Annotated in this window: 60 protein-coding genes, 1 pseudogene and 2 other annotated features (1 of these 63 running past the window's edge); of the genes and pseudogenes, 1 reads left to right on the plus strand and 60 read right to left on the minus strand. The window is 41.3% G+C overall.

What is annotated here, in order from left to right:
- Window positions 1–85 precede the first annotated feature (85 nt).
- From N8M09_RS02650 to ybeY, 32 genes are all read right to left on the minus strand, one after another.
- Complete coding sequence (locus tag N8M09_RS02650) at window positions 86–925, minus strand: amino acid ABC transporter substrate-binding protein (protein WP_261063609.1); 840 nt, start codon at window positions 923–925, stop codon at window positions 86–88.
- Window positions 926–934: 9 nt separating this feature from the next.
- Window positions 935–1,564: an amino acid ABC transporter ATP-binding protein gene (locus N8M09_RS02655; protein ID WP_261063611.1), complete on the minus strand. Its 630-nt coding sequence runs from the start codon at window positions 1,562–1,564 to the stop codon at window positions 935–937.
- A gap of 9 nt (window positions 1,565–1,573) precedes the next feature.
- Window positions 1,574–2,215, minus strand: a complete 642-nt coding sequence (locus tag N8M09_RS02660; RefSeq protein WP_000120835.1) for an amino acid ABC transporter permease — start codon at window positions 2,213–2,215, stop codon at window positions 1,574–1,576.
- A gap of 304 nt (window positions 2,216–2,519) precedes the next feature.
- On the minus strand, window positions 2,520–2,675 hold the full coding sequence (locus tag N8M09_RS02665; protein ID WP_261063614.1) for a hypothetical protein: 156 nt from the start codon (window positions 2,673–2,675) through the stop codon (window positions 2,520–2,522).
- Window positions 2,676–2,684: 9 nt separating this feature from the next.
- Window positions 2,685–3,995, minus strand: coding sequence for a GTPase ObgE (gene obgE, locus N8M09_RS02670; protein WP_261063616.1), 1,311 nt, complete (start codon window positions 3,993–3,995; stop codon window positions 2,685–2,687).
- 63 nt (window positions 3,996–4,058) lie between these two features.
- Window positions 4,059–4,193 (minus strand): DUF4044 domain-containing protein, encoded by a 135-nt coding sequence (locus N8M09_RS02675; protein ID WP_000863859.1) that lies wholly within the window; start codon window positions 4,191–4,193, stop codon window positions 4,059–4,061.
- Between the two features lie 58 nt (window positions 4,194–4,251).
- The gene (locus tag N8M09_RS02680; RefSeq protein ID WP_261063763.1) at window positions 4,252–4,428 is read right to left on the minus strand and encodes a PspC domain-containing protein; all 177 of its coding nucleotides are present in this window, start codon (window positions 4,426–4,428) and stop codon (window positions 4,252–4,254) included.
- A 28-nt stretch (window positions 4,429–4,456) separates the two neighbouring features.
- Window positions 4,457–5,782, minus strand: coding sequence for a glycosyltransferase family 4 protein (locus N8M09_RS02685; protein WP_261063618.1), 1,326 nt, complete (start codon window positions 5,780–5,782; stop codon window positions 4,457–4,459).
- Between the two features lie 15 nt (window positions 5,783–5,797).
- A complete protein-coding gene (cpoA, locus tag N8M09_RS02690) occupies window positions 5,798–6,841 on the minus strand; it encodes an alpha-galactosylglucosyldiacylglycerol synthase (protein ID WP_261063620.1) in 1,044 nt (347 codons plus the stop codon).
- Window positions 6,842–7,062: 221 nt separating this feature from the next.
- On the minus strand, window positions 7,063–7,392 hold the full coding sequence (locus N8M09_RS02695) for a metal-sulfur cluster assembly factor (RefSeq protein WP_000331929.1): 330 nt from the start codon (window positions 7,390–7,392) through the stop codon (window positions 7,063–7,065).
- Between the two features lie 14 nt (window positions 7,393–7,406).
- The gene (gene rpoD, locus N8M09_RS02700; protein ID WP_261063622.1) at window positions 7,407–8,516 is read right to left on the minus strand and encodes an RNA polymerase sigma factor RpoD; all 1,110 of its coding nucleotides are present in this window, start codon (window positions 8,514–8,516) and stop codon (window positions 7,407–7,409) included.
- A gap of 2 nt (window positions 8,517–8,518) precedes the next feature.
- Window positions 8,519–10,279, minus strand: a complete 1,761-nt coding sequence (gene dnaG / locus N8M09_RS02705; protein ID WP_261063624.1) for a DNA primase — start codon at window positions 10,277–10,279, stop codon at window positions 8,519–8,521.
- A gap of 89 nt (window positions 10,280–10,368) precedes the next feature.
- Window positions 10,369–11,127 carry an ABC transporter ATP-binding protein gene (locus tag N8M09_RS02710; RefSeq protein ID WP_173283055.1) on the minus strand — a complete coding sequence of 253 codons (759 nt, stop codon included), beginning with the start codon at window positions 11,125–11,127 and terminating at the stop codon, window positions 10,369–10,371.
- Window positions 11,124–11,990, minus strand: coding sequence for an ABC transporter permease (locus N8M09_RS02715; protein WP_004234420.1), 867 nt, complete (start codon window positions 11,988–11,990; stop codon window positions 11,124–11,126). The genes N8M09_RS02710 and N8M09_RS02715 overlap by 4 nt, the downstream gene beginning before the upstream one ends.
- Before the next feature lie 75 nt (window positions 11,991–12,065).
- The gene (gene trpX, locus N8M09_RS02720; protein WP_004259575.1) at window positions 12,066–13,061 is read right to left on the minus strand and encodes a tryptophan ABC transporter substrate-binding protein; all 996 of its coding nucleotides are present in this window, start codon (window positions 13,059–13,061) and stop codon (window positions 12,066–12,068) included.
- A gap of 112 nt (window positions 13,062–13,173) precedes the next feature.
- Window positions 13,174–13,391 (minus strand) — a binding site (T-box leader).
- A 96-nt stretch (window positions 13,392–13,487) separates the two neighbouring features.
- Window positions 13,488–16,184: a phosphoenolpyruvate carboxylase gene (gene ppc / locus N8M09_RS02725; RefSeq protein WP_261063627.1), complete on the minus strand. Its 2,697-nt coding sequence runs from the start codon at window positions 16,182–16,184 to the stop codon at window positions 13,488–13,490.
- A gap of 24 nt (window positions 16,185–16,208) precedes the next feature.
- Window positions 16,209–17,432, minus strand: coding sequence for a cell division peptidoglycan polymerase FtsW (ftsW, locus tag N8M09_RS02730; RefSeq protein WP_261063630.1), 1,224 nt, complete (start codon window positions 17,430–17,432; stop codon window positions 16,209–16,211).
- A gap of 160 nt (window positions 17,433–17,592) precedes the next feature.
- Window positions 17,593–18,531: a peptidylprolyl isomerase PrsA gene (gene prsA, locus N8M09_RS02735; protein WP_261063632.1), complete on the minus strand. Its 939-nt coding sequence runs from the start codon at window positions 18,529–18,531 to the stop codon at window positions 17,593–17,595.
- Between the two features lie 66 nt (window positions 18,532–18,597).
- The gene (locus N8M09_RS02740) at window positions 18,598–19,311 is read right to left on the minus strand and encodes an O-methyltransferase (RefSeq protein WP_261063634.1); all 714 of its coding nucleotides are present in this window, start codon (window positions 19,309–19,311) and stop codon (window positions 18,598–18,600) included.
- Between the two features lies 1 nt (window position 19,312).
- On the minus strand, window positions 19,313–21,115 hold the full coding sequence (gene pepF / locus N8M09_RS02745; protein WP_261063636.1) for an oligoendopeptidase F: 1,803 nt from the start codon (window positions 21,113–21,115) through the stop codon (window positions 19,313–19,315).
- A gap of 18 nt (window positions 21,116–21,133) precedes the next feature.
- A complete protein-coding gene (locus N8M09_RS02750) occupies window positions 21,134–22,087 on the minus strand; it encodes a competence protein CoiA (RefSeq protein WP_261063638.1) in 954 nt (317 codons plus the stop codon).
- Between the two features lie 73 nt (window positions 22,088–22,160).
- Window positions 22,161–23,021, minus strand: coding sequence for an SAM-dependent methyltransferase TehB (tehB, locus tag N8M09_RS02755; protein ID WP_261063640.1), 861 nt, complete (start codon window positions 23,019–23,021; stop codon window positions 22,161–22,163).
- Between the two features lie 15 nt (window positions 23,022–23,036).
- A complete protein-coding gene (gene smpB, locus N8M09_RS02760) occupies window positions 23,037–23,504 on the minus strand; it encodes an SsrA-binding protein SmpB (RefSeq protein ID WP_001051750.1) in 468 nt (155 codons plus the stop codon).
- Window positions 23,467–25,821, minus strand: coding sequence for a ribonuclease R (gene rnr / locus N8M09_RS02765; RefSeq protein ID WP_261063642.1), 2,355 nt, complete (start codon window positions 25,819–25,821; stop codon window positions 23,467–23,469). Before rnr ends, smpB begins: the two co-directional genes overlap by 38 nt.
- Before the next feature lie 100 nt (window positions 25,822–25,921).
- Entirely contained in the window at window positions 25,922–26,155 is a 234-nt protein-coding gene (secG, locus tag N8M09_RS02770) for a preprotein translocase subunit SecG (protein WP_000282517.1), read from the minus strand.
- A gap of 39 nt (window positions 26,156–26,194) precedes the next feature.
- A complete protein-coding gene (gene rpmG / locus N8M09_RS02775; RefSeq protein ID WP_001809104.1) occupies window positions 26,195–26,344 on the minus strand; it encodes a 50S ribosomal protein L33 in 150 nt (49 codons plus the stop codon).
- Window positions 26,344–27,543 (minus strand): multidrug efflux MFS transporter PmrA, encoded by a 1,200-nt coding sequence (locus N8M09_RS02780; protein ID WP_218764125.1) that lies wholly within the window; start codon window positions 27,541–27,543, stop codon window positions 26,344–26,346. Before N8M09_RS02780 ends, rpmG begins: the two co-directional genes overlap by 1 nt.
- Entirely contained in the window at window positions 27,530–28,135 is a 606-nt protein-coding gene (gene coaE, locus N8M09_RS02785; RefSeq protein WP_261063644.1) for a dephospho-CoA kinase, read from the minus strand. Before coaE ends, N8M09_RS02780 begins: the two co-directional genes overlap by 14 nt.
- Entirely contained in the window at window positions 28,135–28,959 is an 825-nt protein-coding gene (gene mutM / locus N8M09_RS02790; protein ID WP_261063646.1) for a DNA-formamidopyrimidine glycosylase, read from the minus strand. The genes coaE and mutM overlap by 1 nt, the downstream gene beginning before the upstream one ends.
- Window positions 28,960–29,007: 48 nt before the next feature.
- Entirely contained in the window at window positions 29,008–29,907 is a 900-nt protein-coding gene (gene era, locus N8M09_RS02795; RefSeq protein ID WP_261063648.1) for a GTPase Era, read from the minus strand.
- A 16-nt stretch (window positions 29,908–29,923) separates the two neighbouring features.
- Window positions 29,924–30,319 (minus strand): diacylglycerol kinase family protein, encoded by a 396-nt coding sequence (locus N8M09_RS02800; protein WP_000378157.1) that lies wholly within the window; start codon window positions 30,317–30,319, stop codon window positions 29,924–29,926.
- Window positions 30,300–30,797, minus strand: coding sequence for an rRNA maturation RNase YbeY (ybeY, locus tag N8M09_RS02805; RefSeq protein ID WP_000275156.1), 498 nt, complete (start codon window positions 30,795–30,797; stop codon window positions 30,300–30,302). Before ybeY ends, N8M09_RS02800 begins: the two co-directional genes overlap by 20 nt.
- A 104-nt stretch (window positions 30,798–30,901) precedes the next feature.
- On the opposite strand from ybeY, the gene pavA reads away from it, so the two are divergent.
- Window positions 30,902–32,557: an Rqc2 family fibronectin-binding protein PavA gene (pavA, locus tag N8M09_RS02810; RefSeq protein ID WP_261063650.1), complete on the plus strand. Its 1,656-nt coding sequence runs from the start codon at window positions 30,902–30,904 to the stop codon at window positions 32,555–32,557.
- Between the two features lie 60 nt (window positions 32,558–32,617).
- On the opposite strand, the gene N8M09_RS02815 is transcribed toward pavA, so the two are convergent.
- The 28 genes and pseudogenes from N8M09_RS02815 to N8M09_RS02950 form a co-directional block, all read right to left on the minus strand.
- On the minus strand, window positions 32,618–34,330 hold the full coding sequence (locus N8M09_RS02815) for a glucosaminidase domain-containing protein (RefSeq protein WP_261063652.1): 1,713 nt from the start codon (window positions 34,328–34,330) through the stop codon (window positions 32,618–32,620).
- Between the two features lie 97 nt (window positions 34,331–34,427).
- Complete coding sequence (locus N8M09_RS02820) at window positions 34,428–35,414, minus strand: dihydroorotate dehydrogenase (protein WP_261063654.1); 987 nt, start codon at window positions 35,412–35,414, stop codon at window positions 34,428–34,430.
- Window positions 35,377–36,177, minus strand: a complete 801-nt coding sequence (locus tag N8M09_RS02825; RefSeq protein WP_261063656.1) for a dihydroorotate dehydrogenase electron transfer subunit — start codon at window positions 36,175–36,177, stop codon at window positions 35,377–35,379. Before N8M09_RS02825 ends, N8M09_RS02820 begins: the two co-directional genes overlap by 38 nt.
- A gap of 248 nt (window positions 36,178–36,425) precedes the next feature.
- Window positions 36,426–36,806: a lactoylglutathione lyase gene (gene gloA / locus N8M09_RS02830; RefSeq protein ID WP_000157153.1), complete on the minus strand. Its 381-nt coding sequence runs from the start codon at window positions 36,804–36,806 to the stop codon at window positions 36,426–36,428.
- 58 nt (window positions 36,807–36,864) lie between these two features.
- Entirely contained in the window at window positions 36,865–37,224 is a 360-nt protein-coding gene (rplT, locus tag N8M09_RS02835) for a 50S ribosomal protein L20 (protein ID WP_000124834.1), read from the minus strand.
- Between the two features lie 51 nt (window positions 37,225–37,275).
- Window positions 37,276–37,476, minus strand: a complete 201-nt coding sequence (gene rpmI / locus N8M09_RS02840; protein WP_001125943.1) for a 50S ribosomal protein L35 — start codon at window positions 37,474–37,476, stop codon at window positions 37,276–37,278.
- 32 nt (window positions 37,477–37,508) lie between these two features.
- Complete coding sequence (gene infC, locus N8M09_RS02845) at window positions 37,509–38,039, minus strand: translation initiation factor IF-3 (RefSeq protein WP_000848180.1); 531 nt, start codon at window positions 38,037–38,039, stop codon at window positions 37,509–37,511.
- 15 nt (window positions 38,040–38,054) lie between these two features.
- Window positions 38,055–38,186: a sequence feature (ribosomal protein L20 leader region), on the minus strand.
- A gap of 160 nt (window positions 38,187–38,346) precedes the next feature.
- Window positions 38,347–39,530 (minus strand): annotated as a pseudogene (locus N8M09_RS02850) (ABC transporter permease).
- Window positions 39,531–39,533: 3 nt separating this feature from the next.
- Entirely contained in the window at window positions 39,534–40,121 is a 588-nt protein-coding gene (locus tag N8M09_RS02855; protein ID WP_261063658.1) for an ABC transporter ATP-binding protein, read from the minus strand.
- Window positions 40,122–40,479: 358 nt separating this feature from the next.
- Window positions 40,480–42,720: a DNA internalization-related competence protein ComEC/Rec2 gene (locus tag N8M09_RS02860; protein WP_261063660.1), complete on the minus strand. Its 2,241-nt coding sequence runs from the start codon at window positions 42,718–42,720 to the stop codon at window positions 40,480–40,482.
- Window positions 42,704–43,354: a helix-hairpin-helix domain-containing protein gene (locus tag N8M09_RS02865; RefSeq protein WP_261063662.1), complete on the minus strand. Its 651-nt coding sequence runs from the start codon at window positions 43,352–43,354 to the stop codon at window positions 42,704–42,706. Before N8M09_RS02865 ends, N8M09_RS02860 begins: the two co-directional genes overlap by 17 nt.
- Window positions 43,355–43,421: 67 nt before the next feature.
- On the minus strand, window positions 43,422–43,991 hold the full coding sequence (locus tag N8M09_RS02870; RefSeq protein ID WP_261063663.1) for a GNAT family N-acetyltransferase: 570 nt from the start codon (window positions 43,989–43,991) through the stop codon (window positions 43,422–43,424).
- A gap of 106 nt (window positions 43,992–44,097) precedes the next feature.
- Complete coding sequence (locus N8M09_RS02875) at window positions 44,098–45,102, minus strand: PhoH family protein (RefSeq protein ID WP_261063665.1); 1,005 nt, start codon at window positions 45,100–45,102, stop codon at window positions 44,098–44,100.
- 84 nt (window positions 45,103–45,186) lie between these two features.
- Window positions 45,187–45,402 carry a YozE family protein gene (locus N8M09_RS02880; RefSeq protein WP_001232083.1) on the minus strand — a complete coding sequence of 72 codons (216 nt, stop codon included), beginning with the start codon at window positions 45,400–45,402 and terminating at the stop codon, window positions 45,187–45,189.
- 8 nt (window positions 45,403–45,410) lie between these two features.
- Complete coding sequence (cvfB, locus tag N8M09_RS02885; protein ID WP_001095458.1) at window positions 45,411–46,265, minus strand: RNA-binding virulence regulatory protein CvfB; 855 nt, start codon at window positions 46,263–46,265, stop codon at window positions 45,411–45,413.
- A gap of 59 nt (window positions 46,266–46,324) precedes the next feature.
- Window positions 46,325–46,882, minus strand: a complete 558-nt coding sequence (frr, locus tag N8M09_RS02890) for a ribosome recycling factor (RefSeq protein WP_001262225.1) — start codon at window positions 46,880–46,882, stop codon at window positions 46,325–46,327.
- An 8-nt stretch (window positions 46,883–46,890) separates the two neighbouring features.
- Window positions 46,891–47,628, minus strand: coding sequence for a UMP kinase (pyrH, locus tag N8M09_RS02895; protein WP_000002996.1), 738 nt, complete (start codon window positions 47,626–47,628; stop codon window positions 46,891–46,893).
- 83 nt (window positions 47,629–47,711) lie between these two features.
- Window positions 47,712–49,046 (minus strand): methylenetetrahydrofolate--tRNA-(uracil(54)-C(5))-methyltransferase (FADH(2)-oxidizing) TrmFO, encoded by a 1,335-nt coding sequence (gene trmFO, locus N8M09_RS02900; RefSeq protein ID WP_261063668.1) that lies wholly within the window; start codon window positions 49,044–49,046, stop codon window positions 47,712–47,714.
- Window positions 49,047–49,282: 236 nt separating this feature from the next.
- Window positions 49,283–50,161, minus strand: coding sequence for a 16S rRNA (cytidine(1402)-2'-O)-methyltransferase (gene rsmI / locus N8M09_RS02905; RefSeq protein ID WP_261063670.1), 879 nt, complete (start codon window positions 50,159–50,161; stop codon window positions 49,283–49,285).
- A 2-nt stretch (window positions 50,162–50,163) separates the two neighbouring features.
- Window positions 50,164–50,481: a DNA replication initiation control protein YabA gene (yabA, locus tag N8M09_RS02910; RefSeq protein WP_000358227.1), complete on the minus strand. Its 318-nt coding sequence runs from the start codon at window positions 50,479–50,481 to the stop codon at window positions 50,164–50,166.
- A gap of 38 nt (window positions 50,482–50,519) precedes the next feature.
- Window positions 50,520–51,410, minus strand: a complete 891-nt coding sequence (locus N8M09_RS02915) for a DNA polymerase III subunit delta' (RefSeq protein ID WP_261063672.1) — start codon at window positions 51,408–51,410, stop codon at window positions 50,520–50,522.
- Entirely contained in the window at window positions 51,407–52,045 is a 639-nt protein-coding gene (tmk, locus tag N8M09_RS02920; protein ID WP_261063674.1) for a dTMP kinase, read from the minus strand. Before tmk ends, N8M09_RS02915 begins: the two co-directional genes overlap by 4 nt.
- Window positions 52,046–52,273: 228 nt before the next feature.
- Window positions 52,274–53,071, minus strand: a complete 798-nt coding sequence (gene proC, locus N8M09_RS02925; protein WP_261063676.1) for a pyrroline-5-carboxylate reductase — start codon at window positions 53,069–53,071, stop codon at window positions 52,274–52,276.
- Window positions 53,072–53,074: 3 nt separating this feature from the next.
- On the minus strand, window positions 53,075–54,337 hold the full coding sequence (locus N8M09_RS02930) for a glutamate-5-semialdehyde dehydrogenase (RefSeq protein ID WP_261063678.1): 1,263 nt from the start codon (window positions 54,335–54,337) through the stop codon (window positions 53,075–53,077).
- Window positions 54,338–54,346: 9 nt separating this feature from the next.
- On the minus strand, window positions 54,347–55,456 hold the full coding sequence (proB, locus tag N8M09_RS02935; protein ID WP_261063680.1) for a glutamate 5-kinase: 1,110 nt from the start codon (window positions 55,454–55,456) through the stop codon (window positions 54,347–54,349).
- 109 nt (window positions 55,457–55,565) lie between these two features.
- Window positions 55,566–56,456 carry an RluA family pseudouridine synthase gene (locus N8M09_RS02940; RefSeq protein ID WP_261063682.1) on the minus strand — a complete coding sequence of 297 codons (891 nt, stop codon included), beginning with the start codon at window positions 56,454–56,456 and terminating at the stop codon, window positions 55,566–55,568.
- Window positions 56,446–56,907, minus strand: a complete 462-nt coding sequence (gene lspA / locus N8M09_RS02945) for a signal peptidase II (protein ID WP_261063684.1) — start codon at window positions 56,905–56,907, stop codon at window positions 56,446–56,448. Before lspA ends, N8M09_RS02940 begins: the two co-directional genes overlap by 11 nt.
- Window positions 56,904–57,671: the 3' portion of a LysR family transcriptional regulator gene (locus tag N8M09_RS02950; RefSeq protein WP_050271080.1), read on the minus strand. The gene runs 141 nt beyond the window's last position; 768 of the gene's 909 nt are visible here — the last part of the coding sequence; the start codon falls outside the window, past its right edge — the gene reads right to left on this strand; it ends in the stop codon at window positions 56,904–56,906. Before N8M09_RS02950 ends, lspA begins: the two co-directional genes overlap by 4 nt.

The raw sequence follows: 57,671 nt of genomic DNA on the forward strand, positions 1-57,671 counted from the left end.
TATCAAAAAAGAAAGGACAAATTTCGTCCTTTCTCGATCTTAGCTTTTCTTCAACCCACTACAGTTGACAAAGAGCCGTAAAAACTCAATCTCTACTTTTCACTTCTTTAGTTGCCACATCTTCTCCAAACCATTTTTGGCTGATTTCCTGGAACTTCCCTTCTTGGTATAGTTGAACAAAGGCCTGGTTTAAAGCTTGCAGTAATCTTTTATCAGCTGGTCTAACTCCGACTGCAAAGGATTCACTTTCAAATCCTGCTGAAAAGACATTGTAGTCATTTAATATACCCTCAGACTGGAGATAGTAATTAGCATACACTCGGTCAATCAACAAGGCATCAATCCGGTCATTTTTCAAATCAATCAAGGCTTCATTGAAACTCTGATATTGATTGGCCTTCTGCTCTTTAACACGATTTTTCAGTAAATCTAGCTGGGCTTCAAAGTCTAGATAACCAGAGGATCCGGCTTGGGCTCCCAAGGTCTTATCCTTCATATCCTCTACTGAATGAATTTGATGGCTTTTCTTAGCAACCAGAACCTGCTGATTTTCCATATATGGAATGCTAAAGGCAACCTTCTCTCGGCGTTCATCAGTGGCAGAATAGCCATTCCAGATGGCATCTATGGTTCCATTTTGCAGTTCCGTTTCCTTCATATCCCAGTCAATTGGCTGAAATTGAATCTTAAAACCTAATTTTTCAGAAACTGCTTGTGCTAAGTCAATATCAAAGCCCGTATATTGGCCATTCTTTTCCTCAAATCCCATGGGTACAAAGGTATTATCAAAACCAATGGTTATACTGCCTTGCTCTTGATACTTATTCCAGTTATCCTGCTTTGGATCGCTAGCCTTCTGAGTACAAGCAGTTAAAAAGAGAGTCAGGAGCGAAACCAACACTAAAGCAATTTTCTTATTAGTCATTGGCACCTCCTACTTGGGCTCAACCTTGAGAATCTGATCTGCGATATTTTCAGCGAATTGTAAATCGTGGGTAACCACAATCTGCGTCATCCCAAGTTCCCTATTTTGCAAGATCAATTTTTCCACTTCCAAGCGCAATTCTGGATCTAGGGCAGAAGTTGGTTCATCATAGCCAATGATTTCTGGATCAATCATCATAGCACGCGCCAAGGCCACACGTTGCTTTTGCCCACCTGATAATGAGAATGGATAGGCGTCTGTGTGCCCTGCCAGTCCCAATTGCTCCAAGAGACCTCGCGCCTTCTGCTCAGCCTCATCCTGCTTCATTCCCATTGTTTTCACAGGCGATAAGGTCAAATTGTCCAGAACTGATAAATGAGGGAAAAGTTGAAAATCTTGGAATACAAATCCTAGTAGATTGCGCTTCTCCAATTCATCCAGTTCTAAAGGTTCTTCATTATAAAAGATTTGCCCTGAATCAATAGTTTCAAGACCCGCAAGCATACGTAAGAGAGTTGTTTTACCTCCACCAGAAGGCCCAACGATAGCCAGGATTTGCTTTTCAGGAATTTTTAGACTGAAATTGGATAAAATTTGCTTTTCACCAAATCCCTTATTGATATTTCGTAATTCTAACATGGCAACCTCCTATCTATAATAACTGTACTTCTTCTCAACTTTTTTGGCAAGAATGGTCACAATCCCAATCAAAATCAAGTAAATAGCACCTGCCAAGAACATCGGAACCAGGCTAGCATCACGGTTGGCAGCTGTTCGACTAGCCAAGATAAGATCTGAAATTCCTAGAGCATAGACCAGAGAAGTATCCTTGACCAAACTCATAACCTCATTAAAGACACTAGGAAGAACAATCTTGGTCACTTGAGGCAAAATAATATAGCGCACTGTGTCAAAGGGACTAAACTTCAAGACTTTGGCAGCCTCATATTGACCTTTAGGAATGGTATCAATTCCCCCACGAAAGATTTCAGCAAAGTAAGCCGCATAATTCAACACAAAGGCAATGATAGCCGCAGGAAGACGGTCCAAACGAATCCCAATACTTGGCAGCACATAATAGATAAAGATTAATTGCAAGAGCAAGGGTGTGCCTCGCATGATCCAGATATAAATGTTAATCAGATGATGGAGGAGCTTCCAATGGACTTGCAAGGCAAAGGCAATCAAAACACCCAAGGGAATAGAAAAAATCAAGACCAGTGCAAAAACCTGTAAAGTCATGCTTGCACCGCTCAATAAACTCGGTAATATCTCAAACAAATAAGACATACTGACACCTCCTAAAAATAATTGCTCCTATTATAGCATAAATAAACTAAATAACCAACTATTTTTGTAAAAAAATTCTTTTTCAATAGAAAAAATACAGTGTCTTGAAGCTAGAATAGGACAACACGACTTATAAAGCCTTGTTAGTCATTTGATTTGAATTTCCTAGTCTATTTGTTTATATTCCATTTCAATATATTATAATTTATAAGTGAAAAGAAAGGACAAATTTTGCCCTTTCTCGATCTTAGCTTCTATTTGTTATAGTTAACTTGACTGATAATTGGAGTTTTATCTTACGTATTTAAGATGGATTTTCCTTTTTAGTTCGTGCTAATCTCAGGGCACGATTTGGATTGAAACGATTAAATAGTTCTTCCAATTTCTTTTCATTCCAAAGGTCTGCGGCGGAAACGAAATTGCCATCCGCATCTCGGAAAGATATCGGTTTATCTCCCATACTAGTCTCCTAGTCTACAAATTCAAACTCAAATTTACCAATGCGGACCAAGTCCCCATCCTTAGCACCACGCGCACGAAGAGCTTCATCAACTCCCATACCACGAAGCTGGCGAGCAAATTTCATGACTGATTCGTCACGATCAAAGTTGGTCATATTAAAGAGTTTCATCAGTTTTTCACCAGAAAGCACCCATGTTGCATCGTCATCACGACTAATTTCAAAGGCTTTTTCTTCCTCGTCAAAGCCGTAGTATGCTTCTTCTTCCATATCTGACTCGTCATAGAGCAAAAATTCTGGTGTCTTGTCTAACAATTCAGCTGTAGCATCCAAAAGCGTAGCCAAACCTTGCTTAGTCAAACCAGAAATTGGGAAGATAACTGGTAACTCTTCAAATTCATCGTAGTTTTCAGCCAATTTTTTCTTAAATTCTTTAAGATTTTCTTGACTCTCAGGCATGTCCATTTTGTTGGCTACGATAATCTGTGGACGCTCCATGAGACGAAGATTGTATGACTCCAACTCCTTGTTAATGGCAAGATAATCCTCATAAGGATCACGGCCTTCGCTAGCTGACATATCAATGATGTGAAGGATGACACGTGTACGCTCGATGTGACGGAGGAACTGAGTTCCCAAACCAACACCTTGACTAGCACCTTCAATCAAACCTGGTAGATCGGCTACTGCAAAGGATTCACCTGATTGGGTACGAACCATACCTAGATTTGGCACAATGGTCGTAAAGTGGTAGGCACCAATTTTAGGTTTAGCTGAGGTAATAACACTTAAAAGTGTTGATTTCCCTACAGATGGGAAACCTACTAAACCGACATCTGCCAAGATTTTTAGTTCCAATTGTAACTCACGTTCCTGACCTGGTTCTCCATTTTCAGAGATTTCCGGTGCAGGATTTTTTGGTGTCGCAAAGCGGATGTTTCCACGTCCACCACGACCACCGTGGGCAACGATAAATTCTTGACCATGTTCAATCAAATCTGTCAAAACCTTGCCAGTCTCTGCATCACGAACAGTCGTACCTTGTGGTACTCGAACTCTAAGGTCTTCAGCACCACGACCATGCATCCCTTTGGTCATTCCTTTCTCACCAGAATCAGCCTTGAATTGGCGATTATAGCGGAAATCCATGAGGGTACGTAAACCTTCATCTACAACGAAGACGACATTGCCTCCACGACCACCATCACCGCCCCAAGGACCGCCATTAGGGACATATTTTTCACGGCGAAAGGCAACCATGCCATCACCACCATTACCAGCCTTGACCTTGATCTTAGCTGTATCTAAAAACATACTCATTTTTTCTTCTCACTTTAAAAAAGGGCTGGGAAATCCCAGTCACTAAATTTTCTTGAATCTATTTTATAGATTACTGAGGGCACCAATTGCAGTTGCAAAAATTCCCAATAAACTTGCTACTAGCATGATAATCACGATAAATAAGGTTATTTTCTCAAACATAGTTTTTTTACGATTTCCATTATCTCCAAATGCCATTTTTATCTCCTTCATTACATTCTATTTTCTATTATCTTAGCATGAATTGAGCTAGTTTTCAATAGTCACTTGCTACTGGCGCAATAATCCATAAAATGATATAAGCTACAACTCCTGCTCCATAACAAAAAGCAAGAACACCCCATATTACGCGAACAATAGTAGGATCCATATCAAAATAATGGGCTACCCCAGCACAAACACCAGCAATCTTTTTATCACGACCGCTTCTCATTAATTGTTTTTTCATACTGTTCCTCTTTCTATTCTTCATGGTCTTTCCAATAATCTCTTATGCTGATCAACTGTGTTTTTGAAGCCTTCAGCATGCGTCTAGAGCCTTTTACGGGTACAGCAACCACCTGTTGAGGTAGATACAAAACTGTTTTAAAAATACGCTGACTGACCGTGTCATCTTTTGCTAAATCTTTCTGGAAGTTATTTGAAATAATGGCATCCAGATAAAACTCATGCACTCGTTTCCCAAAGTTCTCAGCTGAAATCTCGTACAACTTCTCTGATAAAGTATGCTCATTCATGTCTGGTGTTGCAATCAGGGCTTCCAAAATAGCACCAGCCAAATCATGTTCTCCATAGTACAAGGTTCCAAACATTTTATCACTGATAAGATTGTCCAGATAAGGATTTCCGTGAGCAATGACAGGTGTTCCACTGGCTAAGCTTTCCAAGTATGTCAAACCTTGGGTTTCACTTGTCGATGCTGAAATAAAGAAATCTGCTGCCTTATAGTAAAGAGCGGTCTCACTAGGAGCAATCATCCCTGTAAAGACAACGGAGTCTTGAATCTCTAGTTTCTGGGCTTGCTTTTTGAGATCATCCAGATAAGGACCGTCCCCAGCTACCACCAGTTTAACCTTGTCTTCTTCTTTCAAAACTTCTGCAAAGGCTGCTAGTACTGCTTGAATATTTTTTTCATAGGAAATTCTGGAAAGGCTAAGCAACATCTTTTCATCATCTTGAATCCCTAGTTTACTACGTAGTTCTTTTAGATTTTCTTGCTTGATTTCTGGACGCTCAAACTTGGCTAATTCAATCCCAGTAGGAATGACCCGCTTTTCAACCTTGACTTTATAGTCAGATAGCAAGTCTCGGACAATCTCACTAGGGCAAATCACCCCATCCACATCATGCAAAAAACCTCTGACCAGATACTTGACCATACTAGGACGAATCAACATCCCCTTCGCAATATAATGCACGTAGTCTTCGTATTGGGTGTGATAGGTATGGATGACTGGAATCTTCAATTCACGCGCAATCCAAATTCCCAACAAGCCAAGAGAAAATTCTGTCTGAGTATGGATAATATCCAGTTGATATTGTTTAGCAATTTCAAGCGCCTTACTAAAACCTCGATAGGCAAAGCGGCGATCTTTAAAAGCAAAAAAGGGAACACTTGGAATGCGGATAATTTGCCAATCTTCATAACGATTGACATCCTTATCTGTTGTCGTAAAGATAAAAACAGCATGTCCCTGCTTTTCAAGTTCGGTTTTCAAGGTTCGAATACTGGTCGCCACACCTGAAACCTGAGGAAAATAGGTATCTGTAAATAAACCAATTCGCATAGATTACCTCACTTTTTACTTTCTCCCTAAAGCGGCTTGTTTCTCATAAAAGTCCAACCAGATTTGTAACAGATGCTCTTCTGAATACTCTCTAGAAATATTCTTAGCTTTTTCTTTCAAATCTTTTAAAGCAGCAGGATTTGCTTGATATTCCAGAATAGCCTCTTTCATCTCTTCTCTGTCTGCTGTCGCCCGATAATTCCCCTCTAAAATCACCTTATAAAGATCTAAATCACGCAACATAATAGGAGCTTCACAACTGGCAGCCTCTAAAATCGTCATCGGAAAGAGCTCATTATAACTAGGCAACAAGAAAAGGTCCGCTAGGGCATACAATTCGCGCATCCGCTCTGGTGAGACAATACCTGGAAAAATCAAATTTTTAGGGGGATTCTCCATGATTTTCTTGTAACGTTCATAACCATCTGTCATACCACCAAAAGAGAAACCACCTGCCCAGATAAAGGTAATCTGAGGCAATTCCTCAGCCAGACAGATAAAGTCATCAATCCCTTTACGTTTCTGAACTTGCCCAGCACCTACTACGATAAACTGTTTGTCACTAAGACCTAGCTCTGTACGCAGTCTCGCTACCTCTTCCTGTGGAAGAGGATGCCATTTTTCCTTGTTTACAAAGTTAGGAATATAAGTCACTTTTTCACGTGGAATACCAGCTGCCACCAAATCCTCGATAAACATAGGATTGACCACCACCAAGTGCTCCATCCGGTTGTAAAAAGAAAATACGTAGTGTTTAACAATTCCCTTTAAGAAAAATGGAATTTTCAAACTCCCCTCAAGTGTATCAGGCAAGAAGTGCACATAGCCAATTTTCCTTCCTGAGCGTTTCTTTTGGAATGTTGATAAATAATAGGGGAAATCAATTGTATGAAAGTGAGTCACATCTGCCTCTATTGGAAGATTTTCTGTAACAATCAATTGGTCCTTGGCATCACGGTGAAGAAGACGAACTAATTCACGATAAGCACCTGAAACTCCTTGTCCTGCTACTTTCTCACTTGAACTTAACATATTGATGCGTAATTTCTTTTTTTCCATAACTACTATTATATCATTTTCTTTGAATAAAATCAGCAAAAGAAAGGAGAGACTGGAGGAAAAGAGGGGGAAATTTCCTCACTTTTCCAAGGGTCTCTCACATGCTTTTATATGTTTATACTCAATGAAAATCAAAGAGCAAACTAGGAAGCTAGCCGCAGGCTGTACTTGAGTACGGCAAGGTGAAGCTGACGTGGTTTGAATTTGATTTTCGAAGAGTATTACTTAATGCCTAGGGCAATGCGTGCATAGCGACTCATTTTTTCAACTGTCCAGGCTGGATACCAAACCAATTTAACCTCAGTATCCGTTACTTCTGGTACCTCTGTCATGGCATCATAAATCTGGTCCGTCAAAAGGTCAGCTAGGGGACAACCCATAGTTGTCAAAGTCATATCAATCTCTGTTTGCCCTGTGTCGCCATCAAAACGAATCTCATAAATCAAACCAAGATTGACAATATCGATTCCCAACTCAGGGTCGATGACTTCTTCCAAGGCTGTTAAAATCCGTGTTTTGATATTTTCAATTTGCTCTTCTGTATAAGCCATATTTATCCTCACTCTTAGTCTTCAATAAAATCACGAAGCGGTTTGCTGCGACTTGGTTGGCGTAGTTTTCTCAAAGCCTTGGCTTCAATCTGACGGATACGCTCACGGGTTACGTTAAAGACTTTACCTACATCTTCAAGGGTGCGCATTTTCCCATCATCTAGTCCAAAACGTAGACGCAAGACGTTTTCTTCACGGTCTGTAAGAGTATCCAAGACCTCATCCAGCTGCTCACGCAAGACGATACGAGTTGTGTAGTCCACTGGATTTTCAATCACTTCATCTTCGATAAAGTCCCCAAGGTGGCTATCATCCTCTTCACCGATTGGTGTTTCAAGAGATACTGGTTCTTGAGCAATCTTCAAGATTTCACGAACCTTGTCAGGAGTCATATCCATACGTTCAGCGATTTGTTCTGGCGTTGGATCTTGTCCCAATTCTTGAAGGAGGTTACGCTGTTCACGAACCAATTTATTAATGGTTTCAACCATGTGGACTGGAATACGAATGGTACGAGCTTGATCCGCAATAGCACGAGTGATAGCCTGACGAATCCACCAAGTTGCATAAGTTGAGAACTTAAATCCTTTAGAATAGTCAAACTTGTCAACCGCCTTCATCAAGCCCATATTCCCTTCTTGAATCAAGTCAAGGAACTGCATACCACGGCCGACATAACGCTTGGCAATGGAAACAACCAAACGAAGGTTGGCTTCCGCAAGACGTTGTTTGGCTTCAATATCGCCAGCTTCAACAGCCAGTGCCAATTCTTTTTCCTCTTCATTGGTCAAGAGAGGAACGACCCCGATTTCTTTCAAGTACATACGAACAGGGTCATTGACCTTAGCCGAAGTTGATCCAATCAAGTCCTCATCGCTGAGTTCTGGCTCTTCTTCTACACTAAGCACACGCGCACTTGGATTTCCTTCGTTATCTGTGATTGAAATTCCTGCATCCTGGATTCGTTGCAAGAGGTCTTCAATCCCATTAGCATCCAAGGTAAAAGGAATGACTAGACTAGCATTGATTTCATCGTCTGTTGCTGTCCCTTTTTGTTTATGATTACGGATAAATTCTGCTACTTGTACGTCAAATGTTGTTACTTCTTTTTGTTTTGTTGCCATTATTACTCCATTCTTCTCTTTTGGGAAATTAAACGTTCCAATTCTTCTAGGGCTGTGTCGGTATCTCCTACATGGCTAGCTTCCTGCACCTTCTTTTTAATTCTCATATTGTCCTGATTCAAGAGAGCCTTGTTTCGAGTCGTCTCTACTTCACTGAGTTCCTGCGGCGACATCTCAGCAGGTAAATCCTGAGCTAAGACTTGGTACCAAGCTCTTTCAACTTCCTCTGTCTGGTCTGCTAAAACTTCCGGAGGAAGATTTCCATACTGGCCAAGCAAGTCATATAAGACCTGAAATTCAGGTGTGTCAAATGCAAAATCTTCTCGCAAACGGTAATCGTTCAAAACAAGAGGGGATTCCATCATTCGATAAAGTAGATGGGCTTCTGCCCTCATAATAGCCGATAACTGCTTGGTAACAGGCATGGTGATTGGCGTCGGTCTGGAAATTCCTTCCATACGATTCTGCCTTTGTGCCTGACGGCTTTCATTAACAATCTGCTCAATCTGGGCATAATCAAAGGACGCCAGACTGTCAGCTAAAATATGAATATAGCTGTTTTGAGCAGTGATGGACTTTTCTTGAACAATCAAGGGAGCTATTTTTTCAATAAACTCAATCTGTGCCTGCAGATTTTCACTATTTTCAGGTTTGTACTGATGAATGTAGAACTCAATCGGACTAATACGAGTTTTCGTTAATAGATAGGCCAAGTCTTCTGGACCATTATTTTGTAGATACTCATCCGGATCCAAGTTATCAGGCATGCTGACGATCTGCACAGGCATATCACCAATTTCGTCCAGCGCTTTCAAAGTCGCGGCCTGCCCAGCCTTATCGCCATCGTAAACAAGAACCAACTTCTTGGTTAACCTTTTCAGATGCTCAACATGCTCACGACTCAAAGCCGTTCCCATAGACGCCACAGCATTTTCGATTCCAGCCCGATAGGCTGCAATGACATCCATGAACCCTTCCATCAGGTAAATCTCACTGGCTTTACCAGAAGATTTTTTTGCCCTATCCATATGATATAATTCGTAACTTTTGTTAAAAATTACAGTCGATCGGCTATTTTTATACTTAGAAGTTTGTGAATCCGTTTTCTGCCAGATACGACCTGAGAAGGCAATGACCTTTCCCTGATCATTTGTAAGGGGAAACATAATCCGATTGTGAAAGGTGTCTACAAATTGATTGGCATCCGAGAGGTAAAATAGCCCTGAATCTAGGAAATCCTCTTCATGATACTGACCAGACAAACGTTGATAGAGATAGTTTCGTTCTGGAGGTGCTAAACCAATCCGAAAATGCTTGAGCACTTCATCTGTTAAACCACGCTGATAGAGGTAGTTTCTAGCCTCTTCCCCCATGGTCGTTGTCATGAGAATAGCATGATAAAATTTGGCTGCATCTTCATGCATATCATAAAGAGCTTGGTGAGGCGAGGCTGGCTTCTGCTCACTATAAAGCGGTTTTTCCACCTCTATCCCAACACGCTGACCTAAGATTTGGACAGCCTCCATAAAGGGAACCCCTTGGTACTCCTCGATGAACTTAAAGACATCACCTGAGCGCCCACAACCAAAACAGTGGTAAAACTGCTTGTCCTCTACAACGTTGAAAGAAGGTGTTTTTTCACCATGAAAAGGACAGAGCCCTAGATAGTTCCGTCCTGCCTTTTGTAAAGAAATCACATCTCCTATGACTTCCACAATGTTGGCATTGTTTTTGATTTCTTCAATGACTTGTTTGTCAACCATACACAATACCTCCATGTTATCATAGTTTACTTTATATAGTATACTTTATTTCAGAAAAAAAGTAAACCATTTCACTCATTTTCCCTACTTTATTCAAAGAGTTGATAATAATCAGAGATTTTCATTTTTGCTTTATCTTCTTGGTTCAAATCTTGGATAATCCGTCCTTCTTTCATGACAATCAAGCGATTGCCATATTTGAGAGCATCTTCCATATGATGAGTAATCATAAGAGCTGTCAGCTGATCTTTCTTGACAAATTCATCTGTCAACTCCATCAAGGCTACACTGGTCTTTGGATCAAGAGCTGCAGTATGCTCATCTAACAAGAGTAATTCAGGTCGCTTCAAGGTTGCCATCAAGAGACTCAAGGCTTGTCTTTGTCCACCTGATAAGAACTCAATCGGTGTATTCAAGTGTTTCTCAAGACCGTTTCCCACTTTTTCAATGGTCGCCTGAAATTCATCCTTATAGCTAGTCAAGCGTCGTGGTAACAATCCACGCTTTTCACCACGAAACTTGGCAATCAGGAGATTTTCAGCGACTGTCATACGAGGAGCTGTTCCCATCTTTGGATCTTGGAAGACTCGAGACAGATACTTGGCACGCTTCTCGGGTGAAAACTTGGTAACATCTTCACCCAAAATACGGATTGTTCCACTGGTTAAGGACAAGGTGCCTGCAATGGTGTTAAAGAGAGTTGACTTCCCAGCACCATTTCCACCTAAAATCGTGATGAAATCCTGTTCAAAAATTTCTAAGGAAACATCATTTAAGATAATCTTTTCTTCATCAAAGCCATTTTTAACGACTTTGGTTGCATTTTTTAATTCTACAATTGCTGTCATTTGCTTAATTTGGCTCCTTTCAAGATTGTTTGCTTAAATGTTGGAATCATGAGGCAGACTGCTAAAATCACGGCACTGTACAAACGAAGGTAACTTGTATTAAAGCCAAGAGCGATAACTGCCCACACTAAGAATTGATAGGCAATAGAACCTACAACGATGGTAACCAGACGTTCTGCCAAGCTCAAACTCTTGAAAATAACTTCCCCAATAATCAAACTTGCAAGCCCCACAACGATAACCCCGATTCCTCGAGATACATCGGCATACCCTTCTTGCTGGGCAATGAGAGCTCCTGCAAGGGCAATCACACCATTTGATAAGACCAATCCCATGAGCTCCATGCGTCCAGTATGAATCCCGAAACTTCTAGCCATATCAGGATTGTCACCTGTAGCAATATAGGCTTGTCCTAGTTTGGTATCCAAGAAAAAGAGCATGAGAGCAATAACAAGACTGACAAAGATGAGACCTGTCAAGAGTTGATTCAAATCTGAATCAAAAGGTAAGACATCCTGAATTTGCTTAGTTCCAAGCAAGCCTAAATTTGCACGTCCCATAATCAAAAGCATGATTGAGTGACAAGAAGTCATCACCAAAATCCCTGAGAGCAAGGTTGGGATTTTTCCTTTTGTATAAAGAAGTCCTGCTGCCATTCCAGCCAAACAACCGGCTCCAACAGCAACAAGTGTCGCTAGAAATGGGTTCACGCCTTTGGTTATCAGAGTGACAGCAACAGCTCCCCCAAGAGGGAAGGAACCTTCTGTCGTCATATCTGGAAAGTTTAAAATCCTAAATGTCATAAAGATTCCCAGACCTAAAATAGCCCAGACAAATCCTTGAGAAATAATAGATAATATCATCTGTTTCTTAACCTTTTCTATATGATTTCTATTGTAAAAAATTGGAGGAGATGTCCCCAACTCCTCCATTACAGATTATTCAATCACTTGTCCTGCTTCTTTTAGAACAGATTCAGGAATCGTAATACCTAGCTCTTGTGCCAATTTTTTGTTAATTACTGACTTACCAGTTGAAAATACATTGACTGGAGTATCAGCTGGTTTTGCACCTTTCAAGACTTGCGCAATCATTTTACCTGTTGCCACACCAAGGTCATGTTGGTCAACTACAACTGATGCCAAACCACCAGCTTCTACCATGGCAGTTGCGCTTGGGTAGATTGGTTTTTTAGCTGATTGGTTGCTTGATACAACTGTTGAAAATGCAGATGCAATGGTGTTGTCGATTGGAACCCAGATAGCATCAACCTTGCTAGTCATAACATTGACTGTTGAAGCAATTTCATTTGTTGAAGGAACAGCAAATGTTTCGACTGTCAAACCTGCTTTTTCAGCATAAGCTTTAAATTCTTCTACCTGTGTTTTTGAATTATCTTCACTGCTTGAGTAAAGAGCACCGATTGTTTTCACATTTGGTGTCAGAGCCTTGATGAGTTCAACTTGTTGTTGAGCTGGGTTGTGGTCAGATACCCCTGTAATGTTGCCACCTGGTTTTTTCAAATCTTTAACCAAGTTAGCACCGATTGGGTCTGTAATAGCAGCCATGATAACAGGTAGATCTTTTGTTGCACTAGCCAAACCTTGAGCAGCTGGTGTTGCGATACCAACAACCAAGTCATTACCATTCGCAACCAACTGTTTACTCATTGTCGCAACCTTACTTTGGTCGCCTTCTGAGTTCATAAAGTCAATCTTCAACTGATCATCTTTATAACCTTCTTCTGCAAGTCCATCTTGTATCCCTTTATAAATCAAGTCAAGAGATGGATGGCTCACAAACTGAAGGACACCAACTTTGGCAACTTTCTTTTCATTCTTAGCTTCTGGTTTATTCATTGAAGAGTAAATCAAGCTTCCTGCTACTAAAACTGCTAATGCAGCGATAATTCCAATTAAACGTTTATTTTTCATTCTATTTCTCCTTTTTAATTCCTTTAAAATACTTCTCTTACCTGAACAAGCGACGCCATCGTTTTCTTTCCATACTAACCTCCATCAAAAAAGTCCTCACACAAAAAACTTGTGTGAGGACGTCGATGCGCGGTACCACCTCAATTATAGGGAATTTCCCTATCGCTCTGTCTCGCAATAACGAGATGCACTGTAAGGTGTGCTCACCGAATTTTTATGATTTCAAATTCTAAATAACATTCAGCCCAATTTTCATCATCGCCACTTATCTGTTTTCAGCTACCACAGACTCTCTAAAAAGTTTGAATGATTACTTTTCTGAATGGTTAAATTATATCATTTTTCAACTACTTGTCAAGACTCTTTGATAATTTTTTTGAAATATTCAAAAACTTCCCCTATAGAAAAGAGGAAGTTTGAAAGGTATCAGCCAGAATTACGCAATCCTGTCGCAATTCCGTTGATGGTTGTATGGATTAATTTTTCTTGATCACTTGATAATTCTCCTCGACGTTGACGTTTAATCAACTCCAACTGGATATAGTTGAGGATATTAAAGTAAGGCATACGGTAATCCAAACTTGCTTTTAGATATGGATTTTCCGCCAAGAGTTCATCGTAGCCTTCGATAGCCAAGATGACTTCCTTGGTAACTTGCCATTCATTTAGAATAGTCTCATAGATTGCTTTTACTTGATCATCTTCACAAAGTTTGGCATATTCAAAAGCAATGTTCATATTTGATTTTGACAAGACCATGTCAACATTTGAAAGAAGTGACTGGAAGAAAGGCCAATTTTGGTACATATCTCGTAGAATAGCGATATTTTCTGGATTTTTATCAATAAATTCCTTGAAGCTTGATCCAACCCCATACCATCCAGGGAACATGACACGGCTTTGTGACCATGAGAATACCCAAGGAATGGCACGCAAACCACCGATTTCAGTAATGGTCTTACGAGCGGCTGGGCGAGAACCGATATTAAAGCTGGAAATAGCCTTGATTGGACTTGACTCAAAGAAATAATCATAGAAATGGTCATTACCAAAGACTAAATCACGGTAGATATCGTAACTACGGTCCACTACTTGGTCCATAATGGCTTCATAACGATTTGATGTATTGGTATCGCTCTTCTTCTGCGTAATCATACGGTTAATGGCTGCAGATACTAGCATTTCAAGATTATAGTAGGCCGCATCTTTGTTACCGTATTTATTGCCAATTACTTCACCCTGCTCCGTCAAACGGATACGATCCTTGATTGACTTGAGCGGTTGGGAGGTGATGGCTTCATAAGTTGGTCCACCACCACGACCGACAGTACCACCACGGCCATGGAAGAAGGTAACCTTAACACCAAATTCATCTCCAATAGCAGTCAATTGTTGTTGAGCCTTGTAGAGGGTCCAACATGATGATAGGTAGCCACCATCTTTATTACTATCAGAGTAGCCAAGCATGATTTCTTGGTAGTTATTGCGCGAAGCAATCCATTTCTTAGCAAGAGGAAGAGAAAGATATTCTCTCATGGTTTCTTCTGAGTGATCCAAGTCCTCAATTGTTTCAAAGAGAGGAACGATTTGGACACGGGCTCTTTCTTTATCAACTAGTCCTACTTCTTTTAGCAAGATAGCCAATTCCAGCATGTCTGATACGCTAGTTGCATGTGAAATAATGGTTTGACGAATAACATCATCACCCAACTTATCTTTCAACTTACGAGCAGCTTTAAAGATGGCCAATTCTTTTTCAAGTAACTCTGATTTTTCAACATGAGTGGCAGAAAGAATACGTGGATCTTCTTCTAATTCTTTCAAAAGAAGCTGGCATTTTTCTTCTTCACTTAGTTCGCTATAACGCGAATGAATTCCTGCTGATTTCAAAAGTTCAGCTACACAGGCTTCATGAACACTAGAATCTTGACGCATGTCAATAGATGCCAAATAGAAACCAAAAATTTCAACTGCCTGAATTAACTCAACAAAATCACCAGAAATCAGTGCTTCACCCTTGTTTTCCAAGAGGGAATCACGGATGGTAATTAAATCCTTATAAAAATCATTGGCTGTTTCATATCGAGCCCCAACTTCCTTATCTTCAATGAGATAGATTTTTGTAGCTTGGATTTTTGATTGAATATCAAACAAGGCACGACGATAAAGCTCTTTTTCACGGTAAATAGAATTATCCTTGGATTGACGAGCCATTTCTCTGACTTGCTTGCTCACATTGACAATACTGGTTGAGAGGGAGAATTCACGATAAAGTTGGTAAATCTTTTCATCATAGTAGTTCATGATGACTTCACACTGGGTCATGGCAGATTGTTTCAAGGTATCTGCTGTAACAAAGGGATTCCCATCACGGTCCCCACCAATCCACATTCCCATGGTAATCGGTTTAGGATGTTTCAACTCTAAGCCATGTTTTTTAGCCAGACGCTTGTACTCAGCAGTCAAATGAGGAACAGCTTTCAGGAATGAACTATTGTAGTATTCCATAACATTCGTGATTTCATTGGTAACTTTCAATTTCTTTTCACGAATCATATCTGTCTGCATGATAATCTCAATGTAACGACGGAGATCATTATGCCATTTTTCCTTATTAATCAAGCCTAATTTCACATCACGGTACTTACGCAAGAGGGTATGGATATGATTTGTCAAATCCAGCATACTCTTACGTTGTACTTGTGTTGGATGGGCAGTCAAAACAGGGACAACATTCAAATGTTCTAGAATTTCAACCGCATTTTCTTTTTCTGCAACCATTTTGATAGTTGCTGACAATTTACCAAGATAATCTTGATCGATATTATTTTGGTGGTTGATTTCATAAGCCAAATCCACGTCTTCTGAAATATTAATCAAGAGGGGCAAGATAGAGAAATAGCGTGAAATATAAGCCATTTCATCATTTGTCAGGCTAGTAACCAATTGGTTCAAGCCTTGATAATCTTCTTGAGTTGACAATTCTTTCAACTGCATGATTTTTTCAAAAGTCTCTGGGGCAAGCATGTTTTTAGTGATATCTTCTAACAATTCTGTTAAAATCAATACTTCTTCTTGCACGACAGCTTTATTACTATAGTTTTCTAATTTTTGAAGAGACATAGGTAATCCTTTCCACTATCAGCTCTACATATAGTTTGAGGAGTGAGCTTCTAACTCCTCATACAATTGAGCACGCTTTTCACTTGCATCAATATTTAAGACAAAGGCGATGGCTACAGACAAGACCAGAAGACTATTCCCTCCTTGCGATAAGAAAGGAAAGGTTACTCCTGTCGAAGGAATAATACCAGAAATTCCACCGATATTGACAAACACCTGGATCAACATCATCCCCCCAACCCCAATCGCCATCATGGAATTAAAGGGATTCTTAGCACGAATTCCGACTAGGATAATTCGCAAAATAAGAAAAAAAACAAGTGCTAAAATCAAGCCGGCCCCTACAAATCCAAATTCTTCGATGACAATTGAAAATACAAAATCTGTATGGGCCTCTGGTAAATAGCCACGTTTTTCAATTGAATTTCCTAAGCCTAGACCAAACCAACCACCATTTACCATAGCAAAGTAGGAATTTGCAAGTTGGTGACCAGCTCCTGCCAAATCAGCAAAGGGATTAAAGTAGGCACTGAAACGCTTGGCCACGTAACCAAATACTGGAACTTTTGAAAACTTATCAACCCCAATTACAGAAATAGCTGATAGAGATAGGGCTGAAACTCCAAACAATACACCGATAAAGACTATAAACCAACGATGAGCAATCCCACTAACTGTATACATAATCAAGGCGACCAGCGCTAGGATTGTAGCATTCCCCAAATCTGGGAAAATAGCCAAACTTCCTATCATTACCAAGAGGACAAAACGCCAATCATTAAAAGCTCGAGGAATCCATTGATTTTGAGTTAAAACTTGAAAATCGTAAATACCAATTTCATCCTGTTGTTTTGAAAAACGTTGGGCCAAGTACCAGACGATGATAATCTTCAAATACTCAGCTGGCTGAATGGTCAAAGGTCCTACTGAAATCCAACCATAGGCTCCATTGACTGGCGTACCAATTAAGCGAGCCAGAGCTAAGAGAATCAACTCAACAAACATAACAATAAATAAAAGTCGTTCTTTTCTTAAAAAATTCAGTTTCAGCTTATATATCAAGGCAATTAATATTAAACTAAATATCCAAAACATTCCCTGACTTCGAACCAATTGGAGGGCACTTTTACCTTCTTCGATAAGAATGGCACTGGTTGTAGAATAGACTACAATCAAACCCAAAATAGATAAAAGTAAGTAAGGAACTAGAATAGAATAGTTTAACAGGTGCCTCTTACTAATCTTCATAGTATCACCAATCTAATGAGAACAAAAGAAATTATTCCCAAATTTCGTTTATTTTCTAGTTTTGATTGCTATTATACCATTTTTTCCGAAAGAAAAAAACTCTTACCCTTAAGATAGAAGATTTTCTCATAAGAAAAAGAGCACTTGGCTCTTTTCTGTTTTATTCTTTTGAAGAACTGCTTGAGCTTGAATCTCCACCACCGATGTATTGAGTGAAGATATTTTGGAAGGCTTGATCTTTAACCTTGATATTGGCTGCTTGCAATTCTTTTCCGATAATACTTTGAACAAATGATGCGTCGTTTTGTTTTTGAGTTAAGATAACAGTTTTTAATTTTTCTTTGTAATCGTCAATATTAGATGATTTTTCCGTTTTCTTAGTGAGTTTTACAATATAATATTGACTGCTGTAGGCTTGTGTGCCAGTAGCTGTAATGACATCAGAAATTCCGTTAACATCCAAGGCAAAAGCTGCTTTCTTAACTTGATCTGGTACTTCTGTTGAAGCTGAATCAAAGGTGATTTCTCCACCGTTCGCTTTCGTTTTCTCATCTGTTGAGTTATCTTTAGCTAGTTGAGCGAAATCTGCGCCACTTGCCTTAGCTTTTTCAAGAATTTCTTTGGCCTTGTCTTCATTGTCCAAACGGATAATTTGAGCCGTTACATCTGGAGTGTACTCGTCAAAGGCCTTCTTATAAGCATCATCTGTCAATTCAGCTTCTGCTGCTTTCTTAACTGCCAACTCAACCAATTTACTTGTACGAATTTGAGCTTTACGTGTTTCAAGAGTCATTCCTGCTTGTGACAAGACACGTTGGTAGTTTTCACCATATTGTTTCTCTTCTTCGGCAATAGTGCCGTTGACTTCTTTGTCATCTACTTCTGAACCGTATTGTTTCTCAAATACTTTTTGGATAGTCAAGTTCAACAACACTTGTTGAGCTGAAGGATTGCTTTTCACTTGCTCATAAAATTGATGTTCTGTGATGACATCCCCTTTCATGCTGATAAGATCTGCTCCTTCTGAACCTTTCGAACAAGCTGCTAATGTTGCTACTGATAATAATGTAATGGCACCTGCCAATAGTTTTTTCTTCATGTCTACTCCTTTGAGATAAGTGTTACCCTATCTATTTTACTATATTTTCTTAAATTTTTCTGAAAATCATTCGCTGTCAGGCAATTGAACATCTGCTACATTTTTACGAAGCATGAGAATACCGTCCCCCAGAGGTACTAATGTTGCGGTGAGTCCTAGATTGTCTAAGGTTGCATCAAATAGTCTTTGAAGTCCTCTGTAAATAGTTCGCTGACCACGACGGACTTCCATAATATCCTTGGCAACATCACCACCTTGGAAAATATCATCCAAGACAACCACACCACCAACTTCCAAATGCTTGAGGATTTCTGGCAGAAATACGATGTATTTAGACTTGGCAGAATCCATAAAGACGAAATCATAGGACTCTGTCAAGGTAGATAAGACATCTACCGCATCTCCTTCTAGGAGTGTAATTTGCTTGCGACTGTCAAACTGGACAAAATTTTCCTTGGCAAAACCAATCATTTCTGGATTGCGGTCAATGGTTGTAATCTTGGCATTTGGCGCATGTTCTGCCATCAAGAGGGCTGAAAACCCGATGGCCGTCCCAATTTCCAGAATGTTTTTAGGTTGCATGGTTTCCATGAGAAAACGGAAATAAGCAACCGTTTCATGGGGAATAATGGGAATATTTTCCTTACGGGCAAAATCTTCCAATTCTTTCAAGGAACCTGTGACTTGCTTTTGACGCTGGCGCATCAAGTCCACAATTTCTTCCTTGACAACAGGACGACGCATGTTATGGTTGGCATTCTTACTATATGATTCAACCATCTTATGCCAATCCCAATTTTTCAACAAGGGCTTCAAACTCATTTAAACGACGTTCAAAGACTGCAAAGGCATCGTTGAGGTAGTCTTCCTTCTCCATATCAACACCAGCTTTTCTCATGACATTAAGTGGATAGTCAGATTTACCTGCCTTGAGGTAGTCGATATAGCGGTCACGGTCTTCTTGACTACCATGAACAATCTTTTCAGCCAAGGCTGAGGCCGCTGCAAAGCCTGTTGAATATTGATATACATAGTAATTATAGTAGAAGTGTGGAATGCGAGCCCACTCGTATTGGATTTCAGGATTGTCTTCCTTGCTCAAACCATAATACTCCTGGTTCAAGTCTGCGTAGAGTTTATTTAGGAAATCGCTTGTCAAGACTTCTCCATTTTGGTCCGCTTGGTGAATAGCGTGTTCAAACTCAGCAAATTGAGTTTGGCGGAAAACTGTTCCACGGAAACCGTCTAGGAAGTTATTAAGAATAGCAAAGCGCGTTGCGTCATCTTCCACTTCTTCCAATAATTTCTCCGTCAAGATATTTTCATTGGTAGTTGAGGCAATCTCAGCCAAGAAGATAGAATAATCTCCGTAAACATAAGGCTGCGTTTCACGAGTATAGCTAGAATGCATACTGTGGCCTGTCTCATGGACAAGGGTAAAGAGATTGTCTAGATTGTCCTGCCAGTTAAGGAGCATAAAGGCATTGGTATCGTAAGAACCGCCAGAGTAGGCACCTGAACGCTTGCCTTGATTTTCGTAAACATCAATCCAACGCTCGCTGAAGGCACGTTTAACACGGCTCAAGTAATCTTCACCCAAGACTGCCAAGGCCTCTTCTGCCTTTTTCAAGGCTTCTTGGTAGGTAAAACTGTATTCAACTGAAGATAGTGGTGTGTAGACATCGTACATCTTGAGGTCTGAAATCCCCAAGATTTTTGAACGAAGCTCAAGATAACGATGCAAGAGTGGCAAACGCTTGCGAACTGCTGCTACCAAATTGTCATAAACAATCTCTGGAACAAAATTGGCCGCTAGGGCTGCATGACGCGCACTCTTGTAGTTGCGAACTTTGGCACGGTAGTTTTGAACCTTAACATTGGTTTGCAAGGTTTTGGCATAGGTATGTTGGAATTGTTCATAAGTCACATAAAGAGCTTGATAAGCACCACGACGCACCTCACGGTTTTTAGACTCCATCAAACGCATATAAACGCCATGTGATAATTGTACTTCGTTACCATCTTCATCTTTAACAAATGGAAAGACGATATCTGCATTATCTAAAATAGCAAATGTTTCACTTGCCGAACCAAAGATTTCTCCAGCTCCAGCCAATAGCTCTTCTTCTCGTTGTGAAAGAACGTGTTCCTTGCCTTGCAAAAGCTTGTCAAAATAGTGTTGATAAACCTGCAATTTTGGTTGAGCCTCTAAAAAGTCAGCATACTGCTTTTCACTAATTTCCATAAATTCAGGCTCATAGAATGAAAAGGCTTGGTCCAGCTGGCTATAGAGAGTCATGGCCTTGGCATAGTACTCTTGATACTTGGCTTCACGAGTGTCCTGGTCATTTTTCATATGAGCATAAACGTAAAGCTTCTCCATCTGGCGCTCCATATCAAGAGAAAATTCAGTAATTTCGAGTAGGCTATCCGCACTATCCAAGAGATGGCCTTCATACTGGGCTACTGTCTCCAATTTTTCTGTTAACTCTTTTAAGGCTTCTTCCCAAGCCTGGTCAGTTGGGTAAATCGTTGATAGATCCCATGTATCTTTTTCATTTATTTCATGTCTTTGTAATATCATTAGATTCCTCCATCCTTTCTATTCTACCATATTTTTTAAGAAATATTGCTGATAAAAGGCTGGTGGATAGAGCTTTTGCCAATCATTTTGAGGATTTTGTTGATAATAGGTTTGAAAATACTGATAATAGCGAGTCAAATCTTGATCAATTTGGCAAAAATTACCTACTAGTGGTCTTATTTGTGGATACAATTCTTTTAGTCCATAAGTTAGGAGATTTTCTCCCTTTTGATAGGCTTCTGCTTGTTCTTTCATCCAAAAGGGATTTTGATAGTACAGTTGTTGTCGGATATAGCGACAGATGTCCTTGTCCTGAGAAACTGTAAAATGAGATATTTTTTGTTTCTTATAGGGAAAACGTAATATCTCCAGTAGACTACCGTGAGCATAGGGAAATTCCTTGATTTGATAATAGAGTCTGCCTCTGAGATCCTGGTGGATGAGATATTTAAGCCTTAAAACCTGTTTTTCCTTGTCTACTTCCCAAACATAAAATCCCATGTTTTGACTGAAATAGAGAAACCCTTGTTGCAGACGAGTCAACCGCTCCTTGAGCCAAAGTTTTTCTCCTAGCAACCACAGTACTTGGTAACCCTGACTACGATAGCCCTCACTACGCTCTTTAAGAATTTTTTGAGGCAAGGGACTACACTGAACTTCTAGAGCTAGATTGCCATTTACAAATACATCCGCAATCTGTTTAAGCTCTGGAAGCGGGTATTCTAATTGCACCTCTGCCTCTTTTTTCAACCAGTGATAAAGGGATTCTTTATTTGCCAGGTGTTCTGGACTTTCATTTTCAGAGGAAAAATCACAGTCTTTTAGGGATTTATGGGCAAAATGGGTCCGGACACTTGGTCCTTGACGCAAACGGAGCTGGCCTTCACAAGCTGGGCAAGTGTAGGCTTGCTTCTCAAGCTTATCCTCTAACACATTTACCAATTCTCCCCTAGTATCTCTCGCAACAAACATGATTTCCCTCCTTTTCTATATTATTCGTAAAAAAAGAAAAAAGATCAGGAAATTTCCTAATCTTCATGTGTGTTTACTTGATTTTCTTAGCTAGCATGGTCGCAAAGCGTAGTTGTATACGATTGCCATTCTCATCACGACGATGCAAATGGCCTGGATTTTCATTGTACTTGACCAATTCCCAGTCCTTGTAATAGTCTGCCAATTCTCCTTCTTTAAAGGTGAATGGGAAGTTCACAGAGCAAGGATAATCCTTCGTGTCCATGGCACAAACGATAAGATTATAACCACCGACCGCGGTTTGCTCCTGCATGTTTCGGATAATAGCTGGAATACGATCCGCTTGTAGAAACATGAGAACAACTGTTGAAACGATAAAATCATATTCTTGTCCAATGCTGGCTGAATTGATATCGTAGAGACCAACAGGCATATCCAGGTCTTCCTGCTCCACAATGCTTTGCAAGATTTCAAGGGCCAATTCATTTTGATCTACAGCTGTCACATCAAATCCTTGCTGGGCCAAAAAGAGGGAATTACGGCCCTGACCACAACCCAAATCCAAGGCTTTACCCGGTTTCACTGTTTGCATAGCTTCCAGAACTTCTGAATGAACAGGATTGGTATTGTATTTCTTAGGGAAATAGTCCTCAGGTTTACAATAAAATTCCAAGTACCATTCTACATCGTCTGTGGCAGCCTCCACTCGGTGCCAGGCTTGCGGTTGCGCCATTGGATTGTCTGCTCCTGCTTCAAAGAGATGCTCAGCTAGAACCTCACCATCTTCAGTCAATTCAATAAACTTGAGGGCTCCTTTTACAACTGTAATCTTGCCCCAAGTTCCAACCTTGGTATTGTGTTTCTGCTGAACAGCCTCTGGCATAGTTTCTTTAGTCCACAAAGGCATACGTTTATAGGCAACTAGTTTTTCCATTTTCATTTCCTCTTTTTATCGCTGATTAACAGCTTTCATAACACGCGCGATGTCGCGGTTTTGCTCACGACGTTTGATAGACTCCCGTTTGTCGTAGTCATGCTTCCCTTTAGCTAAACCTAAAAGGAGCTTGGCATAACCATCTTTGATATAGACTTTAAGAGGAACCAGTGTCATTCCTGTCCCTTTAGTTTCCTGTTCCAACTTTTGGATTTGCTTCTTATGGAGTAGGAGTTTGCGGCGACGTTCTGGTTCCTGGTTCCAGATATTACCCTCTTCGTAAGGAGCGATATGAACATTGCTCAGCCAGACTTCCCCATTTTTCACTTGGGCAAAGCCATCCTTGAGATTGATTCGAGCTGCTCGCACACTCTTGATTTCAGTTCCAGTCAGGACCATTCCTGCCTCTAGCGTATCTACGATTGTATAGTCGTGGCGCGCTTTTTTATTTTGTGCGACGACCTTTCCCTCGCCCTTTGCCATGCTTGGCTCCTTTCTTAGCTACTTCCTTATAAAAAGGTTTCTTTCCTTTTTTCTTCTTTTCTTTTTGTGAATGCTTGAGCTTATCATTTGAGCGTCCTGATTTTCTCTTATCTTCCTTCTTATCTGGACGACGATTTGAACCACGCCCTCTGTCTTTGCGACCAGCTTGTTTCAAGCCTTTTTCAATCACATCAAACTCACTTGGGATGTAAGAGAAGTCAATTTCACCTGTCATCTTATCGGCTCTTTCAACCCGAATACGAATCTGTTGACCTACACGGAAGGTTGTACCCGATTTCTCCCCACGCAGGGTCAAATCACGCTCATTGAAATGATAAAATTCAGGTAAATTAGTGATGTGAATCAAGCCCTCAACTGTATTCGGCAATTCAACAAAGAGACCGAATTTAACAATGCTAGACACAACCGCATCGTACTCTTCGCCCACGTATTCTTCCATATACTCAGCCTTTTTCATGGCTTCGACTTCACGCTCAGCTTCTATAGCACGACGTTCACGGTTGGAAGACTGGGTCGCAATCTCTGGAATCACTTGCTCAAAATGCTCTGCTATTTCCTTAGAACGACCGTAGTCCCGAATCATACGGTGAACAAGAAGATCTGGATAACGACGAATCGGACTGGTAAAGTGAGTATAATAGTCAGCAGCTAGTCCATAGTGACCGTGATTGTGCTCCGAATAGCGGGCCTGCTGCATAGAGCGAAGAAGCATCATGGACAATACATCCGCATAAGGTTCTCCCTCAACAGTACGCATGATGTCTTGAAGCGCCTCCTGGCTAATCTCACTGGCAGTTCCATAAATGCACAATCCAAAGCTCGAAGCATAATCAATAAACTTCTGAACCTTTTCAGCCTTAGGCTCCTCATGGATACGATAAATGAAAGGCAAATCCAGCTTGCTGAAATGCTCGGCAACTGTTTCGTTGGCCATCAGCATAAAGGACTCAATCATGCGCTCGGCAACACCACGCTGACGAAGAACGATATCAACAGGCTTACCCTGTTTATCCACTAAAATCTTCGCTTCGTTGGTATCGAAATTGAGTGCTCCACGTTTCACACGCATGTTTTCTAGAGTTTCATGAAGCTTGGCCATAAGTTCGATACTAGGAACAATTTTCTGATATTCTTGTCGCTTTTCCTCGTCGCTCGCTAAGATATCATTGACATCACTATAGGTCATCCGATAGCTTGTCTTGATAACCGTTTGTGTGATTGTGTAGTTGACTACACGACCATGTTTATCAATCTCCATAATGGCAGACTGGGTCAGACGGTCAACTTGAGGATTGAGAGAGCAAATGCCGTTTGACAGTCGTTCTGGAAGCATTGGCACCACGCGGTCTGTCACGTAAACAGAAGTCGCACGATTAAGGGCTTCCTTGTCAAGGGCAGAACCCTCGGTCACATAATAGGAAACATCTGCGATGTGAACCCCAAGCTCCAGATTTCCATTTTTCAAGGCCTTGATATGCACCGCATCGTCCAAGTCTTTGGCGTCAGCACCGTCAATGGTAAAGGTAATCTCATCTCTTAGATCCAGACGGCCTTCCATATCCTTTTGAGACGGAACATCAGGCACACTTTCTGCTTCCTTCACAACAGCCTCTGGAAATTCTGAGACAATGTCCATAGACTCCAAAACCTCAAGAACATCAATTCCGACATCCGTTGAATGCCCCACCACATCGAGGACACTAGCGACAAAGAAATCATGTTTCTTGCTTGGGTATTTATCGATAAAGACCTTGAGAACTTCTGTTCCCTCCAGTTTAAGGGCTGGTTTCTTTACATAAATCGGTTGGCTGATTTTCTGATTTTTCGAACGGATGTAGCCAGCATACTTAGGCTTTTCCTGATCTAGAACGATTTGACCGACAACAGTTGTCAAACTGTGTTCTAGGATATCGATAATTTTGGCTTCCGCCGCTGTTCCCTTGTTACGATCAGCGACTTTCTTAATCACTACCTCGACGGTATCACCATCAATAGCATAGTTGACATCATTTTTTCCTACAAAAAGGTCGTCCTCCTCACCTTCCAGACTGACAAAGCCAAAGCCATTTTTATGGGCATGAAAAATCCCCTTGAGGGTAATCTCATGTTTTTTCTTGGCTTCCAAGGTCAGACTGCCATCTTCTTCAAAGCGAATCTGGTGCTTTCTTTCCATTAAGGACAAGGTTTTAATCAACTCACGAAAATCCTTGGAACCGTCTTTTCCCAAATCCTGAGCCAAGTCATTGACAGTTACCTTTCCCTTGTCTTGTAAATATTCTTTTATTCTATCTTTCATATTTTCTTTCTAGATTTTTAATTTTCTCTTACTGTAAAACCTTCTCAAACATCCTTTAAAAATAAAAAGAGGCAAAGACCTAGTCCTGCCCATTATTTTCTTATCTACTTGATAATACCGTCAATGCTAAGGCAATGGCTAGCCAGAAAAAGACTAAAATCCCTGTCAAACGCTGCATTACAGCTTCAAAACCGCGTGCTTTACTGCGTTCAAACAAATCACCTGAGCTGGCATCAAATACATTGCTGGATTGGTTTTTGGTTGGTTGCATGAAAATCGCAATCACAATCACAACAGATAATACTAATAAAATGGTTAATAATAGGTTATACATATCAAACTCCTTAAAATCCCTATTATTTTACCATAAAATCTACTTAGATTCAAGATGTAGGGTTACTTTTCTTTCCTTGGGACAATACTTTAAAACCTCAATCTTGTCTGGATGGGTTTTTGAATTTTTACTGGTTAGGTAATTGATACTGCCACAAGAGGAGCATTTGAGATTAATTTTTACTCGCACTAGATTTCCTTTACTTTTAATAATGTTCGAAATTGAAGAAGGTTAAAGAGACAACTAAAGGCAACACAAAGGCTTGTCGCATAAAAGACTGCATGGTAGCCAAATTGACCTGCTACTGCAGAACCTGCCATGGGACCAACGACACCGCCCAGATAAAAGAATACCTGATTAAAGGCAAAGACCCTCGAAATACCAGCTTTGGGCGTCATCTTGCTGAGAAGGGCATTAACTCCGGGAATCAAGGCACCGGTTCCCAATCCAAAGAGGAAACGATAGAGGCCTAGTTGAAGGGGGCTAGAAGCATTGGCACAGAGAAGATAGATGATGACTGAATAAAACTGGGCTACAACCAAGAGACGATGATTGCCCACCTTGTCACCTAGCTTGCCCATGACTCCTGCACTCATCATGCTGGAAAAGCCCATACTGGACACAATCAAACCAGATACAAAGAGAAGATTCTCTGTCTGGCCTAAGTCGCGCACATACAGAGCTAAGATAGGGCCGATTGATTGGGCTGAAAATTGGATGACAAAACTAGTCAGAAAGAGGTTGACCAAGAGATAGGGGTATTTAACTGATGTAAACAATTCCTTTGTTGGAATGGCCTTTTCCTTGGCTACTGGTTGAAAATCTTCCTTGATAAAGCAAATAGTCAAAATAGCAGCTAAAAATAGAAAACAACCAACCAGTAAAAAGACAGTACGAATGCCAAATAATTCTGCGATAAAGCCACCAATAAAGGGACCCGTTAGAGTACCTGCAACTACGCCTGTAGACAAAGTTCCGAGAGCAGAGCCTGATTTCTCCTTGGGAACCTGACTGGCTATCAGGGCTGTTGCATTGGGAACAAATCCTGCAAATACACCGTTTAATAAACGAAGAAAGATTAACCAATAAATATTTGGCACAAAAGCCAAGCCTCCCATAGTAATGGTCATGGCCATCCCAGCCCGAATCATCATGGGTTTTCGACCGTATTTGTCAGCAAGGATGCCCCAGATAGGAGAGAAAAGTGCCGCAGAAATGGCAGAGACAGAAATAGCTAAACCTGCATAAAAAGCAGCTTGATCACTCCCCACACCTAAATTTTCCACAAAGATGGGCATAAAGGGCACAACCAAGGAAATACTGGCTCCTGTCAGAAAATTACCAAACCAGGCAATGCGCAGATTATCCTTCCAGTTAATCTCTGTCATCTTGCTTACCTCCCTCAAGCAGGGAGAACACCTGAGTAAGAAGCTGGTCCTGATTTCCATTGTTGTTTAAAACATGGCTGGCCAAATCTTTCTTTTTCTCTAAAGGCCACTGGGCTGCCAGACGAAACTCAGCTTCATCTTTGGACAAGTGGTCCCTTTTCATTAAGCGTTCTACTTGGACATCTCGGTCCACATAGACCAACCAAGTCTCATCAAACCAAGAGACGTAGTCCTGCTCAAAAAGTAGGGGAATATCCATGAAGAAAATCTCTTCTGTCTGAGCCAATTGGTCTCTTAACGTAGCTAGTTCCTCACGGATAATCTCTCCTTGAATTCGCTTAGACCATTCTCGTTCTTCAGGATTTGAAAAGATGAGACTAGCTAGGAGAGGGCGATTGAGTTCTTCGTTTGCAAGGATGATTTCTTGCCCAAAGTGCTGGACTATAGCCTTAAACAGACGACCACCAGGTTTCTGTAGTTGGTGGACGACTGCGTCGGCATCCACTACTCGAAAGCCTTGCTTTCTTAGAAAATTTGTCACAGTTGACTTACCAGAGGCAATTCCCCCAGTGATTCCAATGATTTTTCCCATCAACCCCTCCTTTGGCACTGAGGACAAAAGTGAGTTCCTCGTCCGCCTAGTTGGATTTTCTCAATGATGGTACCACAGCGTACACATTCTTGACCAGCCTTATCATAGACCTGATGAAAATCCTGCATGGTTCCATCTTCCCCAAAAGCGTTGGTATAGGTCCGAATGGTGGAACCACCTTTTTCAACAGCCTGTCCCAAAACAGCAATGGTCTGGTCATGAATGGCAGTCGCTTCTTCTGCTGTCAAAGTCTGGGAAGGTCTAGCTGGATGAACCTGAGCTCGCCAGAGAACCTCATCCACATAGATATTGCCAAGTCCAGCTACCAAAGTCTGGTCTAGGAGATGAGATTTGATAGGCTTTTTGGACTTGGCTAGGGCAGCTTGAAAGACCTGCAAATCAAAGTCTTGTTCGCTTGGTTCAGGCCCTAGTTTTTTAGAAATAAAGTAGGCGTCTAAAAGGTTAGGCGCCAAGAGTTCCATAGTACCAAACTTGCGAACATCCTCATAAACAAGGGTTCCACCGTCCTCAAACTGAAAGAAAACATGGGCGTGTTTTCGTTCAGGAACCTGGTACGGATAATAAAAATACTTGCCCTCCATCCGCAGATGGGAAATCAAGACCTTGTCTGTCAGGTAGAAAAGCAAATATTTGCCCCGACGTCCCATTGAATCGATAATCTGACTAGGCAATTCCCTTTGAAACTCTTCCAAATCCGTCTTAATCATCTTGGGATAACGAATTTCTACACTCGAAATCTTCTTTCCCAAAATCAATTTTTCTAGGCCACGACGAACAGTTTCAACCTCAGGTAATTCAGGCATAAATCCTCCTTCTGTAAAAACAAGAAGCAGGCATGAGCCCACCTCTACTTAGTATTCTTTTTCATTATAGCCAAAGTCAGCCAAATCTAGCTTTTTATCGCGCCAATTTTTCTTGACCTTGACCCATGTTTCTAGGAAAACCTTGTCTCCTAGCATGAGTTCAATATCACGACGTGCCATACTACCAATTTTCTTAAGCATAGCACCACCTTTACCGATGATAATCCCTTTTTGGCTATCGCGCTCGACCATAATTGTTGCACGGATGTGAACCTTGTCTGTTTCTTCGTCTCGCTTCATAGAATCCACAACTACTGCGACAGAGTGCGGAATCTCTTCACGAGTTAGGTGCAAGACTTTCTCGCGAACCATTTCTGAAACCAAGAAACGCTCTGGATGGTCTGTAATTTGATCAGACGGGAAATATTGAAAACCTTCGTCCAGATTTTCACTCAAAATATCCACTAGACGAGAGACGTTATTCCCTTGAAGAGCTGAGATTGGAACGATTTCCTTAAAGTCCATTTGATTACGAAAATCATCAATCTGAGACAAAAGCTGGTCTGGATGAACCTTATCAATCTTGTTCACCACCAAAATCACAGGAACCTTGGCAGCCTTAAGACGCTCGATAATCATATCGTCCCCCTTACCACGCGCCTCATCAGCAGGCACCATGAAAAGAACGGTGTCCACTTCACGAAGGGTGCTATAGGCAGATTCTACCATGAAATCTCCAAGAGCCGTTTTAGGCTTGTGAATCCCTGGTGTGTCGATAAAGACAATCTGCTCCCTATCGGTCGTGTAAATTCCCATGATTTTGTTGCGCGTTGTCTGCGCCTTGTCACTCATGATGGCAATCTTTTGCCCCATAACGTGATTTAAAAAAGTTGACTTCCCAACATTGGGACGTCCTAAAATGGCTACAAAGCCTGATTTAAAAGTCATAATTTCCTCTTGCTATTTAAAATAATAAATCCCAGATTCGTGGGAGAAAAATCAATGCGCCTGTTAAGGCTGCGAAAAGAGAGACCACTAATACCGCGCCAGCCGCCATATCCTTGGCATTTTTAGCCAGCATGGAAAAGTGATAGTGACTGGCCAAATCCACCACATTTTCAATAGCAGAATTGATAATTTCAAAGGCTACTACCAAGAAAATGCTCAATAGGAGAAAGAGCCATTCGATTCGTGACACCTGAAAAACAAAACCTGCAAGGATGACTACTAGAGCCGTCACGGCATGTTTTCGCATATTTCGTTCTTCCTTGATGGCAGTAAAAATTCCTGTGATGGCAAATTCTAAACTAGATATCAGGTCACGATTTTTCCATTTTCGTTTATTGTCTTGTGAGTCCATAGGCTGTCAAAATTTCTTCTTGTAAACCGAACATCTCCGCTTCTTCTTCCGGAGTGTAGTGATCATAGCCGTTGATATGTAAAAAGCCGTGTACTGCCAAGAAGCCCATCTCACGCTCAAAGCTATGGCCATATTCCTCGGCCTGCTCATGTGCCTTATCGATAGAGATGAACAGTTCCCCAATATAGGCATCAAACTCAGACATCATCTCTGCCAATTCTGGATTTTCAAGTAAATCCTCTTCGTCAAAGGCAATTTCCAACTCTGGCTTATATTCAAGGCTGATGACATCTGTCGGACGGTCGGTGTCACGGTACTCCAGATTGAGTTCATGACTACGCTCATTGGTCACAAAGGTAACTGCCATCTCCTTGTCTTCTTTTCCTAATTTTTGGGCTGCAAATTCCAAAATCTCTTGGGTTTGTTGCAACATTTCTTTTGAAACTTGACCAGTTTCATCTACCATTTCAATATACATGTGCTTCTCGTTTCTCTTTACTTGGCTTTATTATACCACATTTCCATGATTTTATTCTACCTTTTTGATATAATACTATGGAATACAATCACAAGGAGAGAACGATGTCATTTGACGGATTTTTTTTACACCACATGGTTGAGGAATTGCAAAGAGAGTTAGTGAACGGTCGCATCCAGAAAATCAATCAACCTTTTGAACAAGAGTTGGTCTTGCAAATCCGTAGCAATCGCCAAAGTCATCGCCTGCTCCTTTCTGCCCATCCAGTTTTTGGACGCATTCAGCTGACCCAAACAACTTTTGAAAATCCAGCTCAACCTTCTACCTTTATCATGGTTTTAAGAAAATATTTGCAGGGTGCCCTGATTGAGTCGATCGAGCAGGTTGAGAATGACCGAATTGTAGAAATGACAGTTTCCAATAAAAACGAGATTGGCGACCATATCCAGGCTACCTTGATTATCGAAATCATGGGGAAACACAGTAATATTCTACTGGTTGATAAAAGCAGTCATAAAATCCTCGAAGTTATCAAACATGTTGGCTTTTCACAAAATAGCTACCGTACCTTGCTTCCTGGATCAACCTACATCGCTCCGCCAAGTACGGAATCTCTCAATCCTTTTACAATCAAGGACGAGAAACTCTTTGAAATCCTGCAAACACAGGAAACGACAGCTAAAAACCTTCAAAGCCTCTTTCAAGGTCTGGGACGCGATACGGCAAATGAATTGGAAAACATTCTGGTTAGTGATAAACTATCTACTTTCCGAAACTTTTTCAATCAAGAAACCAAACCATGCTTGACTGAGACTTCCTTCAGCCCAGTTCCTTTTGCAAATCAAGTGGGAGAACCTTTTGACAGTCTTTCTTATTTGTTGGACACCTACTATAAGGACAAGGCTGAACGCGACCGCGTCAAACAACAAGCCAGCGAACTCATTCGTCGTGTTGAAAATGAACTTCAAAAAAATCGTCATAAGCTTAAAAAACAAGAAAAAGAGTTACTAGCTACAGACAACGCTGAAGAATTTCGCCAAAAAGGGGAATTGCTGACAACCTTCCTCCACCAAGTGCCTAACGACCAAGACCAGGTTATCCTAGACAACTACTATACCAACCAACCTATCACGATTGAGCTTGATAAGTCTCTGACTCCCAACCAGAATGCCCAACGCTATTTTAAACGGTATCAGAAACTCAAAGAAGCTGTCAAATACTTGACTGATCTAATTGAGGAAACCAAGGCAACCATTCTCTATCTGGAAAGTGTAGAAATCGTCCTCAACCAAACTGGGCTGGAAGAAATCGCTGAAATCCGTGAAGAATTAATTCAAACTGGCTTTATCCGCAGAAGACAACGGGAGAAAATCCAGAAACGCAAAAAACCAGAACAATATCTAGCAAGTGATGGCAAAACCATCATCTATGTCGGCCGCAACAACCTACAAAACGAGGAGCTAACCTTTAAAATGGCCCGCAAGGAGGAACTTTGGTTCCATGCCAAGGACATTCCTGGAAGCCACGTTGTCATCTCAGGAAATCTTGACCCATCTGATGAAGTCAAGACAGACGCAGCAGAGTTAGCTGCCTACTTCTCTCAAGGTCGCCTATCAAATCTGGTCCAGGTGGATATGATTGAAATCAAAAAACTCAACAAACCGACTGGTGGAAAACCTGGCTTTGTCACTTACACAGGACAAAAGACCCTCCGCGTTACACCAGATCCAGAAAAAATTGCATCCATGAAAAAATCCTGATTTTACTTGAAATCAGGATTTTTAACTTACTATTCAGTCAAATCATATCCAATAATAGGACTAATCTTTGCCACCTAGTTTCTCATTGATTTTCATCATCACACTAGCAATTTTTTCACCCCAATAAGGGTCTGAGGCATATTCCACATTCATACCAGACGCCTTGTTTCCAAGGAAAGTTCTGCCCCTATCGATATAATTTTCCTTAATCCACTTGGTTGCACCTAAAATTCCCTTATCCACATCATCAAATGTCTTGGCAGAAAGGTAAGGGGTCATATCATAGGCTGTAATTCCAAAGAAATTATTCTTATCTCTAGCAATCTTACTTCGTCCCCAGTCGCTTTCTAAGGCACTATGGGCAAGGAGGTAAAGGGCATTGATATGGTAATGTTCTTCAGCTTCCTTAAAGGTAGCTCCCTTATTTTCCAAGAGACTATTATTAATATTTAGCAGACTAAATACCTTATCCAAATCTTCAGCACTATAGTTTGTAGCCTCTGTCAAATCTTTGAAAAGGAAGGGATTTTCAAGGTTAAAACCATCAAAATGCAGCCCATCTGCCGAATAATATTTCTTGCCTACTTCCATATCAGAAAGATGAGAAGCTACTGGGATACTAGCATTCTGAGCCACATAGTGATAAAAATGGTGTCCATCACTCTCATAATAAGGGATAAAGTCCTTACTAGCATCTAGTGCTTGTAAATCTTCTGTTTTCATGTAGCCTGACAAACCAGAAACAGTAATAGCCAAGCGCTTGTCATCACTTTTTCTATCCTTATCTAGCCAGACGACACTAGCTTGCGATATATAGGAGAGCTTTTCACCATCTGCATTATAAACATTTGCTGTGACAGGTACGACTTGATAATAAGCAGCATTTTCATTTGTAGCTTTTTCTCCAAGCCATTTACCGTCGCTTCCAAGCTGATAACCATCTACAGTCTCATTTTTCGCCATGTAGCCACCAGAGTTGAAGTAGTACCAGGCTTGGCTTTTAGCATCGTATACCCATTCTTTCTCAGCCATTTTACCATCAGATTTGAGGTAAAACCATGACTTCTTATCCCAAATCCATTCATTGGCTGCCATATAGCCACCAGATTTTAGATAATAATAGTGACCATTTTCGAAAATCCATTCTTTATCAGCATGATTTCCATTTTCTTTGATGTAAAACCAAGATTGGTATTGTTTGTCAAAAAGCCAACCTTGCTGTACTTTAGCGCCACTAGCATTCACATAAGCCTGGTCAATCCACTGACTTGTCAGTAGATAACCACCAGATTTAAAATAATAGTCCTTCCCTTTAATTTGGAGCCATTCTTTCTCTGCGTGTTGTCCATCTGCTTTGATGTAAAACCAAGCGTCGTATTGAGAATCATAGACCCAGTCTTCTATTACTTTGGCACCTGTTGCACCGACATAGGAAGCTCCTAGCCAAGCATTTCTTTTCATCTTTCCATTTTGGTCAAGATAATAGAAGGCTCCCTTGTCTTCTACCCATTCTGACTTAGCCATATAGCCACCAGATTTGAGGTAAAAATAATCATCACCTTGTTTCAGCCATTCATTTTCAGCATAGTTGGCATCTTCTTTTATATAAAACCAAGATTGATATTGAGCATCAAAAACCCACTCATTGGCTGCTTGACTCCCATCTGCTTTCAGGTATTGTTTTCCTTGCCAAGTACCATCGCTAGCCATTGCACTCTCTGGTCTGGCTAAGAAAAATAGCAGAGCTAAAAAAACAAATCTCAATTTCTTCATAAACTTTCTTCCTCTGTTCTTTCTATTTTATTGTATCAAAATTCTCTATAATAAACATTACAAACTGATAAAAAATCAAGAACAGATTGATTGCAGTTTACCTCAGAGACTCTTTTACTTCCTTGCGGAGATTTTCTAGACTGCTAATACCGTATTTATCCATGACTTTTGGTAAATTTTCGATGATATCAGGGCAGGCATAAGGATTGGTAAAGTTGGCTGTTCCAACTCCAATAGCAGATGCTCCCGCCAGATACATTTCTAGGGCAGTTTCAGCCGAATCCACTCCTCCCATTCCAATGATAGGCAGGTCTGTTGTTTGGGCGACTTGGCGGATGAGTTTGAGGGCTACCGGAAATACTGCTGGACCAGACATTCCACCTGTTCCATTTGCCAAGATTGGTTTTCTGGTTTTGAGGTCAAAGCGCATACCGACCAGAGTATTAATCATAGTCAAGCCACTTGCTCCTGCATCCTCTGCTGCCTTTGCGACAGTAACGATATCGGTCACACTAGGAGTTAGTTTGACATAAACTGGTACATCAGAGGCTTCCACAGCTGCTTTCACTACATCATAAGCCAGATCAGGATCTTGACCAATCAAGAGTCCGTGATTGCAATGATCTACGTTAGGACAAGAGATATTGAGCTCAATTGCCTTTACATTAGCTGCCTTGGAAATTCCACGAGAAACAGCTGCATACTCTTGTTTTGAAAAACCAGCTACATTGGCGATAATAGGAAGATTTGGATATTCTCTTTCCAGCCAAGGTAACTTTTCAGCCAAAACAACCTCCAAACCAGGATTTTGCAAACCGATTGCATTGAGCATGCCAGCAGGTGTTTCTGCCACCCTTGGAGTTGGATTGCCAAAGCGTGGTTCAAGGGTTGTCGCCTTGATCATAATAGAACCTAAAAGGTCTAAATCATAGTACTTGGCATACTCTTGTCCAAAACCAAAACAGCCTGATGCTGGAATAATCGGATTTTTCAAATCCAAGCCTGGTAGAGAAACTTGTAAACGATTTCTAGTCATGATTTTCTCCTTATAGTACAACTGTTCCTGTGCGGAAAACAGGGCCATCTTCACAGACACGTTGGCTGACCGTCTCGCTTTCTGGTACTTTTAGGACGCAGGCATAGCAAGCCCCCATTCCACAAGCCATACGAGATTCCAGAGATAGATAGGCCCTTGGGTGGTCATAAAAGGTTTGATTGATATACTTCATCATTCCTGGAGCCCCACATGAGTAAACAGCATCAAACTGACTGTCTAAATCCTTGATAACAACGGAAACATTTCCCTTAATACCATAAGAACCATCATCTGTCGTTACAAAGACTTGACCATATTGAGCTAATTCCGTCTCTAAAATAACAGCATCCTTATTAGCAAAACCGAGAACTGTCACTACTTTCACACCACGCGCATGTAATTCCTTGGCCACCTCAAGCAAAGGTGGAACACCAATCCCTCCACCAACAAGGAGTACCTGGCTCTGCTTATCAAGGTCAGACAAGTCAAAACCATTTCCCTGAGGCCCCATCACATCAAGAGTATCTCCCTGACTTAAGGTTGAGAAAATAGCTGTCCCAGCTCCCTCAATCCGATAAATGAGATGACACTGCTTCTTAACCTTATCGATAGACGAAATTGAAATAGGGCGACGCAAGAGATGGGCGTCATCAGGCACACGCAGATGAAGAAATTGCCCTGCTCGCATAGCTTCAACCATTTCTCCTTCTAGGACTAATTCAAAGATTGCTGGCGCGATTTCCTCCTGTGCTACCACCTTCATGGTTTCCAAACGAATTGCACCCAAACGTTTCTTACATGTGGGATTCATGACTTTTCCTCCTTAAATTTTAAGGGGACCAGACAAAGAAAAGACCTTGCTAGTGCAAGGTCTCAGTTAAAATCGTACAACAGAAGAGAGCACACTCAAAAAGTCTCCTCTAGAAAATTGCACTATTCTTTTATCTGACACCTTGTGAGTCTCTCTGGACTCCCCTTAAAGGTTAAATTTTTATTAGTATACTCTTTCAACCAAAAAAAGTCAAGTAGAAAACGAACATTCTACTTGACTTCACGAGATTATTTTTCACGAATGACTTCGACCTTGTAGCCATCAGGGTCTTTGACAAAATAATAGTTAGGTGCAGTTCCTGGTAGGCCATTTGGTTCAGTCACTTCATAACCTTTTGCACTGTGCTCTTGATGAAGAGCTTCAAGATCGGGTGTACTGAGGGCGATATGGGCAAATCCATCTCCAACCACATAAGGACCATGATCGTAGTTATAGGTCAATTCCAACTCATAGTCGTCACCCTCAAGACCTAGATAAACAATCGTGAAGGCATGGTCTGGAAAATCTCTGCGACGCAATTCTTTAAATCCAAAAGCATCTTGATAGAATGCAATTGATTTTTCAAGATTTTCTACTCGTAAGCAAGTGTGTAGCATTTTTGAAGCCATATTTTTCTCCTTTATTTTTAAAAAGACTGGGACAATCCTGTTCCAGTCTTATCAGTTATTATTTACCAAGTTTTGCTTTAGCTGCATCTGCAAGAGCTGTGAAAGCTGCTGCATCATTAACAGCCAAGTCAGCAAGCATTTTACGGTTGACTTCGATCTCAGCCAATTTCAAACCATGCATCAATTGTGAGTATGAAAGTCCGTTCATACGAGCTGCCGCGTTGATACGAGTGATCCACAATTTGCGGAAGTCACGTTTTTTCTGACGACGGTCACGGTATGCATAGTAGTAAGAGTTCATCACTTGTTCTTTTGCAGTACGGAACAAGATGTGTTTAGCTCCATAGTAACCTTTTGCTAATTTAAGAATACGTTTACGACGTTTGCGTGATACAACGCCACCTTTAACACGTGCCATGTTTTATTTCCTCCAAATATTTCCTAGAATTGTTTACTTACAGTCAAGCTATTATTTCAAGCGAGTAAGCATTGCTTTGATACGTTTGTAATCTCCTGAATGCACCATAGATGCTTTACGAAGATGACGACGTTGTTTTTTAGTTTTTCCGTGGAAACGGTGAGAAGTGTAAGCACGGAAACGTTTAAGTCCACCAGAACCTGTACGTTTGAAACGTTTAGCTGATGCGCGGTGTGTTTTTTGTTTTGGCATGATTTTTTCTCCTTTATTTAACTTTCTGACAATTATTTTTTGTCAGTTGCTGGCGCCAATTGCATGAACATTTGACGTCCATCCATTTTAGCACGTTGTTCGATGATTGCAATATCTTGAGTTGCTTCAGCAAACTCGGCTAAAACTTTTGCACCAATCTCTTTATGGGTAATCATACGACCCTTAAAGCGAATAGATACCTTAACTTTATTTCCTTTTTCAAGGAATTTGCGTGCATTGCGAAGTTTTGTATCAAAGTCACCCTTGTCAATAGTTGGACTTAGACGAACTTCTTTCACAGTAACAACACTTTGTTTTTTACGTTGTTCTTTTTGCTTCTTCTGGTACTCAAATTTGAACTTACCGTAGTCCATAATTTTTGCAACAGGCGGTTTGGCTTGGGGTTGAATCAATACTAGGTCAACATTGGCGTTATCAGCCAAAGCTTGCGCTTCACTGAGTGGCTTGATGCCTAGCTGTTCTCCTTCAAGACCAATCAAGCGAACTTCACGTACACGAATCTCATCATTGATGAATAAGTCTTGCTTTGCTATGGTTTTCACCTCTTTTGTTTTATTAGAGAAAAACAATAGCGGACTCGTAAATATACAAGCCCGCACGTTATGATAGCGTTTCTTAGAAACTTTTCATCCGTAGGGCCAGGCAACTTAATGTCACAAGGCGAGAAGCTCTCACTTCTGCTTTTCTCAACTTTTATATGATACCAAGTTTTCGAGTCCTTGTCAAGATAAAAAGTTATTTTTTTGAAAAGTTTGTGTTTGTATTTTGCATTGATTTCCTAATCAAAAAGAGAGAATCAAGGTGATTCCCTCTCTATGTTAGTTTTTACTTATTTTCCCTATAGGAAAGCTAGAATCTATTAAAAACTTCTTTTTTCTGTGAACTTCCCCATCTTTCGATAAATAGAATCCCCACTAACAAAAGGATAATCAGGCAAGGAAGTAAAACTAGCCCCATGTCCCAATTTAGATTGACATTATCAATTTGCTTAGGTAATCTTCCAGACAAAATCTCCACTGAACGCAAGTAAGTAAAGGGAATCAGATGTGCAATCCTTTGAAGAGGCTGAATTGTTTGGATGCCAAACAATAAGCCAACAATCCCAATGAGTGAAAGAAAGAGGACAGGCATTTTTTGCTTGAAAAAGTAAGTAATCAAGTAGACGACTTCCACAATGACAATAAAAGCTAAGAAAGTTAAGAGCAAGCTAGGAAATAACACATCTTGTATCTTTCCAATAGTTACCTCTTGATTCACTAAGCTATAAATCGGGTAGGGATAATCTAACTGTCCAAAACCACTTATCAGACTTCCCACTAGGAAAGAAAAACCACAGATTCCAATAAACAGCACAGTTACATAGCCCACCCCAACTCCAAGAGAAGACATTGCAAATGTCACTTTTGAAAAAGGATATAACTGAGCTGTGTCCAGATGATTCTGATATCTTTCCGCAAATAGTTGCGTTAGCATAAAAATAATAGCAATCACAAACAAGCTTGGGATGATAATCCCTAAAATCCAGACAATCTGATCAATCCCGTGGGTCGGATAATCTAAATTGTGCGCTTTTATGTTCAAGGGATATAAGGCTTGGTAAATCTTTCGCTCGCGGTCAGCCCCCATTTTTAGTTCAGAGCTAGAAGTCGGGGTATTTGATATCCTTTCATAATTCTTCTCTTCATCTTGCCACTGCAAATAGTAGGCTTCTTTCCATCGCCCTTCTTTTAATAAAGTCAGAATTTCTGTCTTTTGAGTCAAATGATTCTTTTGCACGTCTAAAGTATTTTTAGCAATTTGGTATTCCTCCGAGCTGGTGTCAGATATTTGGGAGAGTTTCTCTTCATATTCATTGAGACTCTCTCAATTGCTACAAGACGAGTTTCCAACTTTCCCTCCAAGCTGACTGAGTTTGCAGTCCGACTATTGAAATAAAAGGTAACACCGAGTACAGATACAAATAAAGCTAAGATAATCCAGTTTAAGCGACTTTTGAAAACTTTTTTCAATAAAAATAGACTAACATCTTTCATAAACTAAACCTCTTCTATCTGCCCCTGACGAATGGTTACGATGCTATCGCAAATCTCCACTAACTCCTCTTTGTAGTGAGAACTTAAAAGAACCAGCTGTTCTTGTCTATCGATTTGTGCTAGCCTATCAAAAAACTTCTGTCGATAATACTCATCTAAGCCATTTGTAATCTCATCCATAAGCCAGCATTTCGCCTGACTGAGGAAATACATAGCAATCACCAAGCGTTGCTTCATGCCTAAGGAATACTTGCGAATGGGAAGGCTGATATAGTCAGACATTTCCCAGTAGGCAATTTCATCCCTCAAGTTCAGACCTGACTTCCAGATGTTTTTGATAAGGCGAAGATAGTCCATCCCACTTAAGTTTCCATCCAGCCATTCAATACTCTCATAATAAAACAAAGAAGGAGAGACTGCGATATTTCCGCTACTTATAGGAATTAAATTGCTAATGGCTCGGAACAGTGTCGTCTTTCCAGAACCATTGATAGCAAGAATACCATAAATCCTACCCTTTTCAAATGTAAAATCAACATCTTGTAAGATGACTTGTCGCGTTTTTAAGGTCACATGAGTAAGTTGCAACATATCCAGTCCTCCTTTTTATCACTCTTGAAAGATTAACAACCACCGTTGTAATAATTTATATCTCTAAAAAATCGTAATTTAACCACCATCAACGCTATACTCATCATATCTATCATAACGAGACTGTGATAGTTCGTACTATACTTTCCAATCATACCGATAAGTTTTAAGAACGCTCACAGCAGATACACTGGACTGAAAAAGACAAATAGATCATAAACTAACTAATTAAACGGTTTTTGCTAATTTTTAATAGTTTTATATCATTGATATTGAATACGCTTTCATTATATCGTTTTTATCATTATTATGCAACAGATTTTTAGTTTATTTTACTAATATATAGTATTTATCCTTCCTATCGAACGCTTTCGATTTTCCAACTATTCCACCCCTTAAAGCGTATAGCTCCCTGCTGGTCAGTTCGATAAACTTTGCTATTGATACCTTCCAGCCGAGCCAAGGTTTCCTGATGGGGGAGTTTCGTTCGATTATTCTTTCCAACTGAAATGAGAGTGAACTCTGGTTTGAGTTTTTCTAGAAAGGCTGAACTTAATGATTTTTTAGAGCCATGTTGGCTAGCTTTCAAAACATCCACCTCTAGGTCAGGATATTGCCTCAGCAATTCCTTCTCTCCTTTTTCCTCCAAATTTCCAGTGAAGAGAAAGTTTTTATCCAAGAGTTTTCCATACAAAACCAGGGAATCTTCATGATCTCCATCTCCAATTTTCCTTGGAGATAGGACTTCTAACTGACTTCCAAAAATTGGCAAGTTCTCTCCCATTGTCACACTGCGTACTTTGGTTTGAGTCACCTGTAGTTCTGCCACAAATTCCTTCTGTTTCAAACTGCCTTTGGACACTAAAATTTCCCCTACATGGAATGCCTTGGTCACCTCCAGCAAATCTCCAACATGTTCCTTGTCCGTATTTGTCAAAATTAGCTGATCAATCTTGGCTACTCCTCGACTTTTTAGATAGGGGATCAAGCTTCTCTGTGCATTGCTGGTCGTCGCCTTTTCTTGCCATTTTTCGATTTTCTTATTAGATTCTGCCTTGCCACCGACATCTATGAGAATGGTTTTACCAGTTACATCCCGTAGGAAAATACTTTCCCCTTGCCCAACATCCATCATGGTAATTTCATTTTCCAGTGGATGCTTGGTCAAGAAAAAGAGACCCACAATAAATAAGCTGAAGCCAGCTACTCTTTTAATATTTTTCCTACAATCATAGACTAAAGCCAAGGAAATTAACAATAAAATTAAAAGCCATGCATTGGGTTGTCCAAAGATCAAAGGTCTACTTGCCACCTGCCATACCAAGCGAATCATTCCCTCCAACCATTCAAAAATAAAATTAAGCTGAATGACTGGATAGAGAAAGGAAAGGGCAAATAAGATAGACAAGAGCGGTAAGAAGATCAAGTCAAAAAGAAAGGAAAAGACAAAGGTCAAAAGGATAGACCAAGGTTGGAATTCCGCAAAATAGAAGGATAGAATGGGCAATATGCCCAAGGAGATGACTAGACTTTCTCTAACAACAGCCTTGAGCCCCTCTCCTTCTTTACTGGTCATAGTCAAGATAAAAGCATAGGCGCAGGACAAGACTCCTCCTGCTGTCAAGAAAAAGTTGGGCATGACGATAAAGAGGACAAGGACTGTCAAGGCAAAATTATCCAAGCCCTTAACACCATGTTGAGCCAGTAACTTTTGCAAAAGACTGCGAATGACCGAAGCTGAAAATCCTGTCAGACCTGCATAAATAAGGGAAAAGGGATAAGTCAACCATTTCAACTTTTCTTGGGTCAAACCCAATCGCAAAAGTAGTTTCTTAAAGCCATCCATGAAAAATCCTACCTGCATGCCCGACAAGGCAAAAAGGTGGATAATCCCGAGACTGGAATAAAGTTCATTCATCTCCTCAAAGTCTGTATCAAGATGTCCCAGCAAGAGACCCGTCATGTAGTTACGCATAGGGTCTGGAAAGTGTGTCTTAATCCAAACTACAGCCTTACGGCGTAAACTGGACAAGTTTTCGCCTATATCCCAACTGCTTACCTTTTGAAGTGACTGGATTTTTTTGATATTGAGAGTCTGGAAAATTCCCTGAGTCTTCAGATAAGCTTGGTAGTCAAAACCACCAAAATTTCTCTGCCCTTCTGGCTCCGAAAGTTTTCCTTCTAGTTCTATCTCATGAAGGGCTGTTAAAGTTTGAAAGGCTTCTTTCTCCTCCTCCGACTGGAGTCTATAATAGACTTGAAAAATGCGTCCATCAGCCTTGCCACGAAAGGATAGACTATCACCATTGACCTTAACAGTGTCAGGCAAAATCCGTACCCTTTCAACAGAATCTGCCAAATTTTGACTCGCTTGACTCTGTTGCCAAGTTTGAAACAGAAACCAAAATCCAAAGATTCCGCAAATCACTAGAACTTTGCTAGCAGGTTTCCAATGAAATTGAATAAAAAGACAGACTAGCAGAAAAACGAAGCCCAACAAAGCAAGATAAGATGCTGAAAAAATGGCGTAGTAAAGCCAAAATAACAGAAAACTCAGGTAAATTAGGGGAATAGAGAAATTCTTAATCCACTGTAACATAGTCTTTTAGCTTTTCCATCGTTTTAGCACCAATGCCAGAGACCTTCTTAAGTTCATCAACCGACTTGAATTTCCCATTTGCCTCACGATGGTCGATAATATCCTGAGCTCGTTTTCCTCCCAGACCCTTAACCTGCTTGAGTTCTTCCAGACTGGCTTTGTTGAGATTGACCTTCTTTTCCTTGCTCGTCGAAGAAGCTGCCCCAGAACCTGCCTGCTGACTAGCTGCCTCTTCTCCCTTAGTGGGAACGTAAACCAGAGCCTCATCACTAACTTTCTGAGCTAGATTGAGCGACTTGCTATCTGCTTGCTCTGTCAAGCCACCAGCCTTCTGAACAGCATCATTGACTCGACTACCTACCGGCAAATCATAAATTCCAGGTGCTTTAACAGCGCCTTTTACATCTACTGTGATTAGATCTTGTTCAACGGGTTCTTCCTTTTCTTCCTTCTTCACATCCTTTTCGGTCGATGAGTCCTTGGAAATAGCTGCGACTTCTGCCTGTAAATTCGTTTCTTTTACAGGTGTTTGTGGAGTTGGCTTTAGCAGGAAAAATCCTCCTACAAGCAAGCCCAGACCAGTACAGATGACAATGATTTTATACTCTTTGATTTTCTCGATAATTGCTTCCATATTTTCTCCTCTCTTAGATTATTCGTAAGAGGAAGAAAAAAACAGTTGAAAATTTCTTCTCAACTGCTTATTTATTTGCAAAATAGTCTTCCTTGGTCAAGACATAATGAACTCTTGTCACGATTCGGCCTTCTTCATGCTGGTCCATACAAGCATAAGCTTCTTCGTGGGAAAAACGTATTCCTGATTTCTCCATGACCTTTCCTGACGCAGGATTATCCTTATCGTGAAGAGCAACTAACTTGTTCATTCCTATTTTCTCAAAAACTAGCTTAATTACGGCACGATTGGCTTCTGTCGTCAATCCTTGATTCCAATACTTTTTATTGATAATGTAGCCAATAGCTGCCTTCTTAAGAACAGGATCAATCTTGTGCAGGTCAATAGTTCCAATAAACTGACCATTGCTTTTTAGCTCTATTCCCCAACGTCCTAAGGGATTGGCCAAGTAGAACTGAGCAATGTTATTCTTGGTTTCTTCCAAGCTTTGATTGGTTGGAAAAGTGTAGCGCGTATTATCCTTGTCCGAGGCATAGTCAAACATTGCTTCCGCATCATCCAAGGTTACAGGTCTAAGCAATAAACGCTCTGTCTCGACTATGGGATACTGAGCTAGTTTTAAAAAGATTGATTCCATAGGATTCCACCACTTGAAAAGTTTCTAACTAAGATAAGGATATTGAATGAAATATTTAAAAAGCAAATTTATACTTGGTATTGAGATAACTTTAAGTACAAAAGAACTATCCTTCAGATAGAGGTTGAGGCTCTAATTCTTCACTCTCTTCTTTTTTAATCGGAGCTGGTTCATAAGCTCGAATAATCTGAGCAACAACTGGATGGCGAACCACATCCTTAGCTGAAAAATGAACAAAGTCAATCTGGTGAATGTTCTTGAGCTTTTCTTGGGCATCAATCAAACCGGACTTGACATTACGTGGTAAGTCAATCTGACTGATATCTCCATTGACAATCATCTTAGAATTAAAGCCTAAACGAGTCAAGAACATCTTCATCTGCATGATGGTCGTATTTTGCGCCTCATCGAGAATGACAAAGGCATCATCCAAGGTCCGTCCACGCATATAGGCAAGGGGCGCAATCTCGATAATTTCACGCTCCATGAGTCGAGTCGTTTGGTCTTTCCCCAGAATCTGATACAAGGCATCATAAACAGGTCGAAGGTAAGGATCTACCTTCTCCTTAAGATCACCTGGAAGAAAACCTAGACTCTCTCCTGCTTCCACCGCTGGGCGTGTCAGGATAATTCGTTTGACTTGCCCACGTTTAAGGGCAGTCACGGCCAAAGTCACTGCAAGGAAGGTCTTCCCTGTCCCTGCAGGCCCAATTCCAAAGGTCACATCGTGCTGTTTAACACTATCCACATAAAGTTTTTGACCCAAGGTTTTGACACGAATAGGCTTCCCTGTATTGTCCTTGATAATTTCTTCTTCGTAAAGGGCGACAAACTTGTCAATTTCATCGTTTTTGACCATACTAATTGCAGTCACCACATCTGGCGTACCAACGGTCATCCCACGATTTACCAAGACCATCAAAGCCTGAATAACCTGACGGGCTTCCTCACAGGCAGTCTCTTCTCCCAAAACCTGCACAATCTCCGTACGAGCATGAATCACCACATCAAGCTCTTCTTCCATCAAACGAAGATGGCGTTCATTGGAACCAAAAAGATGAAACAGGTCATCTGGATGACTCAGTTGAATGTCTATTGAATGTTCCTTCAAATAAAGAACCTCTCTAATCCTTTTATTTCTTTTTATTATAGCAAAGGGGTGGAGAAATTACTAGCCCAAACCCAGTGAATCATGCTAGTGCTCTATGTATTCTTGCCAGATAGCGTCAAAGTCTCCTAGGTTAAAAGAGAAACTGGCATGCTCCTCCAAAAAGCGACTCACCTCATCAAAATCATCTGTGTGTTTTGGAAAGGCTGACTCTTCAAAAGCTAGGTCTGCCAAGATAGCTTTGGGACTGTTACTTTTAGGATTGCGCTCGGTCATGAGCCAAGTGTAAAATGATTTTCTCATATGTCTCCCTAAATCAACTCTGTCCCAAACTGGTCTTGCTTGATTTTACCAGCCTTCATCAAGCCACCGAGTGCTTTCTTGAACTGACCTTTAGAAATTCCAAAGGTTGCCTTGATATCCTCAGGGGATGACTTGTCATTCAAGGTCATGAAACCACCATTGCTTTCCAAGTAGGTCAAAATCATCTGGGCATCATTTTCCAACATCTCAAAGGAACGTGGTTTAAGGGATAGGTTCAAAGTACGGTCCACTTCACGGAAACCAATAACACGCGCATCTAAAACTTGACCCAAACGTGGCTCTGCGTAGCGCTCGCTAGGATGGATAAAGCCAAGCATGTTATTTTCTGGCAGGTAAACAAAAGTCCCTGACAGCTTGAGGCGGTAAACAATGGCTGGCCAGTTTTGGTTCTGCATGTTGTTGTAGGCAGGACGAGCCAGACGTTTGAAGTCTTCTTGATAAGCCAAGAGTCCCCAGATACGGTCTTTCTTGTCCACTTCGAGACGGATGTAAAGTTGGTCGCCCTTCTTAGGCCAGAGTTCCTTGAGCTCAGGGAGAATATCGAGTGACACAACGATTTCCTTGTCAGGAAGGCCTGTATCCACAAAGACACCCAAGTCTTTACGAACTTCCGTTACAGTTCCCCAACCAAATTGGTCCTGAGTGGCGGTCACTTCTAGAGTGGTCAGGCGGAGTTTTTGCTTCATATCCGTGTAGGCAAAACCTTTGACCGTATCCCCTACCGTATGTTGACCTTCTTCCTTAGCAAGAGCATAGGTTTGACCATCCTTTTGCACAAAGTAAAAACGGTCGTTTTCATCGATGATCAGTCCAACGATAAAACTTGCAAGATTTGTATTCATATTTCCTTCTTTCGAATAAAACTCAGCCAGCAATGCCAACTGAGTTTTTCTGTTTATTTTTAGACTTCCAAAAGTTCTTTCTCTTTGTTGGCAGTCATGTCGTCGATGTGTTTAACAGCATCGTCTGTTACTTTTTGAATGTCTTTTTCAAGAGTCTTCAATTCGTCTTCAGTGATTTCTTTTGCTTTTTCTTGTTTCTTAGCTTCGTCCATAGCATCGCGACGGATATTGCGGACAGCCACCTTAGCATTCTCACCGACCTTCTTCACTTCTTTAGCAAGGTCACGACGAGTTTCTTCTGTAAGAGCTGGGATAACCAAGCGAATCACAGAACCGTCATTCGCTGGTGTGATACCAAGATCAGAAGCGTTCAAAGCACGTTCGATGTCTTTCAATGAAGACTTGTCAAATGGTGTTACCAACAAAACACGCGCTTCTGGAATGGTAATTGAAGCGATTTGGTTAAGAGGAGTTTCGACTCCATAGTATTCTACATGTACACGGTCAAGCAAGCTTGCATTGGCACGGCCAGCACGGATACCACCAAATTCACGAGCAAGTGATTGGTGAGACTGGGTCATTCTCTCTTTAGCTTTTTCAATAATTGCGTTAGCCATAATCTTTCTTATTCCTTTTCTTCGATATTATTTGAAACTGTTGTTCCGATATTTTCACCAAATACGACACGTTTGATGTTGCCTGGTTGGTTCATGTTAAAGACAACCAAGTCAATATCGTTGTCCATTGAGAGGGTTGAAGCTGTTGAGTCCATGATACGGAGACCTTTATTGATAACGTCACGGTGGGTCAATTCTTCAAATTTAACAGCTGTCTTGTCCTTCTTAGGATCGGCATTGTAAACACCGTCGACACCATTTTTAGCCATAAGGATGGCATCTGCTTCGATTTCAGCTGCACGAAGGGCCGCTGTTGTATCGGTTGAGAAGTAAGGTGAACCAATTCCGGCACCAAAGATAACGATACGGCCTTTTTCAAGGTGACGAAGGGCACGGCCACGGACATAAGGCTCTGCTACTTGTTGCATAGCAATCGCTGTTTGTACACGCGTATCAACCCCAACTTGTTGCAATGAATCTGCCATCACAAGAGCATTCATAACAGTCCCAAGCATTCCTGTGTAATCTGCCTGAACGCGGTCCATTCCTGCTTCTGCAGCAGGTTCACCACGCCAGAGATTTCCTCCACCGATAACAAGGGCAATTTCGATACCTAAGCTATGAACTTCTTGAATCTCTTTTGCGATTGTTTGAACTGTTTGGATATCAATCCCTACGCCACGTTCACCGGCAAGGGCTTCACCTGATAACTTGATTAAAATACGTTTATACTTGGGATTCGCCATTTTCACTCTCCTTCTTTTATCCTACCTATTTTATCACAATTTCTAAGATTTTTATAGTATCATGAGCAATTCTTTCAAAAAAATTAGACTGTTAAAAATTCCTCTAAGTCGCTAAGAGCACGCTCTGCAATTTTTTCATAACGAGCCTTCTTATCACGGATACGCTCTCCTTCCAACTCCTTGATGATTCCGAAATTGACATTCATTGGTTGGAAATGTTTGCTGTCCGCATGGGTGATGTAATGAGCTAAGCTTCCAATCGCTGTCGTCTCTGGGAAAATAGCCTCGCTTTCTCCCTTGAAAAGACGAGCCGCGTTAATTCCCGCAACTAATCCTGACGCTGCTGACTCTACATAGCCTTCCACGCCCGTCATCTGACCAGCAAAGAAGAGGTTTGGCTGTTTCTTGGAACGATAGGTTTGCTCAAGAAGATTTGGTGAATCCATATAAGAATTGCGGTGCATGACACCATAACGAACAAACTCAGCATTTTCAAGGCCTGGAATCATTTGGAAGACACGTTTTTGCTCTCCCCATTTGAGGTGGGTCTGGAAACCAACGATATTGTAAAGACTACCAGCCGCATTGTCCTGACGAAGCTGAACCACCGCATAAGGTGTTTTGAATTCGCCATCACGAGGGCCTGTGTAGTCTTCTGGATACTCAAGACCGACTGGTTTCATAGGACCATAAAGCATGGTTTTAATACCACGTTTAGCCATGACTTCGATAGGCATACAGCCTTCAAAGTACTTTTCTTTTTCAAAAGAATTGAGCGGAGCTTCTTCCGCATTGACCAAGGCTTCATGGAAATCCATAAATTCTTGCTTGGTCATGGGAGCGTTGAGATAAGCGGCTTCTCCCTTATCATAACGAGATTTGAGATAGACCTTGCTCATATCGATAGTGTTGACATCGATAATCGGCGCTGCCGCATCGTAGAAATAGAAACCATCACCGTCATTAAGGGCATGAATCTTTTCAGCCAGGGCATCGCTAGTCAAGGGACCAGTCGCCACAACTGTAATAACATCTGTCGGCAACTCTGTAATTTCATCACGCACCACTTCAATCAAGGGATGGTTGGCCACTTTTTCGGTCACCATTTGAGAGAAACCATCACGGTCCACCGCAAGAGCTCCTCCTGCAGGAACACGGGTTGCTTCAGCAGATTCCAAGATAACTGAACCCAAGCGACGCATTTCTTCCTTAAGAAGCCCCACTGCATTTGTCAAAGCATCTCCACGTAGAGAATTGGAACAAACCAACTCAGCAAAATTGTCTGTTTTGTGCTGGGGTGTTGACTTGACACCACGCATTTCATAAAGTTTAACTGGAATACCACGCTCTGCAATTTGGTAGGCTGCTTCAGAACCTGCCAAACCAGCACCGATAACATTGATATAAGATTGAGACACGACACTAATACCTCTTTGGGAGTGTGAAGACAAGGTTCACATTGAAAAAGCCAATCGGACTTACTTCGCTTTCGAATTTCCTGGCTCAGGCTGAAAAAGTCCACAAGACTTACTTCGCTTTCGAATTTCCTGGCTCAGGCTGAAAAAGTCCACAGGACTTTTTCACTCCCACAAATCTTTCTATTTTTTTCTTCTACTAGTATAACAAAAAAAGGGAAGAAGGCAAACTTCCCTGTTTAGTCATTTTCTTGGTTTTCTTCCCAGTCGTGGTAGGCAGCGTAAAGCTGGCTTTTATTCCACTGGTAAATCTTTGCTACTTCTTTAATGGCTTGATTTTTCTTCATGCCTTGCTGGATACGGGCTTGGATTTCTAAGAACAAGTCCTCCTCGTCTTTTTTCTCCACATCCTGACTGGCACCTTCAACGATGAGAAGGCATTCTCCCTTAAGTGGCGTTTCAGAGATGCCTTCCAGCAATTCAGAGATTGTACCTCTTTGGTATTCTTCATAGATTTTAGTCAATTCCCTAACCAAGACGACCGAGCGGTCACCGTAGACTTCTAGCATATTTTCTAACGTATCTGACACACGATGGGGGGATTCATAGAAAATTTGTGTTTCAGGATAGTCTTTTTTCGAGTCGAAAAATTGCTTTTGCTGACCTGATTTTCTCGGTAAAAAGCCGTAAAAGATATGTGGCTGTGGCGCTAAACCACTTGCAATCAAGGCAGAAATCCCTGCAGAGGCACCTGGAACGGTGACAACTGCGATTTCCTCCTCAATCGCTGCCTTGACCAAATCATGACCAGGGTCTGAGATACTAGGCAGTCCCGCATCGGATACCTGAGCAATACTTTGCCCTGCTTTCAAGAGACCAATCAAATCAGGAATTTTTTCCTTGGCATTGTGCTCATGAAAACTAATCTGCTTAGTAGAAATATCAAAATGCTTGAGCAGAAGACCTGTATTGCGCGTGTCCTCAGCAGCAATCCAATCTACTTCTTTCAATGTCTGGATAGCACGAAAGGTCATATCATCTAGATTGCCAATCGGCGTTGCCACTAGATACAGCTTTCCATAGGGAGACTGCCCCTTAAAACTTTTTTGAATCTGCATGCCTACTCCCTGTATAACAACTCGTCACAGAACATACATTCCTCATCCTGCTCTCGACGTTGTCCATAAAAATCATTACATACGTGAAAACCATCTTTATAAATTCGACGGACACTTTCACGAACATGCTTAGCCTTGACAGGAGCGTCTGCTTCCACCTCACCTAAGCGTTCGCGCAACTTACTATTTTCCAAGCGAAGAGCTGTATTTTCTTCTACCAGGCTCTTGAGATTTTTCTTGATGGCTTCCACATCGGCCAAGGTTACCAATAACTGTTGGGAAAAATCATCCAGCGCGTCAAATAATTCTTTTTTGTCCATAAAACAGCCCATTCCTTTCTTTATCGTTCATTTTGAGTTTACATTTCTTTCAAGACCAGATATTCCATAGCATTTTGAAAGCTGACATTAGCTTGCCACATTGTTCTAGCTTCTAGCAAATCTTGTAGAATCACTCTTACTCTTGCTTGCAGGAGGTCCTGCCCACAGAGGACTTCAAGAATTCGTAAAACTTGATCTTGTTTTTCCTTGTCATCAGCCAAGTTCGCTAATTTAGCAACTTGCAGATAACTTTCTTTTTTCTTAGCTACTAACCAAGTCAGCAGGCGTTCACTTTCATCGACCAAGGTCCAAAAACTTGCCTGATTAGCCAACTTTTCTCCTTCAGCTCGCGATTGACTAAACTGAGCTAAAAGAGTCGCTTTTTTCTTGACCAGCCCCATTTGTTCTAAGAGCAAGATGAGCTTCTCTTCTTGCTTTTTAAAGTGAAAAATTTGGGTCCGACTACGGATTGTCGGCAAGATTTTTTCCTCATCACTAGTTAAAAAGAAAATGTAAACTTCACTCTGAGGTTCTTCAATGACCTTGAGCAGAGAGTTAGCTGCGTTGGGATGCATTTTCTCCGCCTGCTCGATGATAAATACCTGCTGCTGGCTTTCAATCCCTGCTTGAGAAAACTGTCCCACCAATTCCCGAATGCGTTCTGTCTTAATAACCTGATTGACTGGCTTAATCAAAGTGACATCGGGAAATTCTTCCTGTTCAATCAGCTTACAATTTCGACATTTCTCACATGGCAACACACCTACCTTATCCGTACAAAAGAGGCTCTTAGCCAAAAATTGAGCCATTTCCAAGCTTCCAAAGAAACCTGAAAAGAGATAGGCGTGATTGAGCTGGTTTTGTTCTAGAATACGGACAAATCGGTCAAACTGATCTGGCTGCCAGGCCTTTAGTTGATCTTGTTTCATTTAGCTAATCCCATTCTATCAAACAAGACAGCCTTGGTAGTTTCCACAACTTGCTCCAAAGGGAGACTAGCATCAATCTTGACAATACGATTTCCTTCTTTGTCCAGAAGAGAAAGGTACCCTTGACGGACTTTTTTATGCAAGTCCAACCCTTCCAAGTCTAAACGATTGACCTCACGATTGCTATTAGCAGCAATGCGAGCCAGTCCTTCTTCCACCTCGATGTCAAAATAGAGTGTCAAATCGGGTTTAAGGCCATCTGTCGCAAACTGATTGAGCCAGCCAATGGCTTCAATGTCCAAACCACGACCAAATCCCTGATAGGCAACGGAACTATCGATGAAGCGGTCCATAATGACCAACTTGCCAGCTTCAAGTGCTGGAAGAACTTTTTCCACCAAGTGCTGTCTGCGACTGGCGATATAGAGAAGGAGTTCTGTCTTAGCATCCATCTGAGTATGACTTGGGTCCAAAATCACTTCCCTAATCTTCTCCCCAATCAAGACTCCGCCAGGTTCACGGGTCGTCAGCACCTCTACCCCTTTTTCCTCTAAAATTGGGAGCAGAGTCTCTAAAACACTGGTCTTTCCTGCTCCCTCTGGTCCCTCAAGAGAGACTAAAAATCCTTTTGACATGTCTAACTCATTTCTTTTTTACTACTTCTATTCTATCAAAAAAATAGGGGTTTGTGATAATCTTTTTGTCTTCTCATTTCATACTCAATGAAAATCAAAGAGCAAACTAGGAAGCTAGCCGCAGGTTGCTCAAAACACTGTTTTGAGGTTGCAGATGGAAGCTGACGCAGTTTGAAGAGATTTTCGAAGAGTATCAACCACCATAAAAGAGGCAGATAAAACTACCTCTTATTTACCTAATTCTTGTGTTCGTTTGTAGGCTTGATGAACTGCATCCATGACTGTTCCTCGAAAAGCATGCGCTTCTAGGCTTGCTACACCAGCGATAGTCGAACCGCCTGGGCTACAAACTTGGTCTTTCAAGACCCCAGGATGCTCTTGGCTTTCTAGGACCAATTGACCAGCTCCTACCACAGTTTGTGCTGCCATTTTCAATGCTATTTCTCGTGGTAATCCTGTCTGAACACCCGCATCTGCCAAGGCCTCAATAAAGAGATAGACAAAGGCTGGTCCACAGCCTGCAAGACCTGTCGCTGCATCTATTAAGCTTTCTCCTAGTTCAACCAAGAGGCCAGTCTTGGTTAAAAGCTGACAAAAGAGCTCACTGTCCTTAGCCCTGCAATTAGGAGACAAGGCATAGCTAATCACTCCTTGACCGATAGAAGCAGGAGTATTTGGCATCATACGAATAATTCGGTGTTGACTTGGGATAAGACTTGCTAGTTTTTCTAAAGTCAATCCAGCTGCCATAGAAATCAAAAGAAGACTTTCTCGTTTTTCAAGGATAGTCTGATATTGAGAAAGCAAGTCTGAGAACTGTGCAGGCTTTACTCCTAGAAAAATCACATCTGCTTCTGCAAAAATTTCTTCATTGCTAGAAGCTTGACCGCCAAAGTCAGCAATGAAAACATCCACCTTGGCTTGGCTTCGATTGGCAAGGAGAATTTGATCACCTGTCTTGATCTGCAAGACAGCCTTGGCCAAGCTAGCACCCATATTCCCCAAACCGATAAATCCAATCTTCATCTCTTACTCCCTTATCTGCCCATCACCAGTAACCACATACTTGTAGCTAGTCAACTCTTTCAAGCCCATTGGACCACGCGCGTGCAGTTTTTGAGTAGAAATCCCCATTTCACAACCCAGACCAAATTGACCACCATCGGTGAAACGAGTTGAGGCATTAACATAAACCGCTGCTGAATCCACTTGATCTGTAAAGTAAGCTGCAGCTTCAGCATTTTCCGTTACAATGGCGTCCGAATGATGCGTACTGTGAGCTTCAATATGCGCAACCGCTTCTTCTAAACTGCTCACAACCTTAACCGCTAGAACATAGTCTAAAAACTCGGTGTCAAAGTCTTGAGCCTCAGCTGCTTGGCCTGAAAGAAAGTGACTTGCTTGGCTATCTAGGCGGAATTGAATTGGTTCCAACCCAGCTTCTTTACGCTCTGCAACTAGAACTTGCTCCAAACGAGGAAGGAAGCTTGCTACCTTGTCTTCATGAACCAGCAAGACCTCCATGGCATTACAGACAGAAGGACGGCTGGTTTTAGCATTGTTGATGATAGACAGAGCCTTGTCTTCATCTGCATCCTTATCCACATAGACATGGACAATCCCAGTTCCTGTCTCGATAACTGGTACAATAGCATTTTCAAGCACTGCATTGATCAAACCAGCTCCTCCACGAGGAATAAGAAGATCTAGATAGCCCTTGGCCTTCATCATAGCATAGCTACTTTCACGGCTAGTATCTTCCACCAGTTGAATCACATCTGGGTGAATAGTAGTCGTCTCCAAGCCCTTCTTCAAAGCTGTGACAATGGCATGGGCTGTTTGATAGGCGTCCTTACCACTACGAAGAACGACCGCATTTCCACTCTTGAGAGCCAAAGCAGCCGCATCAGACGTCACATTTGGACGGCTTTCATAGATAATACCGATGACCCCCATAGCCACACGTTTCTTGGTGATAACCAAACCATTTTCAAGCTGATTGGTTTCTAAAACTTCACCGACTGGATCTGGTAAGGCAACCACTTCACGAATCCCAGTTGCCATTGCTTCTATACGACCTGCATCCAAATAAAGACGATCCAGCATCACATCTGAAATTTTACCTTTAGCCGCTTCCATATCAAGGGCATTAGCCGCTAAAATCTCCTCAGTAGCTGCTAGTAAGTGATCAGCCATGGCTAGCAAGGCTTGGTTTTTCACCTCTTCACTAGCTGTGTTGATAGATTTTTTAACAGCCTGTACCTGTTCAAATTGTTCTTGTGTACTTACCATAGTTTACCTCTAAAATTCTGTAAAGAGTAATTGGATTTCAGGAGTAATGGAAATCCAGTCGTCACGGTGAATCAAGACCCCCTTGGCTTTTTGAGAACGCAACATATCCTCCAAAGCAGATGATCCAAATTGCACGCGTCCTTTTCCAAGTGATTTTCCACTTTCCTTGTCAAATACTGTCACGATATCACCGTAAGAAAAGGCTCCTTCTGCTTCAACAATACCAGATAAGAGAAGACTCTTGCCATGTTGAGAGAGAGCTTCTGCAGCACCTTTATCAACCCAAATAGAACCTTGGCTCTGAGCATAAAAGGCCAGCCATTGTTTCTGGGTACGAAGCCCCTTCTCTTGCGCAACAAAGTAGGAACCATCCTTGGTCTCCTCAGCTGCCTCAATCATGGCATCTGACTTCAAGGATGAGCAGATATAAACAGGAACTCCTGATTCCGTCGCGATAGTTGCAGCTTTGATTTTGGTTAACATGCCACCTGTACCATTAGACGAGCCAGCTCCACCAGCCATATCAATAATCTCACGATTAATGGTCTCGATTCGCTCCAAACGTTTGGCTCTTGGATCTGAATTAGGATTTCCAGTATAGAGACCGTCCACATCTGTCAAGAGAACCAAAAGGTCTGCTTGGACCATGGCCGCTACCTGGGCACTTAGAGTGTCATTGTCCCCTACCTTGAGCTCATCAATGACGACACTGTCATTCTCATTAATGATAGGAATCGCCCCGCGGCTAAGTAAAACCGACAAAGCCTGATGAGCATTTTTATAACGGCGCTTATCCACAAAATCATCCTGGGTCAGCAAGATTTGTGCAGAAACGATTTGGCGCAAGAGAAGATTGGTCGTGTATTCTTCCAACAAAAGGCCTTGCCCTACCGCTGCTGAAGCCTGTTTATCAGCAATCTTAGTCGGACGCTTTTTAAATCCTAAGGCCCCAAAACCTGCAGCAATGGCACCCGACGACACCAAAATCAATTCATGACCAGCCTCGTGCAGCATAGCCAACTGCTGGGTAATAGCCTTTACTTTACTACGTGATAAACTTCCATCCTCATTTGTCAGAGAAGAAGTCCCCACCTTAAAGACAATCCGTTTGTATTTCATAGTCTCACTCCGATTCTTCATATTTATCCATTATAACATGAATAGCAGGAAATAGAAAAGAGTTGATAGGAAAAAGGTCGAGACAAGTCATCTCAACCTTTTATCACGTCTAATTCTTTCTCAATTTCTCTAATGTTTCCTTAAATATCTCTGGGATATCTGCTGTAAATTCCAAGGTCTCACCTGTTCTCGGATGAGTAAACCCTAGAGTCTTGGCATGAAGAAATTGTCCATGCCCCTTAAGTGTCTTGCGAGGACCATAGACTTCATCGCCAGCGACTGGATGGCCAATATAAGCCATGTGGACACGGATTTGGTGGGTACGCCCTGTTTCCAGCTGCAACTCTACCAAGCTGTAATCACCAAAGCGTTCCAAGACATGAAAACGCGTCACTGCAGGCTTCCCTTTCGCAGTCACAGCCTGTTTCTTACGGTCTTTTTCACTCCGGCCAATCGGCGCTTCAATTACACCACGATCATTGGGCAGATTTCCATGAACAATAGCCCAATATTTGCGGAGAGACTTTTTATCCTTGAGTTCTTGGGCAAGGGCCAAGTGGGTCTCATCATTTTTAGCAATCATGAGAAGGCCTGACGTATCCTTATCAATACGGTGAACAATTCCTGGGCGCAGAACCCCATTGATACCCGACAAGTCCTTAATATGATACATGAGGGCATTTACTAGGGTCCCACTGGTGTGACCAGCACTTGGATGCACCACCATTCCCTGAGGTTTGTTAACGACAGCCACATCCTCATCTTGGTAAATGATCTCTAGCGGAATATCCTCAGCCACATACTCTAAGACCTCTGGTTCTGGCACATGGCAAATGACGATATCGCCCTCTTGGACAGTGTATTTAGCTTTCTTGACTTGGCCATTGACCAATACCTGGCCTGATTTAATTTGTTCATTCGCGAGACTACGTGATAATTCTGTCAGATCCGACAAAGCCTTATCCAAACGCAGGCCACCAGTTTCAATTTTAATTTCCATTTGTTTCCTCTTTTAGCATTGCAATCAATAAAATAATCACTCCAACAGTCAGATAACTATCCGCCACATTGAAAATTGCAAAATTAATAAAGTCAAGGTGGAACATATCCACAACAAAGCCCTGACTGATCCTGTCAATAAAGTTTCCAAGACCACCTGCAATGATTAATGTCAAGCCCAAGACCATCCAGAGTGAGTCCTCCATGTGTTTATGTAGATACCAAATGGCACCTACCACAACGACCAGTGTAATGATAGCAAATAACAACTGCTGATCTTGTAACATCGAAAAGGCTGCCCCTCGATTTTGCAGGTAGGTCAAGCTAACGAGATTGGGTATCCACGAACGTACTTCACCCAGTGGAATCTGCTGGACGATATAGGATTTCACTAACTGATCCAGCGCAATCAAAAGCAGTACAACGACTGCCACTAGTCCTCTTTTTTTCATGATTTCCTCTTCTGATCAAAATATTCTTGCATGACCTCAACGAAAAGAGTCCCAGCTTGACTAAGCTCCACTTCTTCCCGTTTGACATAGACCATACGATTATCTAGGTTATCCTTGAGACGAATAACTGTGATGCCATTAACACTATCACTATCTAAAAATCCAGAACCTGTCGCATAGGCATCCGTCCGCTCCAAAATACCATTCAAAGTAGCACGGTCTGTCACATTAAACATCTGTGAACTAGCACTGGTATCGACAAAGTTCTCTGAATAATAAAGGTACTCGTCTTTCTCTTGAGTGAAACGAACCGTTGGTAAATCCGCTAAATCCTCCATAATCAATTCTTCTTTCTGAGCCAAAGGATGCCCCTCACGGAGATAAATGTGGGTATGGAAAGGAATCAATTCGATGACCTCAAGACCCAGCTTTTCAACCCGTTGCATAATCCCTTTTTTATTTTGATTGTTGAGGTAGATAATCCCAATCTCACTGTGCCCCTGAGCTACTTCATCAAGTATTTGAACTGTAGTAGACTCAAAAATACGGAAGTTCTTATAGTCTGGATAACGTTCTGAAAAGGCCGTAATGGTTGGTGGCAAGAAGTCATAGTGCTGGCTAGCAATGGAAAATTCATCTTTTTCTTCCTCAGGATTGGCATACTGATTCTGAAAAATATCAAATCCCTTGACCAATTCTTGCGCTTTTTCATAAAATTCCATACCACGACGGGTCAAGAAAGTCCCTGAGCTGGTCCGACGGAA

This window comes from Streptococcus mitis, assembly GCF_946190375.1.
Lineage (GTDB): Bacteria > Bacillota > Bacilli > Lactobacillales > Streptococcaceae > Streptococcus > Streptococcus mitis_CJ.

What these genes read in the sequence shown, in the direction of transcription:
- N8M09_RS02650 (WP_261063609.1), bottom strand. Translation starts at nt 925, where the DNA reads ATGACTAATAAGAAAATTGCTTTAGTGTTGGTTTCGCTCCTGACTCTC.
- N8M09_RS02655 (WP_261063611.1), bottom strand. Translation starts at nt 1,564, where the DNA reads ATGTTAGAATTACGAAATATCAATAAGGGATTTGGTGAAAAGCAAATT.
- N8M09_RS02660 (WP_000120835.1), bottom strand. Translation starts at nt 2,215, where the DNA reads ATGTCTTATTTGTTTGAGATATTACCGAGTTTATTGAGCGGTGCAAGC.
- N8M09_RS02665 (WP_261063614.1), bottom strand. Translation starts at nt 2,675, where the DNA reads ATGGGAGATAAACCGATATCTTTCCGAGATGCGGATGGCAATTTCGTT.
- obgE (WP_261063616.1), bottom strand. Translation starts at nt 3,995, where the DNA reads ATGAGTATGTTTTTAGATACAGCTAAGATCAAGGTCAAGGCTGGTAAT.
- N8M09_RS02675 (WP_000863859.1), bottom strand. Translation starts at nt 4,193, where the DNA reads ATGGCATTTGGAGATAATGGAAATCGTAAAAAAACTATGTTTGAGAAA.
- N8M09_RS02680 (WP_261063763.1), bottom strand. Translation starts at nt 4,428, where the DNA reads ATGAGAAGCGGTCGTGATAAAAAGATTGCTGGTGTTTGTGCTGGGGTA.
- N8M09_RS02685 (WP_261063618.1), bottom strand. Translation starts at nt 5,782, where the DNA reads ATGCGAATTGGTTTATTTACAGATACCTATTTTCCTCAGGTTTCAGGT.
- cpoA (WP_261063620.1), bottom strand. Translation starts at nt 6,841, where the DNA reads ATGGAAAAAAAGAAATTACGCATCAATATGTTAAGTTCAAGTGAGAAA.
- N8M09_RS02695 (WP_000331929.1), bottom strand. Translation starts at nt 7,392, where the DNA reads ATGGCTTATACAGAAGAGCAAATTGAAAATATCAAAACACGGATTTTA.
- rpoD (WP_261063622.1), bottom strand. Translation starts at nt 8,516, where the DNA reads ATGGCAACAAAACAAAAAGAAGTAACAACATTTGACGTACAAGTAGCA.
- dnaG (WP_261063624.1), bottom strand. Translation starts at nt 10,279, where the DNA reads ATGGTTGACAAACAAGTCATTGAAGAAATCAAAAACAATGCCAACATT.
- N8M09_RS02710 (WP_173283055.1), bottom strand. Translation starts at nt 11,127, where the DNA reads ATGACAGCAATTGTAGAATTAAAAAATGCAACCAAAGTCGTTAAAAAT.
- N8M09_RS02715 (WP_004234420.1), bottom strand. Translation starts at nt 11,990, where the DNA reads ATGATATTATCTATTATTTCTCAAGGATTTGTCTGGGCTATTTTAGGT.
- trpX (WP_004259575.1), bottom strand. Translation starts at nt 13,061, where the DNA reads ATGAAAAATAAACGTTTAATTGGAATTATCGCTGCATTAGCAGTTTTA.
- ppc (WP_261063627.1), bottom strand. Translation starts at nt 16,184, where the DNA reads ATGTCTCTTCAAAAATTAGAAAACTATAGTAATAAAGCTGTCGTGCAA.
- ftsW (WP_261063630.1), bottom strand. Translation starts at nt 17,432, where the DNA reads ATGAAGATTAGTAAGAGGCACCTGTTAAACTATTCTATTCTAGTTCCT.
- prsA (WP_261063632.1), bottom strand. Translation starts at nt 18,531, where the DNA reads ATGAAGAAAAAACTATTGGCAGGTGCCATTACATTATTATCAGTAGCA.
- N8M09_RS02740 (WP_261063634.1), bottom strand. Translation starts at nt 19,311, where the DNA reads ATGGTTGAATCATATAGTAAGAATGCCAACCATAACATGCGTCGTCCT.
- pepF (WP_261063636.1), bottom strand. Translation starts at nt 21,115, where the DNA reads ATGATATTACAAAGACATGAAATAAATGAAAAAGATACATGGGATCTA.
- N8M09_RS02750 (WP_261063638.1), bottom strand. Translation starts at nt 22,087, where the DNA reads ATGTTTGTTGCGAGAGATACTAGGGGAGAATTGGTAAATGTGTTAGAG.
- tehB (WP_261063640.1), bottom strand. Translation starts at nt 23,021, where the DNA reads ATGGAAAAACTAGTTGCCTATAAACGTATGCCTTTGTGGACTAAAGAA.
- smpB (WP_001051750.1), bottom strand. Translation starts at nt 23,504, where the DNA reads ATGGCAAAGGGCGAGGGAAAGGTCGTCGCACAAAATAAAAAAGCGCGC.
- rnr (WP_261063642.1), bottom strand. Translation starts at nt 25,821, where the DNA reads ATGAAAGATAGAATAAAAGAATATTTACAAGACAAGGGAAAGGTAACT.
- secG (WP_000282517.1), bottom strand. Translation starts at nt 26,155, where the DNA reads ATGTATAACCTATTATTAACCATTTTATTAGTATTATCTGTTGTGATT.
- N8M09_RS02780 (WP_218764125.1), bottom strand. Translation starts at nt 27,543, where the DNA reads ATGACAGAGATTAACTGGAAGGATAATCTGCGCATTGCCTGGTTTGGT.
- coaE (WP_261063644.1), bottom strand. Translation starts at nt 28,135, where the DNA reads ATGGGAAAAATCATTGGAATCACTGGGGGAATTGCCTCTGGTAAGTCA.
- mutM (WP_261063646.1), bottom strand. Translation starts at nt 28,959, where the DNA reads ATGCCTGAATTACCTGAGGTTGAAACTGTTCGTCGTGGCCTAGAAAAA.
- era (WP_261063648.1), bottom strand. Translation starts at nt 29,907, where the DNA reads ATGACTTTTAAATCAGGCTTTGTAGCCATTTTAGGACGTCCCAATGTT.
- N8M09_RS02800 (WP_000378157.1), bottom strand. Translation starts at nt 30,319, where the DNA reads ATGGACTCACAAGACAATAAACGAAAATGGAAAAATCGTGACCTGATA.
- ybeY (WP_000275156.1), bottom strand. Translation starts at nt 30,797, where the DNA reads ATGTATATTGAAATGGTAGATGAAACTGGTCAAGTTTCAAAAGAAATG.
- pavA (WP_261063650.1), top strand. Translation starts at nt 30,902, where the DNA reads ATGTCATTTGACGGATTTTTTTTACACCACATGGTTGAGGAATTGCAA.
- N8M09_RS02815 (WP_261063652.1), bottom strand. Translation starts at nt 34,330, where the DNA reads ATGAAGAAATTGAGATTTGTTTTTTTAGCTCTGCTATTTTTCTTAGCC.
- N8M09_RS02820 (WP_261063654.1), bottom strand. Translation starts at nt 35,414, where the DNA reads ATGGCCCTGTTTTCCGCACAGGAACAGTTGTACTATAAGGAGAAAATC.
- N8M09_RS02825 (WP_261063656.1), bottom strand. Translation starts at nt 36,177, where the DNA reads ATGAATCCCACATGTAAGAAACGTTTGGGTGCAATTCGTTTGGAAACC.
- gloA (WP_000157153.1), bottom strand. Translation starts at nt 36,806, where the DNA reads ATGGCTTCAAAAATGCTACACACTTGCTTACGAGTAGAAAATCTTGAA.
- rplT (WP_000124834.1), bottom strand. Translation starts at nt 37,224, where the DNA reads ATGGCACGTGTTAAAGGTGGCGTTGTATCACGCAAACGTCGTAAACGT.
- rpmI (WP_001125943.1), bottom strand. Translation starts at nt 37,476, where the DNA reads ATGCCAAAACAAAAAACACACCGCGCATCAGCTAAACGTTTCAAACGT.
- N8M09_RS02855 (WP_261063658.1), bottom strand. Translation starts at nt 40,121, where the DNA reads ATGTTGCAACTTACTCATGTGACCTTAAAAACGCGACAAGTCATCTTA.
- N8M09_RS02860 (WP_261063660.1), bottom strand. Translation starts at nt 42,720, where the DNA reads ATGTTACAGTGGATTAAGAATTTCTCTATTCCCCTAATTTACCTGAGT.
- N8M09_RS02865 (WP_261063662.1), bottom strand. Translation starts at nt 43,354, where the DNA reads ATGGAAGCAATTATCGAGAAAATCAAAGAGTATAAAATCATTGTCATC.
- N8M09_RS02870 (WP_261063663.1), bottom strand. Translation starts at nt 43,991, where the DNA reads ATGGAATCAATCTTTTTAAAACTAGCTCAGTATCCCATAGTCGAGACA.
- N8M09_RS02880 (WP_001232083.1), bottom strand. Translation starts at nt 45,402, where the DNA reads ATGAGAAAATCATTTTACACTTGGCTCATGACCGAGCGCAATCCTAAA.
- cvfB (WP_001095458.1), bottom strand. Translation starts at nt 46,265, where the DNA reads ATGAATACAAATCTTGCAAGTTTTATCGTTGGACTGATCATCGATGAA.
- frr (WP_001262225.1), bottom strand. Translation starts at nt 46,882, where the DNA reads ATGGCTAACGCAATTATTGAAAAAGCTAAAGAGAGAATGACCCAGTCT.
- pyrH (WP_000002996.1), bottom strand. Translation starts at nt 47,628, where the DNA reads ATGGCGAATCCCAAGTATAAACGTATTTTAATCAAGTTATCAGGTGAA.
- rsmI (WP_261063670.1), bottom strand. Translation starts at nt 50,161, where the DNA reads ATGCAGATTCAAAAAAGTTTTAAGGGGCAGTCTCCCTATGGAAAGCTG.
- yabA (WP_000358227.1), bottom strand. Translation starts at nt 50,481, where the DNA reads ATGGACAAAAAAGAATTATTTGACGCGCTGGATGATTTTTCCCAACAG.
- N8M09_RS02915 (WP_261063672.1), bottom strand. Translation starts at nt 51,410, where the DNA reads ATGAAACAAGATCAACTAAAGGCCTGGCAGCCAGATCAGTTTGACCGA.
- tmk (WP_261063674.1), bottom strand. Translation starts at nt 52,045, where the DNA reads ATGTCAAAAGGATTTTTAGTCTCTCTTGAGGGACCAGAGGGAGCAGGA.
- proC (WP_261063676.1), bottom strand. Translation starts at nt 53,071, where the DNA reads ATGAAGATTGGATTTATCGGTTTGGGGAATATGGGTGCTAGCTTGGCC.
- N8M09_RS02930 (WP_261063678.1), bottom strand. Translation starts at nt 54,337, where the DNA reads ATGGTAAGTACACAAGAACAATTTGAACAGGTACAGGCTGTTAAAAAA.
- proB (WP_261063680.1), bottom strand. Translation starts at nt 55,456, where the DNA reads ATGAAATACAAACGGATTGTCTTTAAGGTGGGGACTTCTTCTCTGACA.
- N8M09_RS02940 (WP_261063682.1), bottom strand. Translation starts at nt 56,456, where the DNA reads ATGGAAATTAAAATTGAAACTGGTGGCCTGCGTTTGGATAAGGCTTTG.
- lspA (WP_261063684.1), bottom strand. Translation starts at nt 56,907, where the DNA reads ATGAAAAAAAGAGGACTAGTGGCAGTCGTTGTACTGCTTTTGATTGCG.